This is a genomic window from Embleya sp. NPDC050154 (assembly GCF_044460165.1).
Taxonomy (GTDB): Bacteria; Actinomycetota; Actinomycetes; order Streptomycetales; family Streptomycetaceae; genus Embleya.
In genome coordinates, this window is record NZ_JBITJP010000002.1 from 344,459 (window position 1) to 402,129 (window position 57,671).

Genomic DNA, 57,671 nt, shown 5'->3' on the forward strand with positions numbered 1-57,671 from the left:
GCGGACGGCCGCCGTGCGCGCTGGTGATCGCGGTCACCGGCAGCACGTCGGCGCGTGCCTCGGACCGGATCGCACCGCCTCCCGCGAGGTCGACGAACTCCGGTTCCACACCACCACGCACGATCACCAGCTCCGACGACTCGGCCCCGACCCAGATCCGCAGACCCACTTCGGCCGACCGGGACAGGTACGTCGGCGGATCCATCGGTGCGTCCGGCCGGACCATACACACGCCATGCTCGTTGGCCACGACCACCCACCGCGTCGGCGACAAGCGGTCGGGCGTGGCGACGACCGCGTCACGGATCTCCCCCAGGCCGCCGATGGACACCGTCTCGGCCCCTTCGGTCCGCACGACGAGCAACCGATCCTCGGCCACCAGCAGAACCGTCCCGGTCCGGTCATCTACCCGCAGCAGGCGCGGAGTTCCCTGGAGCGGTACGGTCCGGCGCAGCTTTCCCTGCCACAGCAGCAATTCCGTCCCCTCACCCGCCGAACGCAGCGCCGCTCGGAGCCGGCCGTCCGCCGACGCGTCCGTGGCCCCGAAGACCGTCTCCGTGTTCATGAGGCGGCGGCCCGTCAGCGGGTCCCGATCGGTGGACTTCACGGCGAGTTCGGCGAACACCGCGACCGGCACCCGAACCGACTCGTCGGTTCCCAGCTCCACCACGTGGCCCTGGGTCGTAGCCTCCCCCGGTCCCGCCAACTCGACCCGTACCCGTTCCCCGTCCGGGACTTCCAGCACCCGCGACCCCGGTGCCGGCGGGCGGCTGAGGGTCAGGCCGGCATCGTCCAGCCGCACCCCGAGTTCCGCGCGGCCCCGCACCGGCATCCGGGTCGCGGCCGCCCGTGCCGCCGCGACCCGGGCCGTTCCGTGCCGATCGACCACCCAGCCCGGCGGATCGACCGCCAGCCGGGCCGCCGCCGAGATCAGCAGCGTGCGGGCCGGTGCGGCGTCCTCGAGCACTCGGGGCAGCCTGGGCAGGAAGTGCACGAGCCAACGGGAGAGATCGTCGGCCGACGCGCCGTCGGGAGCACCGGCCGAGATCCCGGCGGCAAAGCCCGCCAGTTCGGCCTCTGTGTCCACCCACCGCTCACCGGCGTCGGCCAGCGCGAGTCGCGTGTAGCGCCGGACCAACTCCGGTGCCTCGCGCTGCATGTCCTCGGTCAGGGAGAGCACCGCCTTCCACTGCCGCCGGTCCCGCGACAAATCGTGCCGCAACCCGGCCGCGATCAGCGGATCGAGCACCATGGCCCGCGCGTCGGCGGACTCGATCAGCGGCGAGAACCAGAGGTCCGCCTCCAGCCCCGCCGCACTGTCCGGGACGAATGTCAGGCGCGCCCGCCGAACGAACGCCGGCGCGGCGTGCGGGGCCAGGCACAGGGCCCGGGCCAGCGTGTACAACGGCGGATCAGTCTCGGCCAGCCACCGCAGATAGCGCAACTCCGCCGATCCGTCGGGTTCGACGCCGTCCGGCGGGCTGTCGAGGTCCGGCGGGGCATCCTCGTCCGGCCGCGCGTCGCGGGCGGGTGCCGGGCGCGCGTCGAGGGGCTCGCGTGGACCTGTCATCGCCGCACCCCCTCCCCCGCCCGCCGAGTCTCCCGCCGCGCCGCGCGAATCGAGGTCCGCCGATCCAGCGGCACCATCGCCACGCGCCGGCGCAGCGCCCACGGATGCGCCCGCGCCTCGTACGGCGTCAGGCACACCACCGGACATCCGGCACGGCGTACCGCGTCGATCCAATCCCGCCACTCGGTCGAACCGGCCGCGGCGGCGGCACTGAACGGCAGCCTGCGCAGCCCCAGATCCGACACCAGCACCACAGGCGTACCCGCCGCCGGCGCCCGGTAGGCCACCGGCACACGGCGCCCGACCGCACGCACGCCGCGCCACGGGGTTCCCTGAAAGCGCAGCACCTCGACCCGGTCCCGCCCGACCACCGCATCCGCGAGTTGGCGCAACCACCGCTGGTCGAACCGGAACGGCCGCATGGACTCGCCCCCATCCAACAGGAGTTGTATGCCCAGCCGGGTGGTCGGCCGCGCTCGGAAGGGCAGCGTTCGGACCAGCCCGCGATCGGCCACCCCGCGCACCAGCGCACGTTCGTCCAATACGCGGCCGATCACGTCGGTCGACGTCGCCGCGAACATCACCCCCGGCGCCCAGCGCTCCGGCCACACCGGCTCGGGCGCGCCATCGCGCGAACCGGAGTCCAGCAACCGTTGTACGTCGACCCCATCCGATTCGGCCGCCACGACCAGGCCGGAACCCGGGCTCGGTTCACGCAGCACCAGCAACGTGCAGCCCCCGTCTGCCTCCCGCGGCGGCGGCACGGGCGCGCTCACGACGGCAGGCGACTCGTCCCGCGTCCCGCCCGGCTCGTCGGGGTCCGCCGCCGGCGGAGTCCGGGCCGAAGTGCCCTCCGGCTGGCACGAGTCGGCCGCCGTGGACAAGCCCAGCACCCGGGCGATCTCCATCGCCGTATCGACCTCGGTGACCTCCAGCGCGACGATCGCCCGGACCAGGTCGCCGAGATGGACCTGTCCCCGTCCGGCGCTCACCCGCGTGGCCTCGCGCTCCCTCGTCCCTTGCTCAGTGCGACCTCCACGACCAGGTCCCAGGTGCGGCTGCCCGCGGTGACGCCCAGTTCGTGGCACGCGCGCAGCGTGTCGAGGAACTCGGCCGTGCTCGGCCCCGGAGCCGACTCGGATTCGTTGGCGATCTTCAGCAGATGGTCGGCGACCTGCTCGGCCATGGATTCGTCGTAGGCGGCGCCGAGATGACCGCTCGCCACCTTCAACAGATGTGTGCGATCCGGGGCTTCGAGGGAGAGCAGGATGCAGCGGCGCACGAAGGGCGCGGGCAACTCCCGTTCGTTGTTGCTGGTGATCACCACCAGCGGCTCGGCCCCCGGGCGCGCGCGCACCTCCTCGCCGTCCGGGCCGGTGAAGCGCAGCGTGTCGAGCGGTACCAGCAGGCTGTTCGGCAGGTCCGGATCGGCCTTGTCGATCTCGTCGATCAGCACCACGGACAGCGGAGCGGGACCGGTGTGCCGGCCGTACACCGGCCCGTCCTCCGGCGCCTGCGCGGCCCGACCGGACATGGTGCGATATGGATCGAAAGCCTTCCACAACACGCCCTGCGCGCAGTACGCGCCGATGGTCGGCGCGACCTCGCGGACCTGCGCGTCGTTGAGCCGACGGAGCGCGTCGAACCGCCACAGCAGGTCATCGGGTTCGGTGCGCGCGGTGATCACCTCGGTGTGGCAGACCCGCCCCAGGTGACGCGCGACGTTCGGCGCGAGCGTGGACTTGCCCGACCCCGGAGGCCCGAAGACCAGCAACGGCCGCCGAGTCGCCAGCGCCACGTTGACCGCCAGCACGATGCGCTCGTCGTCGAACACGTACACGCCGTCGTCCGACGTCGTACCGCCGGTTCCGAACTCCGGTGCGGACGCGAGAGGTGGCTGCCGGAACGGGTCGAACGCCATGGTTTTGGACACGTCCCCAGTGTGCCGCCCGACCGGCTGCCTCGGTACGGATTCCGGCACAAGCGGGTGCGACCCGATCCCGGTTCGCTCCCGGTTCGATCCGGATTCGACCCCGATCCGGCCCGATCCGTCCCGGCGCGCCGGTCGATCCGGTGCGGGGACGGCGTGGGGAGTCCACCCGGATGGCACTGCGGCGGCGTCCGAGTCCCGCGGGCCCGGTGCCGAGTCCGTCGTCTGTCTGACAGGATCCGATGCCGTGCGGATATCTCCGATTCATCTCGACGCGGACACCGCCGGCGTGCTGCGTCGCGACCGACTCGTGATCGCGGGCGCGTTCGTGCTCACCGCCGGCGCGTTGTCGTGGCGGGTGGGCATCCAGGCGGTGCTGCCCGCCTTTCTGGCCTTCGTGTTGCTCGCCTCGGCACTCGTGGTGTGCGACGCCAGGCTGATGCGGCTCCCCGATCCGCTGACCCTGCCCGGCTATCCCGTGCTCGCCGCGCTGTTGCTCGCCCCGCTCGACTGGGACGCCTACCTGCGCGCGCTGTTCGCGATGGCCGCGGCGTACGCCCTGCACCTCGTGCTCGCGCTCTGCGGTCTGGGCATCGGCCTCGGCGACGCCAAGGCGGCCGGCCTGGTCGGCCTGGTGCTCGGCTGGCTGTCCTGGGCCGCGCTCGTCCAGGGGCTGGTCCTGGCGTACGTCTGCGTGGGCCTGTACGCGATCGCCCTCGCCGCGACCCGGCGCGCGGGTCGGGGCAGCGTAGTCCCGTTCGGCCCGTTCCTGCTCGGCGCGGCAGTACTGGTGATGCTGATTCGCGGGGCGTGACCGGGCCCGGGCACCAGGCCCGCCCGGTGCCCGATCCGGCGGGCGGAGCGGCGCGGTTCGCCGATCCGCCCGCCGCCGGGTCAGTCGTCCAACAGGTCCCGCAGCAACTCCACGGTGAGCGGCTCCGGTTCCGCGCCCAGGCCGGCCAGCAATCCGTCCAACCGGTCGACGTAGTAGTCCAACTCGGCACGATCGCCGGTTATGTGCGTCGCCCGGAACATCGTGCGGTAGAGCATCTGCGACTCCGGGCACACCACCAGGCCGACCGAGCAGGCCCGCTTGGCGGCCTGCGGGTCGTGGTTGTCCAGGTGGTAGTCCGCCAGTCGGGCAGCCACGTCCACGATCTCGGCGATCATCTGCTGACGGAACGGCTCGGCCCAGACGTAGCGGCGCGGGCCCACCCCGTCGAACGGCGCGTCGCGCACTATGTCCAGCGCCCTCGCGTAGTCCATCGCCACCTCGTGGTTCCCGTACAGGCCGGGCGCCACCAACTCACGGAAGCGGAACCAGTCGCACGCGAAGCCCGGCCCGAAGGCATAGCCCCCGCCGCCGACCGCCGCCGGCAGGTGGCTCGTACCGTCCTGTCCGATGCCCACCCAGCGGCGCAGTTGGCTGATCGCCGAGTTGCGCGCGGTGGCGGTGACCCCCAGCGGCCACACGGCGGCGTCGAGTTCGGTCAGCGGACGGCCCGGGTGCAGCGCGATCCACGCGCCGAGTTCGGTGAGCCGTGCGCGTCGGCCGTGCTCGACCTCCTCGCCCACACCGATCAGATCGACCTGACCCAGGATCCGAATCTCCGGGTAGGTCGGCGCGAAGCCCTCCGAGGCCAGGCCCGGCGCGACCGGCGCCTCGGCCGGGAGCGCGGCGACCGGCGGCGCGACGTCCCACGTCGAACCCACCTCCGGGGCGTCCACCACGGCGGCCTCCGCCTCCGGCGCGACCACCAGGAACATCCCGGAGTCCTCGGCGGTCAGCCCCTCCTGGACGGTCGGGCCCTCCTGAACGGCCAGGCCCTCCTGGACCTGGCCCGGCGCACCCCAGTACTCGGCCGACGGCATCTCGACGCCGCCCGCGGGGGCATCCACCGTCGGGGGCACCGCGCGTGTCCGCTCGGCCGGCGCCGGAGCGGTCCGTCCGCGCTCGCCGCCCTGCATCAGGTCGACCTCGTCGTCCGGGCCCAGGACCTGGACCCCGGGGCCGGTGAGCACGTCGGCCCGAACGCCGCCGTGTCCGTTGGCGGCATGGGCCGGGTAGGCCGCGAAGGCGCCCTCCGGGGCCTCCTCGACATCCCACGGCACGGCTTGTTCTCCAGTGCTGGTCCGAGCCTCGATCGGCACTGCTGTTCCCTCGTCCGGGGCCTCTGCGGCCGCCACCGAGTCGGCCGGTGGTCCGGCATCCCCGGCGGATGCGTAGGGGTGATCCTCGGGATCGTCCACCCCTTCGAGTCCTATTTCGTCGTGTCCGGTGTCCTCGGGCGTCCGCTCGTCGACCAACGGGTCGTGCGCATCGCGGCGTTCCGAAAACACAGGCGCTCCGAAAACCGGTTCGCCGAGTGTCGCGTCCGCCGGGTCCGCCGCCTCGGACACCGGAGTCCCGAGCGCGGCCACCTCGAATTCCATCGTCCCCGAAGCCGATTCCTGCCGGTCCGGCATGGCGTCGACGGCCTCCTGGGCGTTCGGTTCGGCGTACACCGACCCGGTACGGACCGACCCCTCGACGGCCGGCTCCTCGAAGGATGGCGCCACGGGCGCTTCGCCGCCATATGGCGGATGCGCGTACGGCGTTTCCACATAGGGCGGTTCGGCATATGACTGATCCGCGTACCCGGGCTCCGAGTCGGTCGATTCCCCGGCGCCCACGTCGGCCGCCGCCTTTGCTTCCTGCGCGGATTGCGGGTACGCCGCCGGCTCTGCCGGGTCGGTGCCGTCCGGACCGACCACCGGCGGCTGGAACAACTCCGGTTCGTAGGGGCGCTCGACCTCGTCGGGGGACTGCGCGTCGTACTCGTGCGGGTCCTCGGGCAGCCAGGGCAACGGCAGCGAACCGGTGTCCTCGGTCGATCCGAGCCGTCGTTCGATCCGCTCCGGAGGTGCCAACGGCCCACCGGGCAGCGGATATACGGCCGTGCCCCAGGATCCGGGACCCGAGCCCGCACCCGAGCCCGAACCGGCCCGCCCATCCCGACCCGACCCGCCCGTGGGTCGTCCGGGTGCGGCGAACGCCCGCTCGTCCGGCTCCGGATCGGTGGGATCCGGCTGGTAGTAGCCGGGTACCGGATCGGCCCCGGCATCGGCCTCGGTCGCGACGCCGCCGCCCACCCGGGCCGGCCGCTCCATGCCGCCGACCGCGGACCACGCGGCCGTGGACATGCTGCCGCCGACGGACGCGGCCCCCGCGTGTGCCGGTTCCGGCTCGCGTGCGGGACGTCGAACCGGGATCAACGGCTCTTCGGCGGGCACGCCGTCCAGATCCTTGGAGACGGTGAACATGCTCACCAGGGCCTGGTATTGCCGGTCTTCGAGCCGCTGCACGTGTACGTCCGTGTTGATCCGACTCGGCGTCACCACACCGGGGATCGTGGGCAGCCGGGTCACACCGAGCCCACTGAGCCAGGGCTCGGCGTGGATCGGCGCGATGATCGCGGCGGCCGCGCGCGGATAGGTGTTGGTCAACCGCTGGATGTGCGGGACGTGCGCCTCGGTCAGCGGCTCCAGGGACAGCACGATCTCCGGCGGCCAAGTGTCGGGCAGGATGCCCTTGGTACGGGCCTGGCGCGGCGAGGTGAGTTTGGCGTCGTCGAGCAGGCCGACCACCTCGTCGGACCAGGTCGCCAGGCGGCCCAGCGCCTCGTCCAGCGAGTAGGCGTAGCGCAGTTGTTGCCGACCCTCACGCTCCACGTCACGCAGTTCGCGACCGAAGCCGACCACGGTCACGCACAGGTCGTCGCTCCACACGTTGGAGAGCAGTTCGACCGCCAGCGCGCGCAGCACCGCGAGGTTGTCCTCGCCCGAGCCATCGGTCAGTCCGACCACGCCGAGCGATTCGAGGTCCACCAGCAGTTGCCTGCCGTCGTCGGTTTCGCCGAGCACGGCGAGCGCGGGGTAGGGCGCCGGGACGTTGGCCGCCGCGCTGCTGTGCAGCAACTCGGCGTCCGCCGGGCAGGTCCAGTGCATGTGGTCGCCGTGTACCGCCTCGAACGGATACAGCGGCGGTGACGGCGCGGCCAGGTGCAGTTCGAGTTGACGGTCGGTCAGCTGCACCGAGTCGATCAACGGCAGGGTGCGTCCGGTGTCCGACATCCGCGCGCACAACGTGCGGAGCGTGCGGTCGAACAGGTCGAGCGCGTCCGGGGTTTCGGTGGCGCGCAGTTGTTGTTCGAGGTCGGCGGCCTCCGGCGCCGGCATCGCGATCCGCCGGCCGTCCCGACGCACCGACTGCTGCAGTCGACGGCGCACCAGCAACGCGCCCAGCACCGCCGCGGCGCCCACCGCGCCCAACGCGATGGCGCCGACCGGCAGCGAACGCTCGTCTCCACCCGGGCTTGGCGCCTCGGCACGGCTCCCGGTGGGATTGGTGTTCTCCGCGTTCTGCTTCGGCGTCGGCGCCTGGCTCGGCTTGGCGGGAGCGCTCGGCACGGTGATCGGGTCCTGCTTGGCGATCTGCGGCGGGGTTTCGACGAACGGCTTCTGCTGCTGTTGCGGGTGTTGTTGCTGTTGCGGCGCCTGCTGTTGCGGAGCTTGTTGTTGCGGAGCTTGTTGCTGCGGACCCTGTTGTTGCTGCGGCGCCTGCTGCTGAGGTGGTGCCTGCTGCGGCGGTTGTTGCTGTGGAGGCTGTTGCTGTGGAGGCTGTTGCTGGGGTGCCTGCGGCTGCTGGGCGTCGGTGCCTCCACCACCCGGGATGGACAGCGTCCAGCCGGGCTCGATCGCGTTCGGGTCGGTCAGGGCCGAACCGGTCGGCTGCGGCTTGTCCTTGTTCGCGGCGAAGATCTCGGGATAGCGGTCGCCGTCGCCCAGCAGTTCCTCGGCGATGTCCGACAACGTGTCGCCCGGCTTGACCGTGACCGTCTGCGGCAGCGCCTTCCGGTCGTCGCGCCGGTCCCCGGGTCCATTGTCCGGCGCGTGCGCGGACTTGACCTCGGCGGGCGGCGCCGCGTTCGCGGGCAGCGTCAGCACCCAGCCCTCCTCGACATAGTCCGCCGAGTCGAACTTCTGCCCGTTGGCCATCACCTTGCCGTCGTTGAGCTTGGCGATCTCCGTCCAGCGTTTGCCGTCGCCCAGCCGCTCCTCGGCGATCGTCCACAACGAGTCGCCGCGCTGCACGGTGTGCGTGGGTCCGGCGCTCGTCCCGGGATCCTGTACCCGGACCGGGATCTCCTGCTCGACAGTGCGGCTCGGCGCGCTCGCGACACGCTCCGACGGATGCGGAGCCGCCTGTGCCTCGCCGGCCGCCAACGCGGTACCGGTGGGCAGCAGCAACATGATGCCGCCGATCAGCGCGCCGGCCGCCTTCTGGCTCCAGCCCAGACCGCGAATCCGCGGCGCGGACAACCCCCGTACCTGCGCCGGGATTTCCACCACGACGGAAATCGCGAAGCACAACCACGCGATCCACGCGATGATCGCGAGCGCGGCGATGAAGCCGCTCCCGTCGTCGGGCTCGGTGAGGATCTTGGTGACCTCGTCCAGTCCCGGCAGGCGGTGCGGCAACAACGTCGTGGTGGCCACGACGAGCAGCGCGGGCAGGCCGACCAGCAACGCGAGCAGGACGACGAGGCTGAGCAGGCCGCGTACGAAGTCGAAGAGGAAGCGGCCGAGTCCACGGCGTCGGCCGCGGTCGTCGCGGCTGCGAGCGTGCGCCCGGGTACCGGGACCGGAGCCGGGACGAGGGCCTTGGGTAACGGTCACGGTGCGTCCTCCGGGGCTTGGATCCCATGGACGAGCCCGGCACGGGCATGGCCTCTGACGGTGACGGTGGAGACGCCGAAGAAGGCGGCCACCTTGGTCTTGTAGTGGAGCGTCACCCAGACGTCGACGTTGCGGCCGTCGGGTGTCACGGTGACGATGGCACCGGGATCGATGGACGCGAGGTAGTTGCGCGCCTCGCGCTTGGCGTCCTCGCTCGGCACCACGATCGCGGTGCCCGGAATGGCCTTGGTGGGGTCGATTGCCTGCCCTGCGGCGCGGGCGGCCTCCTGCGCGAACGCGTCGGCCCTGGAATCCGTACGCAGCTTGCCGCCGCCGTCCAGGACCAGCCCGACAAGCAGGATGATCACGGCCATCATGATCGCGAGCATGATGGCCAACGAGCCCCGGTCCCGGGGGTCGCCGGTGACGCCCTCGGCGTACGCGTGAACACGCCGGCGGGTCGTCACTTCGTCCTCTCCCGGTAGGTGTCGATCACCGAGGTGAAGCTGCCCCGCATCGTCTTCGACCCGGGGATGCCGGGGAACGCGATGTCGGACAGCGACACGTTGCAGGTGACGGTGACGGTGACGGTCGCCGCCGTACCGACCGCGGCGCTGAAGCCGTCGACGTTCACGTCGACCGTGCGCCGACTCCTGGGGCAGCCGACCCCCTCCTGCCGCAGCGATCTCTCCACGGCCTCCTCCGCCAGACCCTTCGCGTCACTTCCGTCGCGCGAGATCGACGCCTCCCGCGCGCCCGCCTTCGCCGCCGCGTCCACCCCGTTGCCGGCCACCGAGATCCGCCCGAAGGCGATGACCAGACACAGGAACGCGATCAACACCGGCGCAAGTACCGCTGCCTCCAGGGCGAACGACCCCTCGTCCGCCCGCAGGCTCCCCCTGTACACCCTCGCCCCCCGGATCCTCATCGGCCCGCTGTCGTCCACCGCTCGACGACGCCGTCCGCGTGCTGCGTGATGGTCAGACTCCCGATCCCCGGCACGACCGACAACGACGTACCGCGGACGGTCACCCTGATCCGCACGTCTCCCTCGCGCTTCGGAATCACCTTCAGGTCTTTGAGCATTCCCCCGCTGAGGTCCTTCGCCACATCCCGCCCCCGCTGTTCCGCGGCCGGGATGTCGCCATTGCGACGCCGCGCCTCCTCGACGCTCTCCTTGGCGACCTGCATCGCGACCTCGCGCGCGTACCACCACAGGCAGCCCTGGATCACCGCGAGCAGGACCAGGATGAACATCGGGAAGACGATCGCCATGGTGATGGACATGCCACCACGATCCGGCCCGCCTGCCTTGCGCAGACGGCGCCGGATCGCGTCGTAGGGGTGGCCGTGTGGCACCTTGCTCACGAAGACGTGGTCCGAATCGCTAGTCGGCGTTGGGTACCGGCTCCTGGTACTTGTCGTCGGACTTCTTCAGCCCATCCTGGTATTTCTTGTACATGGTGTAGATCACCGCCGCGACGCTGACCGCGGCCACCATCAGCACCGCGACGATGATCGCCGTCTCGATGCTGACCGCTCCGTGGTCGCGCTCCTTGCGCAGCCGTCGGTAGCGGTCCACCACACCGCCCGTGACGATCAACACGAAGGCGATCGGGGCGGGGGCCAGTTTGTGTACGGCGGTCTCCACGCGATCGAGCACCGCGGGGGACGAGGAACCGATCTGCATTGCCTGTACTCCTTCCGGAGAACGGCTCGGGGTCCGAGGCTGGTTCATACCGAGAAGCTGATTCGTGCCGAGAAACTGATTCGTACCAAGAGGCCGATTCGCGCCAAGGCGCCAATTCGTACCTCGAAGCTGGTTCATACCGAGAACATCCGGGATATCGCCGGGAATCCGAGCAGGATCCCCATGATCACCACGAGCATGGTCCCGGGTACGGTGAGCCGTTCCGAGTCCGCGTTCGCCTGTTCGTGCTCGTTCGCGAGGAGTTCGACGCGCAATGACTGCGACCTGGCCCGCAACGTGCCGTACACCGCAGCACCTTCGGTACCGGCCATCTCGATGATGTCGGCCACGTCCGCGAGTTCGGGGAGGTCGAGGTCCTTGGCCAGATCGCGAAGTCCGTCCCAGGGGTCGGCGCTGCCCACCCGGGCCCGCGCCAACGCGTCCTGGATGCGGACGAACGCCCAACCGTCGCCCACCGCCGCGGCCCGCTCCAGCGCCTCGGCCGGGCCCGCGTCCCCGGCGCGGCCGAGCGCGACCAGGTCCAGATAGGCGGCGGCCGCGTGCTGGAACTCGATCCGGGCGAACTTGGCCTGGTCGCGCAGCGCGAAGTCCGGGATGAACCACATCCCCGCCGCCACCGCCAGGGACAGGAACAGCGGTACGTAGAAGGCCACTCCGATACCTGTTGCCACCAGCACCGCGGAAAGCATCGCGGGCAGCAGCAGGCCGAGCAGGGCCAGCAACGCCTTCGTGCGCACGAACTGGGCGACCGTCTCGCCGACCAGGTCGAGTTCGCGGTGCGGCACCCGAAAGCCCGGGACCCTGCGGGCCAGCGCGACGAGTTGGTCGTCGTACTTGCTGCCGGTCTGCTCGGTGCGCCGCTTGGGCGCTCCGGAGAGCCGATGCAACGCGTTGCCCAGGTCCGGTGGCGCGGGCCACAGTTCACGCACGAGCAGCGCGACGCCCGCACCCAGCACGCAGCCGCTGACGATCATCACGGGTGGGATCACGACCACTCACCCCGCAACACGGGGGCGGTGTGCAGGCCGTCCGCCTGTTGTACGTCCACGGCTTGCGCGGCCTTGACCACGCTGCGCGGGTCGGCGACCAGGAACCGTGGCTTGACCCGGTCCGTGGCCAGCGCCCGCATCCACATCAGGGTGCCGACGTAAGCCATCGCCATCAGCAGCAGGACCAGTTGCCCCATCGCCGTCCCGTACGGCTCCGCGTAGTCGCGGTTGATCACCACGACCAGCCCGGTCACCGCGAGCGTGATGTAGGTGATCCAGCGCACCGCCATCCGGGCCCCGGCCCGGTCCGCCTCGATCGCCCGACGCTGGCGCACCTCTTCGCGCACCGTCGTGGCCAGGTCCTTGAGCGCCATCGCCAAGCCGGGCCCGCGATCCGAGGCGCGCAGGATCAGCGCCGCCGCGATCTTGTCCGCCGTGGCGTCGCCGAGGTCGGCGGCGAACGCGCGCAGCGCCTCGTCCGGACGCCACCGTGACTGCAAACGGCTGACCAGATCGCCGACTTCCTCGACGATCGGCTCCGGGCAGGTCGCCCGCGAGGTGAGGATCGCGTTCTCCAGGCCTGCGCCCAATTCGATCAGGTCGGCGATCCGCCGGGTCCACTCGGCGAGCGCGTCCAGGCGGTTGATGATGGTGCGATCGCTCTTGGTCGGCGCGAGCAGCCACGGCAGCCCGCTGAACGCGGCGATCACGAGCAGCCCGGCCACCAGGAATCCGGTGAACAACCAGACCAGGGCCGCCGCCGCGATGCCGATGCCAAGGCGGATCCGGCGCGCGGTGCGCTGTCGGGCGCTCACCGGGCCCGACCGCAACCGCCTTACCGCCAACTCCAGCCGTCCGGGCGGCTTGGGCGTCGGATCGTCGTAGGTGCCGACGATGCCGACCACCAGACCGATCAGACCGCCGACCAGCAGGCATCCGCACACCGCGACCAACAGCGCGTCTCCCATGCCCGTCACCCGACCTGATGCAGCTTGAGCTGCAACGGACGCCAGCCGTGCGGCTCGTCCAACAGGTGCGGGCTGAAACCGGCCCGGATCAGGTCCGGCATGTCCGAGGGGTACATCCGGGCCACACCACGCGGATCGTCGCTGGTCGGCGCGAAGATCGTGTTCACGGCCGGGCGGCGGTGCTCGCCCATCCCGGTCACCTCCAGGACGTGCGAGACGAAACGATGCCGCTTCCCGCCGATCGCCGTCTCGTCGATCATCCGCACGAAGACGACGTAGTCGACGGCGTTCGAGGCGAGCCGGTAGGCCAGTTCGGGACTCATGTGCGCGCCGTACTCCAGGCAGAGTTCGGCGATCCGGTCGAAGATCATGTCCGGCTCGCGCACGTGCAGCGTGCACATCGAGCCGCCCTCGCCGTTGGTCATCACCCGCAACATCGGCACGATCTCGCTGGAGCGAACCTCACCGACGATCATCCGGGACAGCGACATGCGCAGTGCGGACGGGATCAGTTCGCCGATGGTCAACTCGCCCGCCGACTTGCCGTCGATGCCGCGTTCGCCGTTGCCCTCCCGGGCCTCGATCGCGACCACCTGGCGCAGGTGCCCCAACTCGTGCAGGAACAGTTCGAGTTCGGTCTCGAAGGTACCGATCCGCTCGTCCCGGGGGATCTCGTGGGACAGCGCGCGCAACAACGACGTCTTGCCCACGCCCTGGGTCCCGCAGATGATCAGGTTCTTCTTCGCGCGAACCAGCGAGCCCAGGAACGCGGCCAGGGTCCGGTCCAGCGTGCCCAGGCCGATCAGTTCGGCCAGGCGTACGTCGCGCACCCGGTGCCGACGGATCGTCACATAGGTGTGCGGGGTGACCTCGGTGATCGCCTGGAGGCGCGAGCCGTCCGGCAGCCGCAGAGCCAGCGTGGGTTGCGCGGTGGACAGGGTGCGTTCACCGCTGCCGTGCCGCCGGGCCAGGTCGCGGAGCAACTCGCGTAGTTCGTCGTCCGAGGAGGTCAGCGGCGGTACCTGCACACGCGGCCGGTCGGCGTAGTCGACCCAGACCGTGTCGTAGCCGTTGACCAGGATGTTCTCCACGGCCGGGTCGGTCAGATACGGCTCCAACGGCCCGGCCCGGAACAGCCAGTCCCACACCGCCCGGGCCATCGCCCGGTCCTCGGCGGGGGTGGTGGAGATGCCGCGCTCGCGTGCGGTGACGTCGGCCCATTCGGCGACGACCTGGGCGACGATCGCCCGGCCGCGCTGCTCGCGGTCCCCGTTGGTCATCCCGGGCGACATCTTGTCGAACTCGTGCAGTTGTTCGGCCGCGCGGTCCTTGAGTATCCGCACCACGGCCGGGTCCACCACGGGTTCGCCGGACGGGTTCCGGGGCGGCTTGACGGCCCCGGTCGTCGGGGACGGCGCGCCGGCCGGGGGACGGCGGCTGACCGTGCCGACTCCGCTCGCACTCACGCTCGCGGTCGGCGGCACGGTGAACATGCCGTCCCGGGTGTCCGGGTGCCGGACCGCGCCGTTCATGCGCGCGTGCGGGTGGGCCGGCGGAACCGGCGTTCCGTTGGCGGGCGTCGGCGGCGGGATGTGCCCGACGGCGGGGGTCAGCGAGCCCGCGCCCGCCGACCACGTGGGCGCGGGGCCCGCGTCGGGGTCGCCCGGTGCGCTGCGCTGGAAGCCCTCCGGCCAGGTACGCAACGGCGGGGCCGGCGGCGCGTAGAGCACGTCCTCGGCCTCCGGGATCCCGGGCACGACGTGCATGTGCGGGCGGTAGCCGGGCTCGGCGGGTGGTTCCGGTTCCGGTTCGGGTTTGTTGTGCGGATCCGGGTGCAGGGGCCGCGCGTTATCGAACATGACCCGCCTCCTCGCCGGCCGGCCGGTGCGCCGGTTCGGCCTCGGGTCGGACCTCGGAGTCCGCCGGTCGACGGATGTACGCGGCCGCCTGCGCCCAGCCGTCGCTCGGCATGGGCGCCTCGGGCCCGGACGGCAGTTCGCCGCCGCCGCTCGGCCGGGGCGCCAACCGCATCCGGCGCTGCTCGGCCAACGCGAGGGCGGCCTCCGCCGTGCTGCGTGCGGCACGCATGAACCTCGAACGCAGGAAACGCTTTCCGGTATCGCCCTCACCGTCGGAGAGCACCCGTGCGCGCTCGGGATCGAACGGCAACAGGCCCAGGACGGGCGTCTCCAGGTGCTTGCCGATCTCCTGGCGCGAGTAGCGACCCTGCTCGATCACCACGAGGGCGATCGAATCCGAGCCGGTCCCGTGCGTGTCGAGATCGTTGCGCAGCGCGACCAGCCGCGGATGCGCCTGGGCCAGCGAGGGCAACGTCCCGCGCACGACGGGCAGTACCAGGTCGGCCCGGCGCGCGGCGATCGCCGAGGCGCCGGTGGTGCCGCGCCGGCCGAGGTCGATGATCACGTCGTGCGGGATCTGCTGGCTGCCCAGGCCGGCCGCGAGCTGCGAGATCGGATCCCACGTATAGGCCAGGCCGGAGGCCTGCGTGGGGTCGACGAGGCCGGGCAGCAACAGCCGTTCGCGGCGGCCGTCGGACAGGTCCACCAGTTGCCGGAAGAACGCGTCGACCAGGTTTCCCTGACGATGCGCCACCCCCAGTTGGTGCAGGCCGTATTCGGCCGAAACCCGCCCCTGGAGCGCACCGGCGAGAATCGAACCCCCGTCCGGATCGGCCTCGATCAGGATCACCCGACGGCCGGCCGGCAACGGCCAGGTGAGCAGGAGCGCGAGCGCGGTCGAGGTGGCACCGGGCGCGCCCGCGCCACCGGTGACCGCGACGACGGTCATGGGGCCCCTCCGGTCCTGGCCGGCGCCGCGTCCGCGTTGCCCGTGTTCAGCACGACGATGGAGAACCTGCCCTCGGACACCTGGAGAGCCAGCACGGGACCGTCCTTGGCGGGTACCGCCACGTCCAGGACGGACTTGCCGGAGCCGGAGTTCGGGTCGCCCGTACTGGAGCGGATCACCGTGGCCGCGATGGTGCTCGGTTGCGCGGGCGCGGAGTTGGCGGGGCCGCCCGCTCCGGGGAGTGCCGTCACCACCAGGATCCGGGTGCCGGGTGTGACCCGCTGCACCGGCATCCTGGTCGCGTCCACGGCGATCGGGACCAGCGTCTCACCGGGCTGGATCGCGATCCGCTCGGTGACCTGATCCGAGGTCAGCAGTGTGCCCGCGCGCAGCTCGACCGCCGCGCGTTTGCCCACGATGGCGGCCTTGGAGCCGGAGCCGATCGGACGAAGTCCCGGCGCGTCGTTGATCTCCACGACCCGCAGGTCCTCGGCGGAGATGGTCTGGCCGTAGGGCACGGTGCGGGCGACCGCGAGCACGGGCACCCGTTGGTCGCCCATCTGATAGAACGCCGCCGAGCCGAGTCCACCGGCCGCGATCAGCGCGACCGAGAGCGCGATGAGCGCCGGCCGCCGGCGTCTGGCGCCGAGGCTGCGCGTAGGCGTCACCGGCATCGCACCGGCGGCCGCGCCCTGCGACACGACGCCGTTCCCCGATGGCCGTTCCGTAGCTGCCTTCACCACCGGCTCCGCCCCCTTGCTCTGCCGGGTCCACCCAGGTTCCGCGCGGACCGTGATCCACTTCGGAGCTACCGCTCGTATCTTCCACCACACACACTGTCAGGTGAATGGTGAACCGCCCGAAAACAGCCGCCGAAGTCGATCATTCGAAGCTTTCCGGTACGACTTCCGACCACGTCAACCAGCACGATCGGGGACGCCATGTGACGAACCCGACCCCACCCAAGATCACGGGCAAGCATCTCGTTCCGGACACCGAACGGGCCCCACGATGGTCCCGAAACGAGGCGCTCCGCAAGCACTTTCGGGCAATTGTTGGCCGGCCGAGTTCTGCGCGCTCCGTGATCGCCCGAACGTGATAACGCACCGCCGGTCCGACGCTTCGAACCGTACTCGACACGCTGTGTGCGCTTGTTCGGGCCCCCTCGACGAATCCGACGAACGGGTGAAAGTGTCGTCAAGTCGCCTGGAGGCTTGGCAGGGTGGGCAGTTCGGGCTCGCGGGGTGTCGGCGGCCGGGTATGGGCCTGTCGGTCGACCTCGGGTCCTCTCCCGGACAACGATCGACGACCTCGGTCCTCTCCCGGACAACGGTCTCGGGTCCTGCGGCCGGACGTGGACCTCGGTTGCTGCGGGCCCTCAGCTCCTGCGGCGGACGGCCCGCACCGGGAGCCGACCCGGGCGGGGCAGCGCGCTCGTCCTGGGCCGGGACGGCTTGCCGGGAGCGGGTTCGAGATGCCAGCGGGCGCACACCGCGGCGACGGTGGTCACGATCTGGGCCAGGAACAGGTGTTCGCCGATGCACCGGTGCACACCCGCCCCGAACGGCATGTACACACCGCGCACCTGCCCGCGATAGCCGGGTTCGGTCCACCGGTCCGGGTCGAAGCACTCGGGTTGCGGGAACAGCCCGGGATCGCGGTGCAGCGCGTGGTGGCTGTACAACACGTCGCTTCCGCGCGGGATGTGATGTCCCATCACGTCCACGTCGCGATTGGCCCGGCGCACCACCAGCCACGGCGCGTACAACCGGAGCGTCTCGTCGACAACACACCTTGTATATACGAGAGCACCGATGTTCTCGGCGGTCACCGGCCCGCCGGAGAGCACCTCGTCGAGCTCCGCGTGCAGGCGTTTGCGAACGTCCTCGTGCCGGCCGATCTCGTGAAACACCCACGAAAGGGTGGCGTTGGTGTTGTCGTTGCCGGCGATCAGCATCGACACGACTTCGTCGCGCACCAGTTCGGGCGCCATGTCCATGCGGGCGAACTCGCCCAGGAGACCCTCCCCCGCGCCCGCGTCCACGGCGGAGGCGATCGCCTCGCGCAGCCGCCGGCCGGTCTCTGCGAAGCGCCGGTTGCCAGGAGTGGGCAACTGCCTGGCCCACTCCGGCAACACGGTGCGGGTGAACACCTCCTGGATGAACACCGGCAACGACCGCCGCACCTCGGCCACCGCCGCGTCGGCCGCCGGGTTCTCTCCGAAGATCAACCGGCCCAGCGTGCCGAGCCCGAGTTCGCTCATCTCCCGATCGAGAGCGAGCGTGGCCCCGGGCAACCATTGCGCACTCGCCTCCTCGGCCTGGCGGCGGATCAGCTCGACGTACCCGCCGATCCGCGAGCGCTGGAACGCGGGTTGCAGGGTCCGCCGTTGGCTGCGGTGCAACGGCCCGTCCGACGCGGCCAGGCCGTCGCCGATGTGCAACCGGGCCTGCTTGAAGAAGCCGTCCCGCTCGATCGTGTCCGCGTGTTCGACCAGCACACAACGAACCAGGGCCGGGTCGTTGAGGACGTACAGCTCCTTCGGCCCGACCCGGATCCGCACGATCGGCCCGTGAGCCCGCAGCGAGGACACGAAGTCCCAGCGGTCACGCAGCAGCGCCGGGGTGTGGCCGAGCAACGGAATTGCACCCGGGGCGATCGGGACCACGCTGCGACTCCTTGACCTGGGGCCGGCTCCCGACTCGAGGTTCGGGGCTCGGTGGGGTTCGAGCTCGACCACGGGCATGGGTCACCCGCGACGATTCAGGTTCTACCACGCGACCCGCGGGGCGGTCGGGGCAGTGCGCGGGAGGTGCCGGGAGGCGTACCCGAGGCGGCCGTAGGCACCGGCGGTGACACGGGCCTCGGGGGAGAGGTCGCCTCCCGCCACGCTCGGGGCGGCCGGGCGGGAGTCCCGGTCCACGTACGGCTTCCCGGTCGTGACCACACCGGCCCGGCCCGGCACGACCACGCGGGGCTTGCCCGGCACGGGCGTGCCGGCGGTCCTCGGCCCGACCACCCCGAAGCCGTCCGCCGTGGAACGCTTCGGTGTGGATCGAGCCGGCGTGGGTCCGCCCGGTCGTGTGGCTCCGTCGGCTTCGACCGTCGGTGGGGTGCCGGACCGATCGCGGGCCTCGACCGAGATCACCGACGCCGGTTCCGGTCGCGGCTCCCCGGTTCCCGACGCGGGCGCGATGCCGCCCCAGGCGCCCAGCGCGATGCCGACGGTCGCGAGCACCCCGGCGGCGGGACCCGCGCGGCGGATCCCCCGGCCGGGCGCCCGATCTTGACGATTGATCACGTACGTACCCCTTCGCTGGACGCCGGACCCCGATCGGGTCCCGAAGCTTGCACAGAGGAGTACGCCTCCCGACCGACCCACGTTGCACCGTCCGCCCGCCCCGGGTGCGTGCGAAACATCTCGGCGTCGTCGTGCAACCCGAGGCCGTCGAAGCACGTATCCCCTGGATGACCGACCCCTCGAAACGCGGGCAGACAGGCCGCCGGCAACACCCGGGCGCCGCCTGCCCGAACCGAGGGTCCAGCAAGGAGGAGACCACGGTGCGCGACCCCCGCGACCACTCCCCGGCCACTTCGCTGCCGACCGCGTGAGGGAGGCCACCCGTGAACGGGAGTTCCGCGAGTACGCCGAGGCCCGCCAGGCCCAGCTTCGCCGTTCGGCCTATCTGCTGTGCGGCGACTGGTACGAGGCGCAGGACCTCACCCAGACCACGTTGATGAAGATGTACACGGCCTGGGGCCGGCTGCGCCGCGACGGCAGCGTCGACGCGTACGCCCGCGTCGTGATGACGCGAACCTACATCGACCAGCACCGCAAGGGCCGTTGGCGGGAGGAGCCGGTCGACGAGCTCCCACACCAGCCTTGCGAGGAACTCTCGTCGCCGGATCTGCGGCTGACCCTGCGGGCGGCGCTGCTGCGGCTGCCGCCGCGCTACCGGGCCGTTCTCGTGCTGCGATTCTGGGAGGACTGGAGTGTCGAACAGACGGCCGAGGCCTTGCGGATCAGCACCGGAACGGTCAAGAGCCAGAGCGCGCGCGGCCTGAACCGACTGCGCGAACTCGTCGGCGAGCACATGTGGGAGCTGTCCGAACGGTGAGCCGGCCATGAATGATCACGACCTGTTCGAACTGATCCTCGATCAGCCCGAGCCCGACTTCCCGAGCGTGGTGGACGCCGCCGTCGCGGACGGCAAGCGGGTCCGCCGACGCCGCCGACTCGCCGTGCCGGCCGCCGGGGTGGCCGTACTGGCGATCATCATCGGCGCGGGGATGTTTTTGGTCCCCTCGCATCAGGCGAGCGTGGGGCCGGCGGCGCCCGTGCCGCCGGCGACGAGCCGGGTGTCGACTCCGACGATGCCATCGAGCCCACCGTCTTTGCGGACTTCGCCGACGTCGCCGTCTGCGCCCACCTTGCCGACTCGGCCGACTTGGCCGCCGTCGATCTCCTCGGCCCCGTCGACGCAGTCGATGCCGTCCGGCCCCGAGGCGACGGTGCCGCCGCTCGACGCGGCCGGGCCGGCGCAGGAGGACGCGACGCGCAAGCAGGAGAGCGCTCGACCGGAATCGGGAGCCGTGGAGCCGGAGTCGAACAAACCGACCCGGGCGACGACCCCGCTCGAAGACGCCGGGGCGGTCAGGTGCATGCCCGCCAGAACGGGCAAATGCACTCCACCCGACTGAAATTGACGGATTGTCACGCGCGAGACACATCGATCGTCATGCGCCGATCACATCGCGATCGCACGCTCGGCCCCTAATCTGATCCCGGATCATTTCGCCCGGAGGGAAGAGAGGCCCGGCGTGAACAGCACGGACCCGTGGACCGTGGATCGCATCGCCCACGCACTCCCGCACCCCGAAGCCCGCCACGAATTCCTGCGGTTGGTACACCTGACGCCGATCGGCGACCTGCCCGGGCTGCTGGCCCGCTATACCCACGCCGCGGAAGAGCTGATCGCCGGTATCCCGCACGCGCGCGCCCTCGCGGCGCAGGTCCGGGCCACCGGCAAGGACCCGGATCTCGACGAAGTGGACGAGGAGATCGTCCGCAAGTGGATCGCACGCGGCCGAGCGCAAAGCAGTGCCGCGTGACGTGGCGCCCGAGGATCGGCATCGAACACCAAGAGGTCATCGACCGCTTCCCCGAGACCACGCTGAACCACTGGGGAATGCTGCTCTACAAGCTGGTCTGTGACCCGTACACGGCCACCGTCCGCTACGGCGAGGACGACCGCATCGTCCGCACCGCGGCCGCGGGGCCCTTGATCGTGGTGGTCCTGCTCAACGAAGGGACGACAACCGTCACCGTGCTGCAGGTCGTACACCTGGGTTGACCCGGTGCTTCCCGCCGCTCGGCACGCAGTAGTGGTCGGCCACCTCGCCCATCACGCCTGCGTGCCGCTGGCGGCGGACCGACGGGTCGCCGGAACGGCCATCATGGTTCGCGCGCTTGGCGTGCTTGGCCTCGGGGTCGAGTACCCGACAGACCTTGCGGACCTGCGGGTGCTGCCCGGGAATCGCGTACGCGGACGCCACTCCGGCAAAGGCGAGACCGAAACATGCCACAACCATGATCACTGTCTTACGGATCCTGCTCATTCGGCAGAAGATAGCGGAGCCGGCGCCGGCACACTAACCGCCTCCGGAATCGCAGATCACCGGGCCGAGACCGAATGGTCACCGCTTCCCCGGTTGGCGTGGTGGTCGACGGCGGTGGTCGGCAACGGTGGTGGTCGGCGACCATCGGTGCCGGTCGGTTTCGGTCGGCTCCGGTCCGGTCCGGTCCGGTCCGGTCCGGTCGAACGAATGCCGCAGAACCTCGACGGTGCTCCGGGTGCGGCCGGGGGCCGTCGTCTTGCCATCGACTGTTTTCCCGGCAGTCATCTTTTCTTGCAATCACCTTCTGGTCGACGAGTAGGCCCGAACCGAATGTGACCCGACTCGGATCCACGTGGGGCCGCCGGCACGGCATCGCGCTGGGCCGGGCCGGGCACGTTGGGTTGGGTTGGTTGGGTCGGGCCGGGCCGGTTGGGTCAGGCCGGATTGAGTCGGGCCGGGCCGGGCCAGGCCGGATTGAGTCGGGTCGGCCCGGGTCGGATTGAGTCGGGTCGGCCCGGGTCGGATTGAGTCGGGTCGGCCCGGGTCGGATTGAGTCGGGTCGGCCCGGGTCGGATTGAGTCGGGTCGGGTCCCGTTGTGTTGGGTCGGGTCCCGTCGCGTTGCTCGGGTCGCGTCGGGTCGGTCGTGCCGGTCACCGGACGGACGGCTCGGCACAGGAGCCGTGTGCCGTGTGCCTCCCGCCGCGCCCACTCGCATGAGTCCTCCAAAACACGGTGGTGTGGCATCCGGGGCCTACCACGGCCCTCCAAACCCCTGCGGCCAGCACCTGCCATCACCCACACGGCCCCGCACCCACCGAACGTCCGACAACCCGACCCCCCGACCCCAACGCCCGCACGGACAAGGGCGATCCCAACCACCCGGAGCCCACCCGAGCCACCCACCACGCCACTCCCCCATCCAGTCGGGTGGTTGACGGGTCTCCCCTCCGCCTAAGCTGCCGCCCGCTCCGCCGTCGGCAGCCAACGGAGGGATCCCGCATGCCCCAAACCCCCGCCCACGCCAAGCTCCGCAGCCGGGCCATAGTCCTGCTGGTCGGCGTTCCGGCGATCGCGCTGCACGACCTCTTCACCTTCCTCGGCATCAACGGCAACGACGCGTGGCTGGCCACCGCTGCCTCGGTGGCCATCCTGTGCGCGATCGCGCACCTCGCCAACTCGGCCCTCGACCACCGCGCCGAAAACCCGGACGACCGCGACCTCGAGCTCCAGATCGCCGACCTCTGCCGCCGCGACGGCCTCCTCGCCGTCCAAGTCGCCCCGGACGCCAACGTCAAGGCCTACCTCCCCAACGGCAGCCTGGTCCTGATCCGCTGCGGCTCCGCCGACCACGAGACCCACCCCCTGGACCTCCACGACTTCATCGGCACGGCCCACCACAACCACCAGGCCGACATCCCGGTCTTCGTCGCCCTCCACGGATTCACCACAGAGGCCCGCCGGTTCGCCCGCCACCACGGCATCGTCCTGCTCGACCGCCCACGCCTGTGGCAATGGCAACAGGGCCACGGCCTGAGCACCCTCGTCGGCACCACCCACTGACAACCCCAACCCATTCCGGCCACCCACCGAACCGGCCCGGACCTGCGCACCCACCCGCGACCACGCATGATCACGCGATAGCCACCGATTTGCCCCCAACGCGTGGCGCAATCCCACTACGTGCAGTGATCTCCCGAAGACGCTTACGGCTCACCCGATCAAGTGCAATGATGCTTCGTCAGATCACCGTTGAGCACCGAACTCCGAAGATCGCAACTGCGGGGGTGGCAGTTTTGGCCGGACCCAAGAAGACCCCAATCCCGGCAACCCTCCTGGCAGGCATAGCCACACTCACCCTCCTGGCAAGCACCACAGCCTGCTCCTCCGACAAAAAACCCAATACCCCCAAAATCAACCAACCCGCCCCCAAAACCGCCGCGGCTCCCCTCCCTGCACCCCAACAATCGTCGGCGGCACCGCCAGCGCCACCGATCAGCGCTGCCGAGGGAAAGGGGATCTCCCAGAGATACTTCGACCTGAGCAAGCAGGCCACGTCGTCTCACGATGTCAAAGCGCTGGAGGCCATCGAGACCGGCGCCATGCTTGAAGTCTCCAAAGCACGGCAGGAACGAATCCTCAAATATGGCGACAACGTTGCGAGCAGTGAGGAGAAAGCCGCCAATGACGACATCCAAGTCGTCACCCCCCAAGGAGCGCCGAATGCCGAGGATCGATGGCTTCTCGCAGTCGGCCGTCAATCACTGAGCGGTAAATCCAGGACTTCCGTCGGAGTACTGCGCCAAGCCCAGGGCTCAGGCCCCTGGAAAATGGCCTTCCTTGCCTATACCGGCATCGATCAGAAGATTCCCGAAGTTGCACAGATAGCCACCTTGGACGGCACCGCAAATATTGCAGAAAAGAACACCGATTACGGCGAGGACATCTGTCGAAATTTTACTTCGTACATGAATGGCGAATCGAACCCCTCCACGAGTTGGGGGCCTAGAACAAAGTCCGCCCGGCAGATTGCGGATCAGAACAAACAAGGAATGGTTCCGCTGACCGCCGGCGGAACTGTGGCGGCCAAAACCGAGCCCGTGGCAGACGGTCGCATGCCGGCCTGGAAAACCACTGACGGCGACAAGCTGGTGACATGCACAACAAAGACCACGTCTCACCTGACGCCCGGCCCGTCCGGAGTAATTACAGTCACCCGCAGCGAAGGCCTCCAAAATCTCAACGGCAAGACCACTAAATGGAAAACATTGGATCTGACCACGGTAAATATGGTGGTCTTCAAGGTACCGACCACTGAAGGATCCCCAGTGGATATAGTCGCAGAATCGTACCGCGCGCTTTCAGGTGACGGGATCCCTGCCTAGAAATCGGATCGCCGGCAAAGGAAGTGTTCCGCCAGGCACATCATCCAGGGAGGCCTCATGACAACTTCGCGACTGACCAAGGGAGCTATCCTGGGGTGCACTGTCGGCCTCACCGTCGCCCTCGTCTCTCTTCCGTCAGCCTCTGCGGACGTCAACGAGTGCGGGGACCTCATCATCTGCATCGAGATCCCGACAACCGGGGGATCCGGGTCCGGTGGTGGATCCGGAGGGTCGACCGGAGGTGGAGCCACGGGGGGCGGCTCGGGACCGACCAACCCCTTCCCTGACCCTGGCGCGGGCGGAATTGCCGGCGCCACCACTGGAAACGCCACGACAGGAGGCGGCGGTGCCAATGCTCCGACGGCCGCCCAAGTGGCGGCCCTTGCTCTCGCTCAACTTGAACTACGCAAACCCAAAGTATTCATGACGCCCAACGAGGGAAATCTGGGTCTCGTTGGACTCCCGGTCTGGCTCTGGATCGATACGTCGGACCCTCATCGGTGGTCTCCGAACGGAATCAGCAAGACCCTCAAGGTAGGCGACGTCGAAGTTACCGTGACGGCCTACTCCACCAGCGTAACGTGGGACATGGGGGACGGAAACAGCAAGACCTGCCACAACCCCGGAGTGCCGTACACGCCTTCGGCCGGGAACACTGCATCACCCGCCTGCGGTTACAAATACACCAAAACCTCCGCAGGAAAGACGGCGAATAAGTACACCATCAATGCGACGGTGAACTGGAAGGCCTTCTACGTCGACGCGCAGGGCAGGCACGAACTATCCGATATGGCGGGCGCATCCTCGACCACAGCTCGAGTGGGCGAGCTTCAAGTCATGAACTGAAGCTGGCTGACTCGCACTTCGCCTTGCTCGGCCCGTGTTATCTACGACTCAGGCGCGGACGAAAGTCAGTTGCCGAAAGCTCGGGCATTTGGTGTCTCGACGCTTGTGTCGATTGGCGGCCCGGGTCTGGAGCGAGAAGGGGAGTCGGCCTCGGCGGTGTAGTTGACGAGGGTCTGGTCCGGGTCGTCGACCGTGCGGAAGCTTTCGTAGGACAGCGTGAGCTCGCCGATGGCCGGGTGGCGGAGGTGATAGCCGCCGTGGGTCTTGTCGCGGACCTCGTGTGTGGCCCAGAGGCGCCGGCGGAAGTCAGGTCTGGATTCGGAGAGTTCGGTGATCAGCTCGGCGAAGGCCGGGTCCTCGGGGTGGCGACCCCCGTCCAGTCGTAGGTAGGCGACGAGGTCCTGTGCCTTGGTCTCGCAGTTCACGTAGCGAGCGCGTAGTCGCTCGTCGCGAAACACCAGCCATGCCTTGTTCCGCCGCTCGATCGGCACCGTGTCGACATCGATGAACAGGGTCGCGAACAGCGGGTTCCAGACCGGCAGATCGGAACACCGGCCCATCACGAACGCGGTCGTCTCCGGCATCAAGGCCAACAACGCGCGCAGACCCGGCCGTACCTCCTGCGCCGGAACAGCCGAACCCACCAAACCCGCCAGCCCCGCAGCCGCACCGGCCCCACCGGCCGCACCCACCGGGCCGCCCGAAGTCGTTCCCACCCCCACCGCCCCGACACCGCCCGAACGAGATCGCACAAGTGCCCGTGCTCGTCACGGTTCAGCCGCAGCGCCGAGGCGATCGCGTCCAGCACCTCGTCGGAGACGTTCTCCGCGCGACCCTGCTCGAACCGCACGTAGTAGTCCACGCGCACGGCCGCCAGTCGCGCGGTGGTCCGGCTCGGGGTGCAACTACGGCTGGGGTGCTACCGACGACGCGGAGTCGATCGCCGCGATCCGGCACTCCGTCGACGCCGGCGTCAACTGGATCGACACCGCCGCGGTGTGCGGCCACGGGCACTCCGAGCTGCTCGTCGGCAAGGCCGTCGTCGGGCTCCCCGAGCACGAACGGCCCTACCTGTTTCACCGCGGTTGGCCTGGTCTGGGCCCGAACAACCCGGCCCCCCGGAGCGCCGGGTGATGGCCCCGGCCAGTGTCCGGCGTGAACTCGAGGACTCACTGCGTCGGTTGCGAGTCGAAACGATCGACCTCTACCAGGTGCACTGGCCGGACACCGGCGAGGCATTCGAGTACGGCGCCGACGCCGGCAAGCCCTCACCCAACGCCACACCCTCGCGGAATACTGGCAGGTGATGGCCGACTCAAGGCCGAGGGCAAGGTTCGCGCGATCGGCCTGTCCAATCACAGCGTCGAACAACTGGAGATCGCCGAACGCATCGCGCACCTGGACGCGATCCAGCCGCCGTTCTCCGCGATCAACCGTTCCATCGCAACCGAGTTGGCCTGGGCCGCCGCGCACGACACCGGCGTGATCGAGTACTCGCCGATGCAACCAGGTCTGCTCACCGGGGCGTTCTCGGTCGAGCGCGTCGCGAGTCTGGCCGACGAGGACTGGTGCAGGGGCCATCCCGACTTCACCGATGGCCTGACCGCCAACCTCGCCCTCGCCGACGCGCTGCGGTCGATTGCCGCCGAACACGGCGCCTCCGTGGCCGAGGTCGCGGCGGCCTGGACGTTGGCCTGGCCGGGCGTCACCACCGCGATCGTGGGCGCCCGTGCGTCCGCCCAGGTCGACGGCTGGATCGGGGCCACCGGCCTAGCCCTGACCCTCGCCGACGTCGACGCCATCGCCGGCGCGAGCACCGCGACCGCCGCGTTCACCGCAACCGGCGCGTTCACCGCGACTGGCGCGAGCACCGTTCCGGCCCGCCCTAACCCACTCCCCGATCCGAATCACCCGAGACGCCGCACGACGACGTGCACCCGAGGTGGCGCGGGACTGTCCGATCCCGCGCCACCCGAGGCCGTTCCGTTCAGCCGACGTGCCACCCCATCGTCGTCGCGAGCGTCGCGGCCTGTTCCAGGCTGATCGTCGCGCCGTTGAACTCGACCGTCAGCGGGTCGAGTGAGGAGAGGTCGCTGCCCCGCAGGTCGGCGCCGCTCAGCTTCGAACCGTGCAACATCGCGCCGGACAGGTCGCACCCGGTAACCGTCGCCTTCTCCAGACGCGCGGCGGTCAGGTCCACCTCGCGCATCCGAGTGCCGTCGAAGCCGGCCTGGCGCAGGTCGGCGCCCGGCAGGCCGACGAACGACCAGTCCCCTCCCGAGACTTCGAACAGCGTGTACGTGCACTGCCGGAACATGCTCCCGACCAGCTTGCAGTCGGTGAACCGGGTGTCGAAGAAGGTGCACCGCTTGAACGTGCAGTTCGTGAACGCCGCCCCGGTGTGCCGCGACGCGTTGAACCGCACCCCGGCGAACGTGCACTCGTCGAACACCGCGCCCTCGTCGGCCACCTCGGTCCAGTCCGTGTCCAGGAACGAGTAGCGCGTATACCGGTCGCTCTCCGTCAACGACTTCCCGTACCAGTCCTCGTCCCGGATCACGAGGTCCTCGTCGGGAATCGACGGCTCGGCCGAGACGGGATCGATATTGGCACGGGCGCGTCGAATGGCCATCTCTCCATTGAACACGCTTGCTCCGACATCCGCCGCGCCACGAGTACGCCCCGCCCCGGCCCAGGCCGACCCCATGCCCAAACCCAAACCCAGGCCCCAGCCCCAGCCCCAGCCCCAGCCCAAAATCCTGCCCCGGATCAGACCCGAGCCCGAGCCGCCCCCGTCACTCCACCGACCCGATCCCCGCCACCATCCCCCGAGCCAGCGCCCGCGCAGCCGTCCCCGTCACCGGCCCCGCCTGCCCCGTGACCAGCGTGTACAACGCGCCGCCGAACAACGTGATCAGCGTGCCCACATCCTCGCGCGAGGTATTCAGCCCCAGCGCCCGGTGCTGGTCCAGGGTGAAATCGACCGCCTCGGTCTGCATGTGGTCCAACGTGCGTTGAAGCTCGGGTCGGCGGGTGGCCTCCAGGGTGAGTTCGTACACGGCCAGGTATCGCTCGCGGTGCGCCGTCGCCGAAAACTCCAGCGACATCGCGATCAGCCCCATCAGGCCGTCCCGGTCGATCGGCGCGGCCACGACCGCGTGCGCTGCTGCCATATCGGCCCGATGCAGCTCCAACACACGTTCGGCCGCCGCGCCCAGCAGCGCGTCGCGATTGCGGAAGTAGTTCGACGTGGTGCCCGCGGGCAGCCCGGCCGTCTCGTCCACCTCGCGATGGCTGAAGCCGTGTACGCCGGCCCGGGCCAGGACCTCGATCGCGCCGTCCGCGATGGCTCGGCGACGGGCGCTGTTGGGGGGTGGTGCCATGCGACCAGATTACCAAGGCTGTGATAGTACTATTGCAGCAGTGGTATTCGATTACGACTCGGCCCAGCGGGCTCGGGTCCAGCCCTGCCCCCCTCCTCAGCCCGCCCTCCCCTGCGACAAGCCCGCGGCGCGATCCCCGTGCGCACGACTCACATCAGCGACCCACAGCGAGGTGGCATCATGCGGATTCTGGTGATCGGAGCAGGTATCGGCGGCCTCGCGGCGGCCCGCGCCCTGCGCACGGACGGCCACGACGTGACGGTCTACGAACGGGCCTCCGCACTGCGTACGTCCGGCTCGGCCCTCACCCTCTGGAGCAACGGCACCGGCATCCTCGCCGACCTGGGCATTTCCACCGACGGCCTCGGCGCACCGATCGACCTGCTCGAACAACGTGATCACGCGGGCGGCGTACTGATGCGCATCGATGTCTCGCTCGCCGCGATCCGCTACGGCCACCCCCACCTCGCGATGCCCCGCCGCGACCTGATTCGCCGACTCGCCTCGGCGCTGCCCGCGAGCGACATCGTGTTCGACAAGAAGTGCACCGACGTCACCCAGGACGCGCGGCATGCCCGGGTGGCCTTCGCCGACGGCGGCACGGAGGAGGCCGATCTGGTGATCGGCGCCGACGGCGCGCGCTCGGTGGTGCGCCGGCACGTGTGGGGTACCGATCCCACCGTCCCGACCGGCTGGATCACCTGGCAGGGACTCGGCCCGATCGACCTCGACGTGGCGTCCTCGCGACGCGGCCTGATGATCGTCGGCCCCGAAGGCATGTGTGGCCTGCTCCCGGCGGGCGACGGGCTGCTCCAGTGGTGGTTCGACGTGCGTCGCGACCCGGCCGAGCCGCTGCCCGACTCGCCGATCACCGAATTGCGCGAACGGTTCGGGCATTGGGCGGAGCCGGTACCCCGGGTGCTCGCGGCAGTCTCGGACGCCGACGTCGAATACTTCGCGCACCATCGCCACAAGGTGCCGCGTTCGTGGAGCCTGGGCCGAGCCACCCTGCTCGGCGACGCGGCGCACACGATGCCGCCGACCGTCGCGCAGGGCGGAAACCAGGCCCTGGAGGACGCCTGGGCCCTGGCCCGTGCCCTGCGGCGGACCGCGACGCTCGCCGAAGCCCTTGCGGACTACCAGAGTTCGCGTACCCGGCGGGCCTCGCTGACCGCCCGCCGAGCCGGCTCCGAGACCACCAACAAGTACCTGCCGACACTGTCCAGGCTGACCCCCGACGCCCTGGTCAGCCGCTACCACACCCGCTGGCTGCGGCAGATCAGCACGTATCTGTCCGACGGGCCGAGCGGGCCGACCGCCGCCGTCCGCGCGTAAAGCGCGCGTGTGTGCGCCCGCACCCACCGGCGCGGCGCCCACCCCGGCTACGCTGCGTCCGTCACGAACCGGAATCCCAGCGCGTCCAGGAAAGCCCGGAGCAGGTCGTCCGGCGTCCCCTCCGCGCGCAGCGTCGTGTCCAGGGCGGCCTCGTCCGGCGTCAGCCCCGCCTCGCGGGCCCACCCGACCGCGCGCGGCACCACCCGCTCCGGCGGCGGGCCGAGTTCCGGGTCCAGGGCGTACGACCTGGCCACGCGCGGCGCCAGCGCACAGTGCCATACATCGCCACCACGCGGGCTCTGCGCGTCGATCATCGCGAAGTGGCCGGACACCACGTCGGCGGTCAGCACCGGCGCATCCGTATCCGCCATCAACGTCGGCCCGGGGTCGAGGCCGGCGGAAAGCAGCAAGACCTGCCAGTCGCCGTCGCGCGCCGACCATCGCGGTTCGCCGCCGGCCTGCTGTACGGCCGGCAATTCCAACAGGGGCCACGCCGATCGGGCGACGACATACACACCGAAGCTACCCATCGCACCCCAGCATAGGACCGCCGACCGGGCGTCGCGTCCCATTGCCCGCGCCGTTCCCGGGCCACCCGGGGCCGCCCCCGGCCACCCGGAGCCGCGGAGAGCCGCCGGGCGCCACCGGGAGCCGCCGAGTACCCCTGTTCCGCCCCGATCCCCCATGAGAATCTGAGCGAATGGACATTGCCACTCATCTCGACATTCTGCGCGCCGACGGCGAGTTGCTCGCGCGTACGGCCGAGCGCGTCGGCCTCGAAGCGCCCGTACCGAGTTGCCCCGGCTGGCGGATTCGCGACCTCCTCGCGCACCTGGGCGGCGTCCATCGATGGGCCGCGTTCGTCGTCGCGTCGGGCAGCCCACAGCGACCGAACAGGGAGGAAACGGCGACGCTGTTCCAGGCGCCGGGCGACGACGTACTGCTCGACTGGTACCGGGGTACGCACGCGGACCTGCTGAAGACCCTCACCACGGTCGCCCCGGACGCTCCGGGGTGGACCTTCTTCGAGGCGCCGTCCGCGCTCTCGTTCTGGGCTCGACGCCAGGCGCACGAGACCGCCGTTCACCGCGTCGACGTCGAACTCGCGGCCGGTGTGCCGTCCACCGTGCCGGCGGACTTCGCCGCCGACGGGATCGACGAACTGCTGACCGGATTCCTGTCCCGGCCCCGCCTCGACCTGATCGCCGACCCACCGCTGAGCATCGCGATCGACCCCGACGACAACCCGGCAGCGTGGACGATGCGGATCGGCACCGACGGGCGCCGAGTCGAACCGGGAGCGGCCACCGCCGATCTCACCGTCTCCGGCCCGGCCGAGGTCCTGTATCTCCTGGTCTGGAATCGAGCCGACGCGACCGGCTGCCGACTCGACGGCGATCCCGAAGTCCTGGTGCGATGGCGCGAGTTGACCAAGGTGGATTGATGCCGCCCGACGCGTGCGGCACACCCGCCCGGCAACTGGACCGGGGCCACCCGCCAGAGCGGGTGCCGTCACCCGTCAGAGGAGGTGCGACCACTCGTCAAAGGGTTGGCGCCACCCGCCAAGGGGCTGGTGTCACGCGCCCAAGGGTCGCCGGCACTCGGCGAAGGAATTGGTAGGCCTCCGCGGGTCTAGCCTGCCCGCGGAGGCCCGCTGTGCCGCCCTATCGGGCACGCCGGCACGTTTAAAGGACCAGGGTCGTCTTGAAAGTCGTCGCGTTCTACCTTTGAACTACCAGGCCACGAGCGGCCCGGGCTGGAGTCGAACCAGCAACCGACGACTGGAGCCCCGTCCGGTCGATCCGGCGATGAGCGGCGATGCTGAGCCTGGAGCAAGAGTCTGAGCTTGATCGCGGGCTGCCTCTGCCGTATTGGGCCACCCCGGCTCGTGGTGCCGGGGGGAGGATTCGAACCTCCACCGTTACCCGCGTTCGTCACGACAAGCTTCAGTTTCAGCTTGCGCTTTTCGCGCACCCCCGACCCTCCGGCCGGGGGATTCTCGAAGACTACCCGCCCTGGCCGTTGCCGAGCAGGTAGCCGAAGACGGCGTCGCCGATCCGACGGTCCGTCACTTCCGCGCCGTTGGCCTCCTCGCGGGCGAACTTCACCGCGCGCTGGAGCTTTTCCACCCGGTCGACGAGTTCGTTCACCCGACGGGCCGGCAGCGCACCGGAGAACTTGACCGTGGTCCAGTAGCCGGCGGCGATGTCCTCGAAGTACATCTCGACCTGGGCCGGGTGGTGTTCGGTCGCCTCGGCCTTGACGTGGTTGCGCGGCACCTTCTTGGTCCGCACGGTACGCACGGGCTCGGTACGCCACGAGTCCGTGGAGGGGTCGAGCGTCCAGGTCTCGGCGGCGTCCAGGACCGGCAACTTGCGCACGAACGTGTGCACGTCGACCAGTTGCTTCTCCAGGAAGAGCAGGTACGACACCGGCACATCACGCAGCAGCGGCGTACCGTCGACCACCACGTCGGCGCGTGCCTCGCAGTTGGCCCAGTCCTTCGTCGCGGTCACGTCGAAGAGGCTGGTCAGCGTGCCGGTGACGGAACGCAGCACCTCCTCGCCCTTGACCTGGACCCGGGTCGACTCGGGCGGCAACTGCTCGCCCTCTTCGTCCTTGGGCTGGTAGGTACGCGAGATGCCGGACAGCAACGCGCCCTTCTGGACCCGCTGGTGAGCGTCCGTCAACTCCTGGAAGGACTTGGTCTTGACGCCCTTCTCCACCGCGATGATCTGGTTCAATTTCGCCACGCCGCGACGCTAGCAGGGGAACATACGTACGCGACAAAGGTTTTCGGCCGGGCGCTGCGGGTTCGGTGAATGCGGCGGGCACGGTGGGGGCGCTGGGTGCACTGGGTGCACTGGGTGCGCTGGGTGAAGTGGCTGGGTGGAGCGGGGAGCGGGGCCTGGACAACCGGGGCCGGCCTCTGCCCGGGATCGCGCCGCCACCGCCGTCAGCGGGTGATCGGCGACGCGAAGTCGTCGTCGGCCACGATCCGATACGTGCTGTTGAGCTGCCACGGGCCGACCAGACCTTTGATCCGCTCGGCCCGTCGCCGGTCGCTCGCCCCGATCCGGTCCAGCCACTCGGGAACCTGCTCGGGAGTCGCATCGTCCAACGCGACCGTCAGGAGCTGCTGCGGGTCGGCAGGGTCGATCGCGCTGAGCACGCGCCTCGGATCACCCCGCGAACCGCTCGTCCGGAAGCCACGCTTCACGAAAGGTCGCGTAATCCACGCCGTCATCGAGTCGCCGTACCATCGCCCCGATCAGCATGTCGTCCCTCGTTCCTTCCAGCCGCTTGCCTTACACCGTAAGTACGGTGCGGGACCATTCTCTTACGGCGCAAGAATGGTCAAGCGACTGCTCACCCGAGGTCGCGCTCCTCCGGGGGATCGCCGGTCAGGCGTTCCCCTGTCGAGCGATCGCTCGTCAGACGATCGCTCGCTCTCCGGCTCCCGAGCCTGCCCGGCCGGACTCACCCCGTCTCGCGCTTCGCGCTCACTCCCCGCGTTCCGCCGCGCTCCGCACGACGCAGAACTCGTTGCCCTCGGGGTCGGCCAGTACCGCCCACCCGGTCCCGTCCGGGTTGCGTCGGTCGTCGACCAAGCGGGCGCCCAGGCCCAGGACACGTTCGACCTCCGCGTCACGCAGGCCGGTCGTCGGTCGCAGATCCAGGTGTAGCCGGTTCTTCCCCGCCTTCTCCTCCGGAACCTGTAGGAACAGCAACGTCGGCCCCTCCTCCAGGAGCACCTCCACTTCGGGGTCGCCGGGCTTGTCCTCAGGGCCGAGCGGGCGGCCCAGGACCTGGGACCACCACGAGGCCAACGCGTACGGGTCGGCGCAGTCGACGCTGACGTGCAGGACGTGCGAACTCACGTGTACACCTCCGATTCGAGGCCCGAACGGCGCGTCGAATCGATGGACGCCGCGAGGACCGTGGGCCGTGGATCCTACCCATGGGCCGAACCGGTGACATACGTGTGGAACCGCCCCGGCGCGGCGACCTATACGAGGTCCGCACACGATTTCGGAGGCCGACATGAGCGATCTCGACACGTACGGCGGCGCACCCGACGACCCGGGCGTACTCGTGGTCACCACCAACGACGTGCCGGGCTACCACGTACAGCGGGTGATCGGTGAGGTCTTCGGCCTCACCGTGCGCTCCCGCAACATCGGCAGCCAACTCGGCGCGGGCCTCAAGTCGATGGTCGGCGGTGAACTGCGCGGCCTGACCAAGACCCTGGTGGCCAGCCGTACGGAGGCTGCCGAACGCCTCGTCGAACAGGCCCGGAGCCGGGGAGCCAACGCGATTCTCGCGATGCGGTACGACGTCACCGACGCGGGCAACGGTACGGAGATCTGCGCGTACGGCACGGCGGTGGTGCTGGTCCAGGCGTAGTTCGGCGCGTCCCGGGGCCGGCCACGCGTGCCGGTCGCGCGTGCCGGTCGGGCCGCCGACCGGCCGGTGCGCCCGATCGCGAGGCGATCCGGAGACGCGTGTCGCGCACCGTGTCCCTATTCGATACCTGCCAACAGCGCAGTGATCGCCAGTGCGAAACGCTCGTCGTGGTCGGCCTGCGTACCCAATCCTGCCGCCAACGCCCGTGCTAGCCACGGGAGTTCATCCGAACCGTGCGGCGGCGTGGGCGGGGCCGCGTCGGCGGGGTCCAGTTCCGCCGGCGTGTGGCCGATCACGAACGTGATGACCGCGTTCAGGAGTTGGCACGCGCGAAGCGGCGCAAGGCCCTCCGCGACCAGGGCCGCCACGGCGCGTTCGACGGCGGCCAGGGCGTCCGGCGTGGCGACCGGGCGGGTCGCCACAAGCGGGACGACCGACGGGTGGCGGAGCAGTTCGGCTCGGAAGGTGTGGGCGAACTCGGCGAGCCAGACGGTGCGCGGCCCGGTCGGCTCGGGTGCCACGCCGGCGACGATCCGCTCGACGAGGCCGTCCAGGACGGCGTCCTTGTTCGGGACGTAGTGGTACAAGGTCATCGCCTCGACGCCGAGTTCGGCCCCGATCCGACGCATCGAGAGCTTGCCGATGCCGTCCCGATCGGCGAGCGCGAGCGCCGCGTCCAGGACTTGCGCACGGGTGAGTCGACCTATCGGTCAGGCCAGCCCGAGCAGATCCGCGTGCCGCTCGACCGCGTACGCGAAGAACGCGTCGGCGGGGTCGGCGCTGCCGGCGAGTTGGCCGAACAGTTCGAAGCTCACGATGCCGAACACGCCCGTCCAGGCGAACACCGCCCGAGCCAGCACCGACGGCTGCACGTCCAGCGCGCCCGCCTCGACCACCGCCTGGAACTGGGTCGCGAGCGGTCCGGGGAGGGGGGCTTCGCCGGCGGGGCGGGCGAAGTCGTGGGCCGAGTCGCGCAGGATGCGCAGGAGCGCGGCCGGGACGCGGGTGAAGGGGACGTTCGTGTCCTCCGGAGCCTGATATCCGGGCACCGGCGAGCCGAAGATGAGCGCGTATTCGTGCGGATGCTCACGCGCCCAGTCCCGAACGGCCACGCACAGGGCGCGCCAGGCGGCGCGCGGGTGCTCGGCGGGGGCCGCCGCGTCCACGGCCCGCTCGACCCGCTCGCCCACGGCGTTGTAGGCGTCGACGATCAGTGCGGTCAGCAGGTCGTCCCGACTCGGGAAGTAGCGGTACAGCGCGGACGAGGCCATACCGAGCTCGCGAGCGACGGCGCGCAATGACAACTGCTGGGCGCCCTCGGCCGCAAGGTGGCGACGCGCGGCCTCCTTGATCTCGTGGGTCAATTCGACTCTCGCGCGGTCGCGCGCCGTACGGGGGGCTGCGGTCATGCGGCCCAGTGTGCCAGACCCCAGAGCACTGCACATAAACGAGAGCACCGCTCTCTCGCACTCGCTCGGAGCACCTTCCCCAGCCACCCCCAAGAGCACCAAACCCCAAAGAGAGCACCGCTCTCACAACACCAAGCACCACAGACGCGCACCCTGATCACAATCAAGAGCACCGCTCTCCATCAAGATCACCAGACGCGGCCATAAACACCGCTCCACACGCGGGGTCGGGCCTTCCTGCCGCTCCCTCCTCGCTTTGCCCCACCTGCACGCTGACCGCCAGCATGGGATGCGCGGCGCGAGATGCGCAGTGCGCGGCGCAAGATAAGCGGCGCCCGGCGCGCGGCGCGAGATGCCCGGCACCCGGCGAACCAGAGAAACGAGAGCGCCGCACACGCACAAGAGCATCGATCACGGCAAGCCGAAGCACACGCCCATTGATCACAGCCGCTCGCGTCACACCAAGCTCGGAGAGAGCACACCACCGCAACGAGAGCATCGCTCTCGCAGACCGTCCCGCGCCCACAGAGCACCGATCGCAACCATGAGCACCGCTCTCCTTGGTCTCCGCAGGCCGGCGCGGAGACGGCGGAGCATCGCTCATGGACAAGAGCACCGCTCTCCGGAGTCCCTGCAGGTCGGCGCGAAGATAGTGGAGCGCTGCTCACGGGCGAGAGCGGCGCTCTTGTGGTGCGGTGCAGTGCAGTGCAGTGCGGTTGCGACTCCCGCTCCCAAGAGCGCACTGATCGCAATCGTGAGCACTGCTCTCCATTGAGATCGCCGAACGCAACCATGAGCACCGATGTGACCCGCGAAGCGCGCAGCGGGGCCCGCCCGCCGGCCGGTCGCCCACCGACTCGCGAGGACGTGGCGCCGCGCCCGCGCGGACTCAGCCGTCTCCTGGCGTGACAACGTGACGGCAGAACCACGTGACGACGTGCCACCCTTGCGAAGGATGACGCCGCCCCACCAGCACGAGCGTCAACAAACCCCCCTCCCCCGCGCGAGCCCATCCCGTTCGGCGCCGACGGCTCCACTCGATCCACGGCTGGCAACCGGCCGGCACACGAGGATGCGATTCAGCCGCGTGGGGCGGCGGGAGCCTGGGGAGGGGAGGCCCGATGCGCCGGATGGGTAGGGTCCGCCGCGTGGCCGAGGCTTGTGCGCCTGCGCCCCTTGTGCGCCCCCGGGGTGCCTCGTTGCGACCGTGTCCGTCGGTGCGCCCCACCGGCCAACCGGTCCGATATGTCGACCATGGCCGGTCGATACCCCTAACCTTCAGGAGCGTGGTGGTCCACCCAAGAGGGCTCGGCCGGGGAGGCACACATGACCGAACGTGGTGGGCGGCTCATCCGAATCCCGTCCGAGCGAGGCCAGTTGCTGCTCGTGGAGGGTGGTAGATCCGGGCGAGGACGGCGTTCGGACAGTGGTGGCAACCTGGTCGCGATGTCGGCGTTGACGCCGCATCAGCTCTTTCCGGATGCCGCCGCCGACGTCGTCCAGTTGCCGGACGCGGTCCAGCCGCACGCCGTTCGGGCGTATCTTCAGGCCGCCGGTGCGGTGGACGGGCCGGTGATCGTGTACCTGACCGGCCGCCTCCTGCTCGACCGGAGACGTCGCGAACTGCACCTCGGGCTGCGTGATTCGACTCCCAACTCGGTCCGCTACGACGGGCTTCCGTGGTCCTGGGTGGTCGAGTTGCTGGGGCCCCGGCCGGCCGAGAACACCCTGGTGATCTGCGATCTGACGGCCGGCCGGGAGTCCTGGGAGACCGCCCGTGAGCGGGCGCACGAGTTGTGCCAGGGCATTCCGCTGTGGGGCGTGTTGAACCCCCCGGACGTCAAGGGCCCGCCGGATCCGTTCACTCGGGCGCTGGTGTCCGCGCTCGGGCAGGGCTTTCCGGAGTTGCCGGATCCGGTACCGGCTGAGGAGATCCATCCGTTGCTGGCCGAGCGGGCCCGACTGGCGCCCGACACCGTCGAGTTCGCGCCGTCCGCCGGGTCGCTCGCGTTGGCTAACTGCTCTCCCGAGGCCCGGCCGCCGACCTTGCGTACGGCCGTCCGACGGCTCAAGGCGGTCACTCCGCGTGGCAACGCCGCCGGCGGGACCGGGGTGTCGGCGCTGTCCGCCGTGCCGCCGAACGGCATGACCCCGGCGCAACGTTCCGGCCTGCGCGGCTCCGGCGTCGTCGGAGGCGGCGTTGCTCCCGAGCCCACCACCCACCGGCCGCCGCTCTCCGACCCCCGAACCGACCCTCGCGCCGCCCCCCGCGCCGATCCCGGCACCGAACCGAACGCGCACCCGCCCACCCGTTCGCGGGACGAACCCGGGGTCGGTCGACGCGCGTTGGGCCTGGTGCGTTCCGCGCTCACCTCCGGGCCGGACGACGAGCCCGAAGTACCGGGTACCAGCCTGCGTGAGGCGCTCCGGGCCGGCGTGGCCAAACCGGGTAGCCGTCCGCTGGGCCGACCCGACCGCGGGGACGCCGTTCCGCCGTCGACCGGCCGCGGCGCCGCGACTCCGGCCGGCCGGACCAAATCGCGCCCGCCCACCAAAGCCGCCCTCCTGGATCGTGAGCCGGAGTTCCCCGGCCCGGCGTACCGCTCCGCGGACGACCGGACCAACAGCCCGACGACCGGCCCCGCGAAGGACGGTGGGCACCGCGCCGCCGAGGGCCTTGCGGCCGAGCCCGCGTACAACCCCGGGGCGGGCGTGGCGAGGCGGCTCACGTCGCGCCCCGCGGCCACCGCCAAGTCGAGCCGTCGTGCGCCCGGTTCGGCCCCGCGCCCGCATCCCGAACCGCCGCCTCCGCCGCTGCCACCTCGGATAACCGTGCGTATCCAAACCTCGGACGCGAGTGCCCTGACGCCGACTCCCGCGCGCCGGCCACCGGCCACGAGCCCCACGCAACTCCCCCCGGCGCTCGCACCACATCGAGGAATCGGACCGGGCCGGCCGATGTCGATGCCGGTACGCGGCCGGGCGGTCGCGCCCACACCGGCCCGCCGGGCACTGTCTCAGGGCGCATCGGCGGCGGGTGCGCTGATTCGGCCGGCGGACGTACTTCCCACGTACTGGAACGAGTTGGCCGCCATCCGGCACGCCGCGGACACCGGACGCGGCATGGAGGCCTGGCAGAAGGCCGCCGAACTCAGCATGCACATGGAGAAGTTGGTCGGCCCCGCGCATCCGGGGACGCTGGACGCGCAGGCGATGCTGGCGTTCGTGAGCGCCGGTCTGGGCCGAGTCGCCGACGCGGTGCTGATCTACTGCCAGGTCGCCGAACGCGGCGCCGAGGCGGTCGGCCCGCAACACCCGAGTACGATCGCCGCCGCCGACAACGCGCTCAAGGTCTGGCTGCGGGTGGCGGACGCTCGCGAGTCGGTACGCCTGGGGCCTGCCGTCGTGGCGATGCGCGAACGTGTCCCCGGGCCGGCCGATCGAGGTCTGGAGACCGCTCGGGCGCATCTGACCCGGATGCGCTTCATCCTCGACCCGACCGCGGCGGACCCCCGCCCACGGCCCGAGCCCCGACCCGAGGCCCAGTCCGACACCCGCGCCGAGGCCCACCCCGACACGGACGCCGCTCGCCGCCCGACCACGGTCCGAGGCGCCCCGATCCGACGCCGGCACGCGAAGACCTGAACCGAGGCTTCCGCTGGGCGAGCATCCGAACCAGGGCCTCGACCACGCGAGGTCCCGGCCCGGCCCGGCCGGGACGGACGGACGTGCGTGCATGCGTGCGTGTGCCCGCGTGCTACGTGTGCGTGGCTCCCCCGACCGGGCATCGCCCCGACGCCGGACCTCGCCATGCCCCGCGGGTCACCCCACATCACCGACGCCGCGCCTCCTACCCGAACGCACTCCGCCCCGGCCCGGCCGCGAAGCCGACACGGGATGACCGGGCCCCGCAGGTAGGGGATGGTGGGCCCGCGCCGGCGGCCGGGGTTCGCATCGGCACGCGGACAAGGCGGCACTCAGGTGCCGAACTCGGCTGCGGAGGCCAAGAGTCGCACCGACACCGAACCAGGCCGCCACGACACGCTGCCGGACCGGACCGGACCGAGCCGGGCCGGGCCGGGCCCGAGCCGGACCGGCTCCAGGCCGGGCCGACCCGTGGACACACGTACGCTCCGCCTGGTCACAAATGGCCGGCAAGCACCGGGCCAAGTCCCACAAGGCGCACGACCACACGGGCATACGCGCGCACGACCACACGGCACGCGCGCACACACGCACACACGCACACACGCACACACGCACACACGCACCGGACTCTCACAAAGCCGCGCAACGCGGGCCACACGCGGCACAGCCCGACGGCAGGCACCTCGTATCCAGCGCCCGGCACAAGAGCCGGCAGATCCTCCCCGACAACCGCTTAGCCAGGAAGCGAAGTTCACCCCCGGCGACGCCAGACCCACGCCGCAGACCACGCATCGGAACGGCAACCGCCAATCACCTCACCGCGCAGCGCTGCCCCCGTCGTCCTCCTCCGCCCCGGCGCCCTCATCTCCACCCCCGCAGCCCTCACCAACCCCTTCCCCCACCGACCCATCCGCCCAAGCATTCCCCGCCTCGGCGTCCCCTCCACCCGTCGGGCCCTGCGCATGCCCCGGTGAATACCCCGACGGCCCCACCCGGAACGGGCCGTCGAAGCCCTCGTCCAACACGATCACGCCGCCTCCGCCCGCAAGCCCAGCGCAACCGCCACCGCCACCGCTATCGCCGGCGCTCCCGCCCCCGCCCCCGGCACAACACCCGCGCCCATCCGCCTCCGACCCGGGAGCGCCCGCCTCGCCGCCCATCCCGATCCGGCGCGCGTCCGCGTACCAGCGCTCGATCGAGCGGGCGAAGTCCGGGTCCTGGTCGGCCCGCAAGGACAGTGCGCCGGCGAGCGCGTGGGCTCGCGTGTACGCCCGCAGGCCGCCGGGCGCCTCGTGGCCGAGCAGTGTCAGTTCCAACTCGCCCGTGGGCACCGGGGCTCGCCGGTGCGGTACGGACGACTCGGCCCCACCCGGCGAAGTCCGCGATATCGCCCCCGGATCGCTTCCCGACTGCGGCCCCGACTCCGGCCCCGACGCGCTTCCCGACTCCGTCTCCGACTCGCCCCCCGACCCGCTCCCCGACGGATCCGCCGCACGCGGCAGCGGCGTCCGGACCAGTTCCACCAGGCGTGTCCAGGCCAGTCGGCCGGCGTCGCCCCCGGCTCCCGCCGCGAGTCCGCTCAGTAGGTCCACCGAGATCGATTCCACGCGATACCCCTTGCATTGGGCGGCGATAACGGTGGGTCCACGGTAGAACGCGACGACACGACGGCGGGCCTGAACCGCGTGCGCAAGTCTCCCTCAATCGATCTCCCGGCTTCGGCAAAATCCTCCAGTCCCATCCCACCGCGACCTCGCCCCACGCACCATCACCCCCTCGCCCCGGGCCCGTTCCCCCGGCCGCGCCCCGACCGTCACCCGACCGCCCTCGGGCAACCCCCGGGCAGCCTCCGGGCAGCCCCCGGGCCGCCGACCGACCGCCCCCACCCACGCGCCCGGCCGTCCCCGCCCACGCACACCAGACCCATCGCATCCGCCCAGGTACGGGCGTTGGCCGGGATCAAAATGGCAACCCGTTCCATTTCTTGGCGTTCGCTCTGGTAGCGCGCTACCGGCCGGTACTAAGGTCACTCCACGCGTTGGCCCAGGGGGTCGTCCCTTCCCCCTGGTCCGACGTATCCGCACGGCCCTGTTCCTTCAGCTCCCTTGCGCACCCCGGCGCACCCCCGCGCATCTCTGTGCACCCCTGCGCACCCCTGTACCTCGATAGACCCACGCTCGTCGAGGAGGCCGCATGTCTTCCAGCACGTCCCCATCGGGCCCGCCCGCCGCGAGTGATCCCGAGCCGTCCACGAAGCCCACGGCACCGGCACCCTCCGGCTCGCTGCCCGCGCTGTTCCGCGGCCTGTGGCACCGGCAGTTGGACCACTATCCGGCCAACGGACCGCGGATCTTCTACCTGTCCATCGTGGTCGTCGGCTCGGTGGTCCTGTACTACGAGCTCTACATCCAGTACGCGGTCTCCACGCTGCTGATGCACGAGTACGGCATGACCTTCATGTACGCGACGATGATCTCGGTCGTCGGCAACGCGGTCGGCGCGTTCGCCTCACTGCTGGCCGGCCTCGCCGACCGGTGGGGGCGGGCCAACCTGGTCGTGTACGGCCTGGCCCTCACCGGCATGCTCGTGCTGTTCGCGTTGCCCAACGCGGAGAGCAAGGGCTGGTTCATGTTCTTCATGGCCCTGGTGAACATCGTCGAGGGCATGGCCCTGGTCGCCACGCCCGCGCTGATCCGCGATTTCTCCCCGCAGGTCGGCCGGGCCGGGGCGATGGGCTTCTGGACGCTGGGTCCGATCATCGGCAGCCTGGTGGTCACCACCGTCAGCAGCAACACGCTGGACACGAGCAGTTGGCAGGACGAGTTCCGGTACGCGGGCATCGCCGGCCTGGTCGTGTTCGTGATCGCGCTGTTCGGTCTGCGCGAACTGTCCCCGGCGCTGCGCGATCAGCTCATGGTCTCGCTGCGCGACAAGGCGCTGATCGAGGCGAAGGCACGCGGCCTGGACGTGGAGGCCGCGCAGAAGAACCACTGGCGACAGATGATGCGGCTGGACATCCTCGCGCCGGCGCTCGGGATCAGCCTGCACCTGATGTTCTACTACACGGTGGTCGGCAACCTGGTCGTCTACTACTCGACCGTCTACGGGTATTCCGAGCAGCGCACCAACGCGCTCGCCAACTGGTACTGGGGTGCCAACGCGATCGCACTCGTCGTGGTGGGGATCGCGTCCGACCTGACCCGGGTGCGCAAGCCGTTCATGATCGTGGGCGGCGTGGGGACGGTGGTGTTCACGTTCCTGTTCGCGCTGACCACCGACAAGCCGGACACGGGCTACTACACGTTCGCGTGGCTCCTGGTGGGCATCGGTGTGTGCAGCGGGCTGACGTACGCGCCGTGGATGGCCGGGTACACGGAGACCGTCGAGAAGCACAACCCGGCGGCGACCGCGACGGGGCTGGCGGTGTGGGGCTGGATCATCCGGATCGTGGTGTCGGTGTCGGCGGTGTTCACGCCGGTCATCGTCACCTCGGCGACGCCGCTGGTGAATCACGGCGAGGAGGTGGTCGCGGCTCAGGCGGACGCGGGTCCCGCGTTGGAGTTGGTGATGAAGGATCCGGCGCTGTTCGTGCAGTTGTCCAAGTTCCCCGACCGCGCATCGATCCCGATCGAGTTGCAGATCAAGGCGTTGCAACTGGCCGGTGGCGACATGGCCAAGCTGAATCTGGTCGAGCAGAAGCAGAAGTCGCTGGGAATCCTGATCGACCACGGCGAGGAAGTGCAGAAGGCGAAGGATCGCGCGAGCGACGAGTGGATGCGCTGGTGGTGGCTGACGCTGGCGTGTCAGGCGCTCTTCATCCCGTGTGTGTTCGTGATGGCCGGCCGCTGGAGTCCGCGCAGGGCCCGGGAGGACGAGGAGGCTCACGCGCGTCGGGTCGAGGAGGAGTTGGCCGCACTCGGCACCGGCGGTTCGACGGGCGTCACGCAGCCGGTCTGAACCCCCGAACCGGAGAACCCCGCTGCCCCGGAGAACCCTTGCGGACCGGAGAACCCGCAGCCGTGCAGAACCCTCCGAATCGGTGAGCCCCTTCGACCCCGGTGAGCCCCCCGACCCGGAAGACACATCCGACCCGGAAAACGCCGAGGGCCGGCGCCGCACATGAAGTGCGGCACCGGCCCTCGGTCGTGCTGATCGGTGAAGATCAGAGGCGGTTGATGTTCTCCGCCTGGAGGCCCTTCTGGCCCTGCACGACGTCGAATTCGACAGCTTCGCCCTCGACGAGCTCACGGTAGCCGTTGCCCTGAATCGCGGAGAAGTGGGCGAAGACGTCGTCGCCGCCACCGTCCTGCGCGATGAAGCCGAAGCCCTTTTCCGAGTTGAACCACTTCACGGTTCCGGTAGCCATATTTTTCTCCCTACATGTGGGCCGATGAACGAATCCACACTTCGTGAATCCGGGCGTCGCCGCGTTTTTCGCCCTCATTTCGGAAGCTACCGAAATGCAAAATGCGCCTGTAGTGAACAGCTCTACAGGCGCACTCAGAAGATGATGCGAACCACAACTGCAACAGGCTCAAGACTAACACAGGACGGGACCGAGATCGAGTCCTGCCGCAAAACAGCCGGATCCGACCGCTTCGTGGCGTACTCCGCCCGCTGGATGTCCAGGGTGTGATCGCTGCGTCGCGGGGGTGTCGACACGGCGTCTCGGGGGTGCCGACACGATGCCGTCGAGATGCCCCTATCGAGTATCGAGCGGCTGCGCGCGCATTACCCACCTGTTACAGATTCCAAACCAGCAAACCTGGACATCACGCCTCACGGGGTGCCACCCTGATCCCGCCGGACCCCACGCGTCACCGCGAACGGGCTCGCGCACCCGGGCCGGGTCGCTCAGGATCGACCTCACCGGGGCCCAGGGCACGTCCTCGCGACACGCCCTCGCAGACCCACCTCGCCCCGCCTCCCGCCTGGACGCCCGTGTAACGCCCCGCACCTGCCTCGGCCGCTTCGAGCGGCCCCGCGACCGTGCCGCCATCGCCGCCGGTCGCCCCCACGCGCGGCCCGACGTCCTCGTACGCCCGCCCGCGCGGACACCGCACACAGAGCGTCCAGCCACGTCGTACCGCCCTCTCGTCCTCTCGACGGGCCCGCGGCCGGCCACGCTCCCCTGCCCCGCCGCGCCCACCGGCCGTCCGCCGGCCCGTGCGCGGTGTTCGGCCTGCCTACCGGCCCGTTCGGGAAAAGAGCTCCACCCGTGTCCGTATTCACCCTGCCCGCGCGCGCCCGCGCGAGCCGGTCCGACGCTGCGCGTGCCCGCGCGAGCCGGCCCGGCGCGGCCGTCGCCGCCATCTCGGTACTGGCCTCGGCCGGCTATCTGATGGCCAACCTGCTGCCGATCTTCCTCGACGCCGTACGTACCGGCCTGGGACTGTCCGGCACCGCCGCCGGCGCGATCGGCACCGCCGTACTCCTCGCCTCCGCACTCGCGGGCGCCGGCATCACCCGGGCCGCCGGGCGGGCTGGGCGTGAACGGCCGGCCCGCGCCGGGCTGCTCCTGATGGTCGGCGGCTTCACGCTCGCGGCACTCACCGGCAGTACGTGGCTCGCCGTCACGGGCGCGATCGTCGGCGGCGCGGGGAGCGGGATGGCGCTGACCGTGGCCACCGCCGCGATGGCCGGTACGGCCGACCCGGCCCGCACGTCCGGCCTCGCGCTGCTCGCGGTGGCGCTGTCCGGGACCGCGTTGTATGTGCTGGTCCCGGTGCTCGGCGGTGGGCGGGGCGCGACGGTGGGCGTGCTGGCGGCGGTCGGGTTGGGCGCGTTGCCGATGGTGCGGCATCTTCCGGCGCCCGCGGCCACGCTCGATCCGGCCGCCGCGCTCGGACCGGCGCCGCAGCGTCGTACCGGGCTGCTGCTGACCACCGCCGTCGGCGTTCGCTCGGTGGCCATGAACGCGCTGTGGGCCACCGCGGCGGGCGTCGGCACCGATCGGGTCGGCCTGTCCGCCGCGATGGTGAGCGCGCTGTGCGCGGCCTGCCTGCTGGCCGGCGTCGTCGGCGTCGTGATCGCGACGTCGGTCGGTCGGGGCCGCGCCCGAACCGTCCCGCTGGTGACCGCGGTGGGCGCGGGCGGGCTGGCGGCGCTCGCCCTGACCCTCGCCCCGCCCGGCGGGGTCGCGCTGTACGCGGTGGGCCTGCTCGGCTGGAACGCCTCGTGCCAGGCGGTCACCACGTACGTCCTGGGCGTGGCCGCAGGACTGGACGCGCGGGGTCGGTGGAGCGGCCTGGCGATGTCGGCCAACACCTTCGGCACGGCGTGCGGCCCGATCGTCGGCCTGTCCGCACTCGCCGCGTTCGGCGCACCGGCCACCGGCGCCCTGATCGCCCTCACTGCCGCCCTGTGCACCCTCCCCTTCGCCCACGCGGCCCGCACGGCCGACACCCTCACCACCGCGAACACGAACGCGGAGGCTCTCCCGCACCCGGGCGAAGGCCCGGACGCGGAAGCGAGTGCGGCCATGGGCATCGACCTGAACGCGAGCGGCCTCGAATCCCGAGACAAGATCTCTGGGACGGACAAAGCCCGGCACGCGGGCTTCGTGGCCGTCGCAGGCGCACCCGGCCCGGAATGCGTCTTCTCCGACACGACCGCAACCGCGACCGCGACCGCAACCACGACCGCGACCACGACCACGACCACGACCAGCGTGGGCGCGAGCCCAGGCACAGGCACCGCAACCCGACGAAGGCCGATTCCGTCCCAGCGCTCCACCCGCCCCCGAGCACGAACGCGAACACGCGCACGGGTGAGCAACCGAGCCGACTGACCCACCGGTCCGCACCCCCAGGCGCGGACACACCCGGCCGCGAGGGCGGTTCCGGACACGGACGCGGGTGCGGGCGTCGGCGCGCGTGTCGCCGGCGTCGGCCGGTCGTGCGGCCGTGTCGTCGTGGTCGCGGGATGTGGGTCGTGTCGGTTGGCCGGCCCGAGGGCGAACGTTCGTTGGGCGTGGGGGGCAAGATGGGCGCCATGGCGAAGATAAGCAAAGGTGGGAACACTCCGGTACCGACCGCCGAGCTCCGTGCGGTCCTGACCTGGCGCGCGGCGGGAGCGCCCGACGTGGACGCGTCGGCGCTGTTGCTGAACGCCGCCGGCAAGGTGCGCGCGGAGACGGATTTCGTCTTCTACAACCAGCCCTCCGACGCCGCCGGCGCGGTCCGGCACGAGGGTAAGCGGCCCGCCGCCGACGGCATCGTCACCGACACGATCCAGGTGAACCTGGCCGCGATGCCGCCGGACGTCGAGCGGGTGGTGATCGGCGCGTCGGCCGATGGCGGCACGTTCGGGCAGGTGCCGGGCCTGGCGCTGCACGTGGTGTCCGCGCAGGGCGGTCCGATCGCCGAGTTCGACATCGACGAGGCGTCCACCGAGACGGCCTTCCTGTTCGGCGAGTTCTACCTGCGGGGCGGCGCCTGGAAGTTCCGCGCGGTCGGCCAGGGGTACGCGTCCGGACTGACCGGGCTGGCCACCGACTTCGGCATCGAGGTCGCCGCCGACGACACCCCGCCCGCGGCCTCCACGACTCCCGCGGCTCCAGCGGCTCCCGCCCGGCCGACTGCGCCCCCACCCGCGGCGCCCGCGGCCCCCGCGGTCAGCCTGAAGAAGCAGAACCTGGTCAACATGGAGAAGCGGCTCGCCGACGAGGGCCACCCGCAGCTCCTCAACCTGACCAAGCAGGCCGCGGTGAGCCTGGAGAAGCGCGGCCTCGGCGAGCACACCGCGCGGGTCGCGCTGTGCCTGGACATCTCGTATTCGATGCAGTCGCTGTTCAAGCGCGGCAAGGTGCAGGCGCTCGCCGAACGTGTGCTCTCGCTCGGCCTGCGCTTCGATGACAACGCGGCCGTGGACGTGTTCCTGTTCGGCTCCCGGGGCCACGCGGTCGGCCAACTCGGGCTGGGCGAGTACCACGGCTGGGCCGAGCGGATCCGCCAAAACCCCGGTCTGGAGGGCTCGACCGACTACGCCGGCGCGATGCGACTGGTCCGCGAGCACTACTTCGGCTCGAGCGGGCCACGTCACCAGCCGTTGGCGAACGACCTGCCCGTCTACGTCATGTTCATCACCGACGGCCAGACCACCTCGCGCGAGGCGACCCGCGAGCAGATCACCCACTCCAGCTTCGAGCCGATCTTCTGGCAGTTCATGGGCCTGGGTCGGCCGGGCGGCTTCTCGTTCCTGGAGGAGCTGGACGACCTGACCGGGCGCTACGTCGACAACGCCGACTTCTTCTCGGTGCAGGATCCGGCGAACGTCCCGGATGGTCAGCTCTACGAGATGATGACCAACGAGTACCCGGGCTGGCTCGCCCGCGCCAAGGCCCAGGGCCTACTGATCTGACCGGTCCGCATCCGACCGGTGCACATCCGACCGGTCCGCGCGATCGGCTTCGACGCGCTCCGGCTCCGACCGGACCGGCCGGTCCGAGCCGCCCCTCCGACCCGCCGGGTCCGGCCGTCCCGACCGCCCCGCTCCTCGCACCCACCGTGCGGGGAGCGCGGAGAGCACGTGCAGGGCGGCCTCCATCGGGCCCTTGCGCAGCGTGTGCCGCCAGATCCAGCACAACAGCAGCGTGCAGACGAAGAAGCCGATCAGCCGCTGCCAGTCCTGTCCTCCGGTGAGCGGGAACCAGCGGTCGATCACGATCAGGTGGACGGTGTACACGGTGAGCGCCATAGCGCCGACGGCGATCAGCGGGTCGAGCACGATCCGGCCGATCCAGGCGCGGCAGGCCAGCAGCGTGAGGCCGAGCACGGCGAGGGCGACGCCGATCGCGCCGACGATCTCGAACGGTGTGCCGGTGTGGCCCTCGGCGACGGTCAGCCACGCCGGGTCGTTCGCCGGGACCGAGCCGACCCGGCTGTGGAGCACCTCGTACACGCCGTACGGCTCCGCGACCCGCGCGAGCCGGTCGCCGGTGAACAGCTCGACCACGAGCCAGGATCCGCCGTACCCGAGCAGGGCGAGCCCGGTGCCGATCCCGACGAACGCGCGTTGCACGCCCCGGTCGGCCAGTCGCAGCCGGCCGACCGCCATCCCGGCGAACACGAACGGCAGCCACGTGATCGCCGGATAGCTGCCGGTCAGGAACAGCGTCTCGAACAGGTCGCCCGGACCGTGCCAGTCGTCGAATCCGGGGGCCCCGTACGGGATGCCGTCGGTGCCGCCGACCGCGCGCAGCGCGTACGAGACCATCGGCCCGAACACCGCCCAGCCGGTGGCGAGGAACACGAGCGCGCGGGTGCTCAACCACAGGGCGGGCCACGCGAGCAGGAAGTAAAGACCGTAGAAGGCCAGGATGACCAGCACGCCGGTGTCCAGGTCGGCCAGCCACATGCCGAGCGGGATCAGCAGTACGGCCCGGATCAGCACTCGGGTGACCGCGGCCGCGGAGTCGCGGCCGAGCCCGCGCAGCGGCGTTCGGCCGGACATCAGCACCAGCGAGACTCCGGCCAGGAACGCGAACAGCGCGGAGGCCCTACCGGTGGCCCCCTGGACGAGCGTGTCCACACCGCCGTCGTACGGGTCGGGTCCGACGTGCGACGCGAACATGCCCAGGACGGCGAGCGCGCGGGCGACGTCCACACCGACGATCCGGGCCCGTTTCCCTCCCGACCGCTCCGCCGACCGCTTCCCCGGCTCCCCCTGTTTCTCGCGCTCACCGCGCTCCTCGCGCTCCTCGCGCTCCTCGCGCTCACCGCGCTTCTCGTGATCCCCCGCCTCGGCCCGCATGCGTCCAGCGTAGGCGGGCCATCGAACTCTCGTCGGAACGGCGACGCGGCGCCGGACCGGGCACCCGGCCCGGCGCCGGACCGCTGTCCCACGCGGCATCCGACCGGGTATCCGGCCAGGCTCGGGACCGAGTCGCCGACGCGGGGTCGGCAAGCCCCGCCCCCCGCTATTCGGCCCCGTCCGACGCCTGCGGAGCCATCCGCGCGGACTCCCCGCCGCGGCGCCGCACGGCCATCATGGCTAGGGCGAGCGAGACGCAGCCGACGAACACGCTGACCACGACGGGCGTGGACAGGCCGTGCCGGACCGACGCGCCCGCCGCGCACTGGACCAGCGTCATCGGCAGCATGCCGAGCGCCGTCCCGATCACGAAGTGGCCGGTGCGTATCGCGGTCGCCGCCGCGCCGTAGCTGACCACCGAGGACGGGATCACCGGGATCATCCGCAGGATGGTGATCGGCACCAGGCCGTTGCGGGAGAGTCGGCGGTCGAGTTCGGCCAGGGCCTCGCGCTTGTGCAGCCAGCCACTGATCCGCTCCCGGCCGAGCCGACGTCCCAGGTACAGGCTGATCACCGCGCCCAGGGTGGCGCCGACCAGGGTGACCACCGTGCCGCCGATCGCGCCGAACAGGGCTCCCGCGACCGGCGCGAACAGCGACTTGGGCACGAGCGCGGCGACGCCCAGCGCGCAGACGACGGTGAAGATCGCCACCGAGACCGGCAGCGGCCAGTTCGTCCACGCGCCGTGGTCGAGGAAATCTCGCAGCGAGTCGAGCAAGCCCCGCACGGTGTCCAACCTGCGTCCGCCCCTCGTACCCATGTGGTGTGAATGCGCCGGATCCCGGTGTGCCGACCGATCCGCTCCGAACCGTCGGAGGCGCCGCCACGCCCGGTCACCCGGTCACGCGCGGGCCCCCTGGCGCGCATTCGGCCCATTGTACGGAGGGTTCGCGCTCCCCGCGCGGGGCCCGCCGGCGATGCGAACGATCATGAAACGCCCCCGAAACGATCATGGTGTGACGAAGCGGATCCGGATCCTCCGGGGCGAATCACTGGAGTCGGCGGGGCGTGCCGTGTTAGAAAACCTACTGACCACTAGGTTTTTGACGGAGGATCCATGACCGAGACCACCGCGACCGAGAACACCCCGGCCGAGATCACCGCGCGCACCCGCTTCCGCGCCGCGACCTGCCCCTACGAGGACGCGTCGCTGCCGATCGAGGAGCGGGTCGCGGACCTGCTCGGCCGGATGACGGTCGAGGAGAAGGCCGGTCTGATGTTCCAGACCATCGCGGTGATGGGCCCCCAGGGCAGGCTGCTGGACGACAAGGGCTTCCTGCCGTTCAACCACACGGTGCGGGAGATGATCCTCGAGAAGGGGATGAACCACTTCAACCTGCTCGGCGGTGGCCCGCCCGAGCACATCGCGCAGTGGCACAACCGGATCCAGGAGCTGGCGCTGGAGACCCGGCTGGGCATCCCGGTCACGCTGTCCACCGATCCCCGGCACCACTTCACCGACAACCCGGGCACCGCCGCGTACGCCGAGGGCTTCTCGCAGTACCCCGAGACGCTCGGCCTGGCCGCGATCAGCGACGAGGAACTGGTGCGCGAGTTCGCCGACCTCATGCGCCGCGAGTACCTCGCGGTGGGCATCCGACTCGCGCTGCACCCGCAGATCGACCTCGCCACCGAACCGCGCTGGTCGCGGATCAACGGCACGTTCGGCGAGGACGCCGAACTGACCGGCAGGCTGGTCGCCGCCTACATCCGGGGCGCGCAGGGCGAGACGTTGAACACCGAGTCCGTGGCCTGCATGACCAAACACTTCCCCGGCGGCGGCCCGCAGCTCGACGGCGAGGACCCGCACTTCCCGTACGGGCGCGAGCAGGTCTACCCGGGCGGCAACTTCGACTACCACCTGGAGCCGTTCGAGAAGGCGCTCGCGGCCGGGACCTCGCAGATGATGCCGTACTACGGCATGCCGATCGACACCGAGCACGAAGCCGTCGCGTTCGGCTTCAACAAGGGCGTCATCACCGGCCTGTTGCGCGAACGGCTGGGCTTCGACGGCATCGTGTGCACCGACTGGGGCCTGATCTCCGACGCGAACATCATGGGCCAGACCATGCCCGCACGGGCCTGGGGCGTCGAGCAGTTGTCGATTCCGGACCGCGTGTTGCGGGTGATCGAGGCCGGTTGCGACCAGTTCGGCGGCGAGGACATCCCCGAGCAGGTCGTCGCGCTGGTCCGGGCGGGCCGGCTCGACCAGGAGCGGCTGGACGCGTCGGTCCGGCGCCTGCTGCGCGAGAAGTTCGTCCTCGGCCTGTTCGACCACCCGTTCGTGGACCCCGCCGCCACCGCCGCGCTGGTGGGCACCGAAGCCGGTGTCGCGGCCGGGCTGCGCGCGCAGAGCAGGTCGATCACGGTGCTGGGGAACAAGCCGGTATCGGGGAACGGGCCGGTACTGCCGCTGGCCGAGGGCACGCGTGTGTACATCAACGGCCTGGACCCCGAGGTGGCGTCCGGCTATGCCACCGTGGTGGCCACGCCCGAGGAGGCGGACGTGGCGATCATTCGGATCAAGACCCCGTTCGAACCGCGCGAGGGTGGCTTCGAGCAGTTCTTCCACGCGGGCTCGCTGGAGTTCACCGAGGCCGAGCTGACCCCGATCCTGGACCTGTGCGCAACGGTGCCCACCGTGGTGGACATCTACCTGGAGCGCCCGGCGGTGATCCCGGAGATCGCCGAGCAGTCCGCCGCCCTGGTGGCGAACTACGGCTGCGCCGACGCGCCGCTCCTGGACGCGCTGTTCGGTCGGGTACGCCCCGAGGGCAGGCTGCCGTTCGAGTTGCCGCGCTCGATGGCCGACGTGCGGGCCCAGCGCTCGGACGTGCCCCGGGACGGCAAGGACCCGGTCTTCCCGTTCGGACACGGCCTGACGTACTGAAGTCCGCCCGACGCGGCGAAGTCCGTCCGATGTGCCGAAATCCACATCGGCGCACCGCTGCCGCTACCCTCTGCGGGTAGCGGCAGCGGTGCGCCGGGACCCGGTCCACGCACGTGTCCACGCACGTGGTGGACGCGCCCGACACGCACCGGTTCACCATTGCCGCCCGCGCCTGCTTAGGGTGCTGCCATGGGTAGCGAGCGGCGGGAGGACGTAGCCCTCTCCTTGCGCGCGACGGCCCGGGCACTGCGGGTCTATCGGCTCCGCGCCGTCGCGGCGACGGTGATCGGTGTGGCGAGCACCGGAGCGTGGTTCGCGATCCTGTCCACGGCCGACGACAACGGTGACGGGGCCTGGGGCGGCTGGGGCATGGTCCCGCTCGTGGTGGGTCTCACCGCCCTGGTGATCGGGATCGGCGCGCTGGTACTGGCCCGTCGAATGCGCCGCACGCTCTCCCGCCACCCGTGGGTGAACTGCTCGTGCCGCTTCCGCGACCCGGCCGACGGCGACGGCGCGTGGGGACCGCCGCTGGTGATCGGCGATCGGGCCGGCGACGGCACGCAGTACGCGCTGACCGTGGTGTCCATGTCGCACCGCTGGTGGCACCTGCACAAGTGCGACGGCGGCGACGTGTGGTTCGCGGGCGACCCCGCGCGCGGCGGCGTGGTCTCCCCGCCCGGCGGCGAACTCCTGCTCTGGACCCGGCCGAGTCGCCTCGGCCGCAGCAGCCGCCCCACCCGCCGGGCCAACCCCGCCGGCGCCTAGAGCGCGTCCCGGGGCGCCTCGCCCCGCCCGAATCGGCTCACTTCACCACCCGCAGGCTGATCGGGTACCGCATCACGTCGCCGCCCGCGGCCCGCGCGCCGCCGATGATGGCGCAGACCGCGATGGCCGAGTACATGACGCCGATCAGCAGGCCGCCGAAATCTCCGAGCAGCGCCAGGAGCGGGGCCAGCACGAACGACAGCAGGCAGGTCAACTGGAAGTTCAGCGCCGCCCGGGCGTTGTCCCGGACGAACTCCGAGCGGGCACCCGCGGTCCTGCGGATCAGGTACGGGCCGACCACGGGCGCGCAGAAGCCGCTCCAGTGCGCGGCGGCACTCCAGCCCCGTTCCGAACCCGGCCGTTCGGGCGGCCCGGGTGGTCGGTTCAGCCACCACTGCGGTGGTGGCCCGGTCTTGGTCCGAGGCATCGGCGGCATCGGCATCTGCATCGGCATCAACAGGTCGTCGAGCAGAGCCTCCAGGTCCGCCCGGGTGCGCCCCGCCAACGCCGAGGCCACCCGTTCCTCGAACTCGTCGGCGTTCAACCTGCCTTCGCCGTACGCGTACTTCAGGTGTTCGATCGTTCGTTCGCGATCCGCGTCGCCGACCCGCATGTGCGCGGGCATGCCGTACCAATGGGGTGGATGAGGACCGGAGTTCGGGTGCATGCGCGGCTCCTCTCGCTCTGCACACGGCTCCATACAGCATGCGCTGTGAACGAAGCGTGGTCCATCAGGGATAACCCTTGGCCCGACCCCGAGACAACAGCCGCAGGGATGAGTCCGTCGCGCCCCGCGGCCGGTCGCGACCGGTCAGAACAACCGGCGCAGCAGCCGCAGCGAGCGGGCCTCCAGGTGTACGGAGGTGCCCGCCTTGGCCGCGGGCCGGTCCCGGTCGAGCACCACCGTCGCGCTGTCCAGGACCGTCCCCCACGCCGCGCCGAACTCGGCCGGCGGCAGGGTGAAGTGCAGGTCACCCTCGTGCGCGTTGATCAACAGGAAGAACGAGTCGTCCCGGATGGGTTCGCCGCGCGGGCCCGGCTCGCCGATCGCGTCGCCGTTGAGGAAGACCGAGATCGCCTTGTTGAACCCGGCCTGCCAGTCCGCGTCGGTCATCGGCCGGCCGCCCGGCGCGAACCACACGATGTCGGCCAACGTCTGGCCGTCCACCGGCAGCCCGCGCAGGAAGCGCCGGCGGCGGAACACCGGATGCTCGCGGCGCAACCGGATCAGCATCTGCACCCATTCCAGGAACACCCAGTGCTCCCGGCCGCGTTCCCAGTCGACCCAGGAGACCTCGTTGTCCTGGCAGTAGGCGTTGTTGTTGCCGCCCTGGGTGCGGGCGATCTCGTCGCCGTGCAGCAGCATCGGCACGCCCTGGGACAACAGCAGCGTCGCGGCGATGTTGCGCTTGGTCTTCTCCCGCAGCGCGAGGACCTCGATGTCGGTGCTCTCGCCCTCGACGCCGCAGTTCCAGGAACGGTTGTGGTTCTCCCCGTCCCGGCCGTCCTCACCGTTGGCCTCGTTGCGCTTGTGCTCGTAGGAGACCAGGTCGTGCAGTGTGAACCCGTCGTGCGCGGTGACGAAGTTGACCGACGCGGTCGGTCGCCGGCCGTCGTGGCGGTACATGTCGCTGGAGCCGGTGAGCCGGGCGGCGAAGTCCGGCAACACGCCGGGCTCGCCCCGCCACAGGTCGCGCACGGTGTCGCGGTAGCGGCCGTTCCATTCGGTCCACAGCGGCGGGAAGTTGCCCACCTGGTAGCCCTCGTCGCCGACATCCCAGGGCTCGGCGATCAGTTTGACCCGGCTGACCACCGGGTCCTGCTGGACCAGGTCGAAGAACGCGGAGAGCTTGTCCACCTCGTAGAACTGTCGGGCCAACGCCGCCGCGAGGTCGAAGCGGAAGCCGTCCACGTGCATGTCGATGACCCAGTAGCGCAGCGAGTCCATGATCATCTGGAGTACGTGCGGGTGCGACATGCGCAGCGAGTTGCCGGTGCCGGTGGTGTCCCAGTAGTAGCGCGGATCCTGTTCGGACAGCCGGTAGTAGGCGCTGTTGTCGATGCCGCGGAAGCCCAGCGTCGGGCCCAGGTGGTTGCCTTCCGCGGTGTGGTTGTAGACCACGTCGAGGATCACCTCGATACCGGCCTGATGCAGGCATTTCACCAGATAGCGGAACTCCTGCACCTGTTGGCCCAGCGAGCCGGTCGAGGAGTAGGCGGCGTGCGGCGCGAAGAAGCCGATCGTGTTGTAGCCCCAGTAGTTGCTCAGTCCCCGGGAGACCAGGTGCCCGTCGTTGACGAACTGGTGCACGGGCATCAGCTCGACCGCGGTGACCCCCAGCGACCGGAAGTAGTCGATCATCCTCGGGTGCGCCATGCCCGCGTAGGTGCCGCGGATCTCCTCCGGGATGTCGGGATGACGCATCGTCAGCCCTCGCACGTGCGCCTCGTAGATCACCGTGTCGTGGTACTCGTGCCCGGGCCGGTGGTCGTCGCCCCAGTCGAAGTACGGGTTGACCACGACCGAGGTCATCATGTGCGGCGCCGAGTCGGTCTCGTCGATTTGCTCCGGGTCGCCGAACCGGTACCCGAACACCGGTTGGCCCCAGTGGATGTCGCCGTCGAACGCCTTGCCGTACGGATCCAGGAGCAGCTTGGCCGGGTTGCAGCGGATCCCCCGGCGCGGCTCCCACGGTCCGTGGACGCGGTAGCCGTAGCGCTGACCGGGTTGCAGGCCCGGCAGGTATCCGTGCCAGATGCCACCGTCCACCTCGCGCAGCGGCACACGTTCCTCGTGTCCGTTGCCGTCGATCAAGGACAGGTCGACGCCGGTGGCGACATCGCTGTACAGGGCGAAGTTGACGCCCGTTCCGTCGTAGGAGGCACCCAGGGGAAACGGGTGTCCGGGCCACAGCGTCATCGAGGCACTCCCTTCGCAGCCGGGACCGGCTTGTCGGCAAACCTGCCCGGCGCGGGGCGCGGGAACCGTTCCGATGCCCGCTCCGTCACATCGCCATGCGAATCCACGACCGTTCCACGCGCGGGGCCGGGGCCCTGCCGATATTCGTGCTGACGGCGGGACTCGTCGTCAGCGGTTGCACGTCGTCCGGCGGTTCGAAGCCGGATCCCGCGCGCACGCCCGTGTTGTCGGGCGAGCCGATGCGGCTCACCGCGTTCGACTCGTGCGGCGCCTTGGTCGACGACTTCCGCGCGGCGGCGCTGCGCCGGATGACCCAGGAGCGCGACAACGACTCGAAGTCCGGCCGGATCCCGCCCGGGGCGGTGGCGAACGCCGAGGAGGCACCGGCCGCCGCGCCCAGGGCAGCGGCGCCGGAGGGCCTCACCGCCGACAAGGCGGCGCCGACCGCGCCCGAGCACTCGACCACCAACACCCAGGAGCAGGGCGTCGACGAGCCCGACCTGGTCAAGACCGACGGCCGCCGGGTGTTGACCGTGGCCGGCGGGCGGCTGAACGTCGTCGACGTGGCGACCCACCGGGTCACCGGGACACTGGACGTGCCCGGCGCGCGGGCGACCGACCTGCTGCTGTCCGGCGACCGGGCCCTGCTCATCCTGGGCGGCACCACGAACCTGCCCAAGTCCAAGGGCGGTTCGGGCAAGATGGCGCCGATCCCGGGCGATCCGGGCGGCTCCTCCGCCATCGTCCCGGGCAACCGGGCCCGCTTCGTGCTGGTGGACCTGACCGCGGCGCCGCGGCTGATCGGCGACCTTTCGGTGGACGGCGGCTACGTCGACGGGCGGCAGATCGGCAGTACCGCGCGGATCGTGGTGCGTTCGCAACCGCGGCTGAAGCTGCCCGCGGACAGGTCGCCGGCCAAGGCCAAGGATCTGATCCAGCGCTCGACCGCCTCGGACTGGCTGCCGCAGTTCACCCTCGCCGCGGGCGGCCGGACCGATTCCGGCAACCTCGTCGGCTGCGACCGGGTCAGCCGTCCGCAGGCCAAGCCCGGCGATCCCGGGCACACCGGCACCGCGACGCTGAGCGTGTTGTCCTTCGACCTGACCCGCGATCTGGACAAGGGCGATCCGGTGACGGTGGCCGCGGACGTGGACCACGTGTACGCGTCGCAGGCCAACCTCTACCTGGCGACCACGTCCACCCAACGAAGCGTGTCGAGCGAGTCGAAGGTGGTCGGCGGCGGGCCGCCGACCACGACGACCACGATCAACCAGCTCGACATCTCCGGCAAGGGCACCCCGAAGCTGGTCGGCACGGGGGTGGTCTCCGGCTCGATGGTCAACGAGTACGCGATGTCCGAACACGCGGGCAATCTGCGGGTGGCCACCACGCTGTCGGCCGGCGACCCGACGATCCCCCGGAGCGCGCCGAGCGATCTGCCGCTGCCGCGGGGCAACGCCGGCACGAGCGGCGCGATTCCGGATCGCGGTGTCCCGGGCAGTACACCGGGCGCCATCGCCCCGAGCGACCCCACCGACGCCGGGCCGAACCCTCCCTTGGACGTGCAGCCGCCGATCGCGCCGCGCTCCGCGAGCGAATCGGTGGTCACCGTGCTGGCTCGCAGCGGCGACCGGCTGAACCCGATCGGCCGGGTGGGCGGCCTGGGCCGGACCGAGCGGATCATGGGCGTGCGCTTCGCGGGCCCGATCGCGTACGTGGTCACCTTCCGGCAGACCGACCCGCTGTACACCCTCGACCTGAGCGACCCGCGCAACCCCAAGGCGGTCGGCGAGCTCAAGATCAACGGCTACTCGGCCTACCTGCATCCGATCGCCGACGGGCGGCTGATCGGGGTCGGCCAGGACGCCACCGACACCGGCCGGCGGCTGGGCACCCAGGTGTCCCTGTTCGACGTGAGCACGTTGGCGAATCCGACCCGGGTCGCGCAGGTCGCGGTACCGGGGGCGAACTCGCAGGCCGAGCAGGACGCGCACGCGTTCCTGTACTGGCCCAAGGACGGCACCGTCGTGGTGCCGGTGAACGGTTCGTACAGCTCCTC

At 70.6% G+C, this 57,671-nt stretch carries 51 protein-coding genes and 1 pseudogene (2 of these 52 running past the window's edge); 20 read left to right on the top strand and 32 right to left on the bottom strand.

Going from position 1 to position 57,671, the window contains the following annotated elements:
* The 3 genes in view from ACIBSV_RS05135 to ACIBSV_RS05145 are tightly spaced (each overlapping or abutting the next) and all read right to left on the bottom strand, a layout consistent with a single transcriptional unit that may run on beyond the window.
* Positions 1-1,570, bottom strand: partial view of a hypothetical protein gene (locus tag ACIBSV_RS05135; RefSeq protein ID WP_395859588.1) — the 5' portion only. Its footprint begins 1,373 nt before the window's first position; 1,570 of the gene's 2,943 nt are visible here — the first part of the coding sequence; the start codon lies at positions 1,568-1,570; its stop codon lies beyond the left edge, outside the window.
* Positions 1,567-2,562 (bottom strand): hypothetical protein, encoded by a 996-nt coding sequence (locus tag ACIBSV_RS05140; RefSeq protein WP_395859589.1) that lies wholly within the window; start codon positions 2,560-2,562, stop codon positions 1,567-1,569. Before ACIBSV_RS05140 ends, ACIBSV_RS05135 begins: the two co-directional genes overlap by 4 nt.
* Entirely contained in the window at positions 2,559-3,503 is a 945-nt protein-coding gene (locus ACIBSV_RS05145; RefSeq protein WP_395859590.1) for an AAA family ATPase, read from the bottom strand. The genes ACIBSV_RS05140 and ACIBSV_RS05145 overlap by 4 nt, the downstream gene beginning before the upstream one ends.
* A gap of 244 nt (positions 3,504-3,747) precedes the next feature.
* On the opposite strand from ACIBSV_RS05145, the gene ACIBSV_RS05150 reads away from it, so the two are divergent.
* Positions 3,748-4,314, top strand: coding sequence for a prepilin peptidase (locus ACIBSV_RS05150; protein WP_395859591.1), 567 nt, complete (start codon positions 3,748-3,750; stop codon positions 4,312-4,314).
* Positions 4,315-4,394: 80 nt separating this feature from the next.
* On the opposite strand, the gene ACIBSV_RS05155 is transcribed toward ACIBSV_RS05150, so the two are convergent.
* The 12 genes from ACIBSV_RS05155 to ACIBSV_RS05210 form a co-directional block, all read right to left on the bottom strand.
* Positions 4,395-9,218, bottom strand: coding sequence for a LysM peptidoglycan-binding domain-containing protein (locus tag ACIBSV_RS05155; RefSeq protein WP_395859592.1), 4,824 nt, complete (start codon positions 9,216-9,218; stop codon positions 4,395-4,397).
* Positions 9,215-9,685, bottom strand: coding sequence for a pilus assembly protein TadG-related protein (locus ACIBSV_RS05160; RefSeq protein WP_395859593.1), 471 nt, complete (start codon positions 9,683-9,685; stop codon positions 9,215-9,217). The genes ACIBSV_RS05155 and ACIBSV_RS05160 overlap by 4 nt, the downstream gene beginning before the upstream one ends.
* Positions 9,682-10,125, bottom strand: coding sequence for a TadE family protein (locus ACIBSV_RS05165; RefSeq protein ID WP_395859594.1), 444 nt, complete (start codon positions 10,123-10,125; stop codon positions 9,682-9,684). The genes ACIBSV_RS05160 and ACIBSV_RS05165 overlap by 4 nt, the downstream gene beginning before the upstream one ends.
* Before the next feature lie 17 nt (positions 10,126-10,142).
* Positions 10,143-10,586 carry a TadE family protein gene (locus ACIBSV_RS05170; protein WP_395859595.1) on the bottom strand — a complete coding sequence of 148 codons (444 nt, stop codon included), beginning with the start codon at positions 10,584-10,586 and terminating at the stop codon, positions 10,143-10,145.
* A gap of 19 nt (positions 10,587-10,605) precedes the next feature.
* Complete coding sequence (locus ACIBSV_RS05175) at positions 10,606-10,908, bottom strand: hypothetical protein (protein ID WP_395859596.1); 303 nt, start codon at positions 10,906-10,908, stop codon at positions 10,606-10,608.
* Between the two features lie 134 nt (positions 10,909-11,042).
* Entirely contained in the window at positions 11,043-11,918 is an 876-nt protein-coding gene (locus ACIBSV_RS05180) for a type II secretion system F family protein (protein WP_395859597.1), read from the bottom strand.
* Positions 11,915-12,886, bottom strand: coding sequence for a type II secretion system F family protein (locus ACIBSV_RS05185; protein WP_395859598.1), 972 nt, complete (start codon positions 12,884-12,886; stop codon positions 11,915-11,917). Before ACIBSV_RS05185 ends, ACIBSV_RS05180 begins: the two co-directional genes overlap by 4 nt.
* 5 nt (positions 12,887-12,891) lie before the next feature.
* Positions 12,892-14,745, bottom strand: a complete 1,854-nt coding sequence (locus tag ACIBSV_RS05190; protein ID WP_395859599.1) for an ATPase, T2SS/T4P/T4SS family — start codon at positions 14,743-14,745, stop codon at positions 12,892-12,894.
* Positions 14,735-15,694, bottom strand: coding sequence for a hypothetical protein (locus tag ACIBSV_RS05195; protein ID WP_395859600.1), 960 nt, complete (start codon positions 15,692-15,694; stop codon positions 14,735-14,737). The genes ACIBSV_RS05190 and ACIBSV_RS05195 overlap by 11 nt, the downstream gene beginning before the upstream one ends.
* On the bottom strand, positions 15,691-16,395 hold the full coding sequence (locus ACIBSV_RS05200; RefSeq protein WP_395859601.1) for an SAF domain-containing protein: 705 nt from the start codon (positions 16,393-16,395) through the stop codon (positions 15,691-15,693). Before ACIBSV_RS05200 ends, ACIBSV_RS05195 begins: the two co-directional genes overlap by 4 nt.
* A 677-nt stretch (positions 16,396-17,072) precedes the next feature.
* On the bottom strand, positions 17,073-18,362 hold the full coding sequence (locus tag ACIBSV_RS05205; RefSeq protein WP_395859602.1) for a cytochrome P450: 1,290 nt from the start codon (positions 18,360-18,362) through the stop codon (positions 17,073-17,075).
* 102 nt (positions 18,363-18,464) lie between these two features.
* Positions 18,465-18,995, bottom strand: a complete 531-nt coding sequence (locus tag ACIBSV_RS05210; protein ID WP_395859603.1) for a hypothetical protein — start codon at positions 18,993-18,995, stop codon at positions 18,465-18,467.
* Between the two features lie 307 nt (positions 18,996-19,302).
* On the opposite strand from ACIBSV_RS05210, the gene ACIBSV_RS05215 reads away from it, so the two are divergent.
* Positions 19,303-19,812, top strand: coding sequence for a SigE family RNA polymerase sigma factor (locus ACIBSV_RS05215; RefSeq protein WP_395859604.1), 510 nt, complete (start codon positions 19,303-19,305; stop codon positions 19,810-19,812).
* A gap of 192 nt (positions 19,813-20,004) precedes the next feature.
* On the opposite strand, the gene ACIBSV_RS05220 is transcribed toward ACIBSV_RS05215, so the two are convergent.
* Entirely contained in the window at positions 20,005-20,376 is a 372-nt protein-coding gene (locus tag ACIBSV_RS05220; protein WP_395859605.1) for a hypothetical protein, read from the bottom strand.
* A 139-nt stretch (positions 20,377-20,515) separates the two neighbouring features.
* Here ACIBSV_RS05220 and ACIBSV_RS05225 point away from each other — a divergent pair, with 139 nt between their 5' ends.
* Together ACIBSV_RS05225 and ACIBSV_RS05230 are read left to right on the top strand one after the other, a co-directional pair.
* Entirely contained in the window at positions 20,516-20,806 is a 291-nt protein-coding gene (locus tag ACIBSV_RS05225) for a hypothetical protein (protein WP_395859606.1), read from the top strand.
* The gene (locus ACIBSV_RS05230; RefSeq protein WP_078974732.1) at positions 20,803-21,048 is read left to right on the top strand and encodes a hypothetical protein; all 246 of its coding nucleotides are present in this window, start codon (positions 20,803-20,805) and stop codon (positions 21,046-21,048) included. Before ACIBSV_RS05225 ends, ACIBSV_RS05230 begins: the two co-directional genes overlap by 4 nt.
* On the opposite strand, the gene ACIBSV_RS05235 is transcribed toward ACIBSV_RS05230, so the two are convergent.
* Complete coding sequence (locus ACIBSV_RS05235; RefSeq protein ID WP_395859607.1) at positions 21,017-21,313, bottom strand: hypothetical protein; 297 nt, start codon at positions 21,311-21,313, stop codon at positions 21,017-21,019. The genes ACIBSV_RS05230 and ACIBSV_RS05235 overlap by 32 nt on opposite strands.
* Positions 21,314-22,313: 1,000 nt before the next feature.
* Here ACIBSV_RS05235 and ACIBSV_RS05240 point away from each other — a divergent pair.
* From ACIBSV_RS05240 to ACIBSV_RS05250, 3 genes are all read left to right on the top strand, one after another.
* On the top strand, positions 22,314-22,874 hold the full coding sequence (locus ACIBSV_RS05240) for a restriction endonuclease (RefSeq protein WP_395859608.1): 561 nt from the start codon (positions 22,314-22,316) through the stop codon (positions 22,872-22,874).
* A 170-nt stretch (positions 22,875-23,044) separates the two neighbouring features.
* Positions 23,045-24,196, top strand: a complete 1,152-nt coding sequence (locus tag ACIBSV_RS05245) for a hypothetical protein (protein WP_395859609.1) — start codon at positions 23,045-23,047, stop codon at positions 24,194-24,196.
* Positions 24,197-24,253: 57 nt separating this feature from the next.
* Complete coding sequence (locus tag ACIBSV_RS05250) at positions 24,254-25,042, top strand: hypothetical protein (RefSeq protein ID WP_395859610.1); 789 nt, start codon at positions 24,254-24,256, stop codon at positions 25,040-25,042.
* Between the two features lie 65 nt (positions 25,043-25,107).
* On the opposite strand, the gene ACIBSV_RS05255 is transcribed toward ACIBSV_RS05250, so the two are convergent.
* Positions 25,108-25,626 (bottom strand): hypothetical protein, encoded by a 519-nt coding sequence (locus ACIBSV_RS05255; protein ID WP_395859611.1) that lies wholly within the window; start codon positions 25,624-25,626, stop codon positions 25,108-25,110.
* A complete protein-coding gene (locus tag ACIBSV_RS05260; RefSeq protein ID WP_395859941.1) occupies positions 25,626-25,910 on the bottom strand; it encodes a hypothetical protein in 285 nt (94 codons plus the stop codon). The genes ACIBSV_RS05255 and ACIBSV_RS05260 overlap by 1 nt, the downstream gene beginning before the upstream one ends.
* A 50-nt stretch (positions 25,911-25,960) precedes the next feature.
* Between ACIBSV_RS05260 and ACIBSV_RS05265 the strand changes: the two are divergent.
* The 3 genes and pseudogenes from ACIBSV_RS05265 to ACIBSV_RS05275 form a co-directional block, all read left to right on the top strand.
* Positions 25,961-26,176, top strand: a pseudogene (locus ACIBSV_RS05265) (aldo/keto reductase); the annotation flags it as partial.
* A complete protein-coding gene (locus tag ACIBSV_RS05270) occupies positions 26,176-26,349 on the top strand; it encodes an aldo/keto reductase (RefSeq protein ID WP_395859612.1) in 174 nt (57 codons plus the stop codon). The pseudogene ACIBSV_RS05265 and the gene ACIBSV_RS05270, both read left to right, overlap by 1 nt.
* Complete coding sequence (locus ACIBSV_RS05275; RefSeq protein WP_395859905.1) at positions 26,339-27,085, top strand: aldo/keto reductase; 747 nt, start codon at positions 26,339-26,341, stop codon at positions 27,083-27,085. The genes ACIBSV_RS05270 and ACIBSV_RS05275 overlap by 11 nt, the downstream gene beginning before the upstream one ends.
* Here ACIBSV_RS05275 and ACIBSV_RS05280 read toward each other — a convergent pair.
* Both ACIBSV_RS05280 and ACIBSV_RS05285 read right to left on the bottom strand, forming a co-directional pair.
* Positions 27,030-27,674 carry a pentapeptide repeat-containing protein gene (locus tag ACIBSV_RS05280; protein WP_395859613.1) on the bottom strand — a complete coding sequence of 215 codons (645 nt, stop codon included), beginning with the start codon at positions 27,672-27,674 and terminating at the stop codon, positions 27,030-27,032. The genes ACIBSV_RS05275 and ACIBSV_RS05280 overlap by 56 nt on opposite strands.
* A gap of 163 nt (positions 27,675-27,837) precedes the next feature.
* A complete protein-coding gene (locus ACIBSV_RS05285; RefSeq protein WP_395859614.1) occupies positions 27,838-28,425 on the bottom strand; it encodes a TetR/AcrR family transcriptional regulator in 588 nt (195 codons plus the stop codon).
* Between the two features lie 180 nt (positions 28,426-28,605).
* On the opposite strand from ACIBSV_RS05285, the gene ACIBSV_RS05290 reads away from it, so the two are divergent.
* Positions 28,606-29,760 (top strand): FAD-dependent oxidoreductase, encoded by a 1,155-nt coding sequence (locus ACIBSV_RS05290; RefSeq protein WP_395859615.1) that lies wholly within the window; start codon positions 28,606-28,608, stop codon positions 29,758-29,760.
* Positions 29,761-29,807: 47 nt separating this feature from the next.
* Here ACIBSV_RS05290 and ACIBSV_RS05295 read toward each other — a convergent pair whose 3' ends face one another.
* Positions 29,808-30,290, bottom strand: coding sequence for a hypothetical protein (locus ACIBSV_RS05295; RefSeq protein WP_395859616.1), 483 nt, complete (start codon positions 30,288-30,290; stop codon positions 29,808-29,810).
* Positions 30,291-30,460: 170 nt separating this feature from the next.
* Here ACIBSV_RS05295 and ACIBSV_RS05300 point away from each other — a divergent pair, with 170 nt between their 5' ends.
* Positions 30,461-31,204, top strand: coding sequence for a maleylpyruvate isomerase family mycothiol-dependent enzyme (locus ACIBSV_RS05300; RefSeq protein WP_395859619.1), 744 nt, complete (start codon positions 30,461-30,463; stop codon positions 31,202-31,204).
* 562 nt (positions 31,205-31,766) lie between these two features.
* Here the strand turns inward: ACIBSV_RS05300 and ACIBSV_RS05305 are convergent.
* From ACIBSV_RS05305 to ACIBSV_RS05315, 3 genes are all read right to left on the bottom strand, one after another.
* Positions 31,767-32,513, bottom strand: coding sequence for a hypothetical protein (locus ACIBSV_RS05305; protein WP_395859620.1), 747 nt, complete (start codon positions 32,511-32,513; stop codon positions 31,767-31,769).
* Positions 32,514-32,716: 203 nt separating this feature from the next.
* Positions 32,717-32,932, bottom strand: coding sequence for a hypothetical protein (locus ACIBSV_RS05310; RefSeq protein ID WP_395859621.1), 216 nt, complete (start codon positions 32,930-32,932; stop codon positions 32,717-32,719).
* 331 nt (positions 32,933-33,263) lie between these two features.
* Positions 33,264-33,641 carry a VOC family protein gene (locus ACIBSV_RS05315; RefSeq protein ID WP_395859622.1) on the bottom strand — a complete coding sequence of 126 codons (378 nt, stop codon included), beginning with the start codon at positions 33,639-33,641 and terminating at the stop codon, positions 33,264-33,266.
* Between the two features lie 163 nt (positions 33,642-33,804).
* Between ACIBSV_RS05315 and ACIBSV_RS05320 the strand changes: the two genes are divergently transcribed.
* Positions 33,805-34,167, top strand: a complete 363-nt coding sequence (locus tag ACIBSV_RS05320; protein ID WP_395859623.1) for a YbjQ family protein — start codon at positions 33,805-33,807, stop codon at positions 34,165-34,167.
* 116 nt (positions 34,168-34,283) lie between these two features.
* Here ACIBSV_RS05320 and ACIBSV_RS05325 read toward each other — a convergent pair whose 3' ends face one another.
* Together ACIBSV_RS05325 and ACIBSV_RS05330 are read right to left on the bottom strand one after the other, a co-directional pair.
* Positions 34,284-34,874, bottom strand: coding sequence for a TetR/AcrR family transcriptional regulator C-terminal domain-containing protein (locus tag ACIBSV_RS05325; RefSeq protein ID WP_395859907.1), 591 nt, complete (start codon positions 34,872-34,874; stop codon positions 34,284-34,286).
* 3 nt (positions 34,875-34,877) lie between these two features.
* Positions 34,878-35,576, bottom strand: coding sequence for a TetR/AcrR family transcriptional regulator (locus ACIBSV_RS05330; protein WP_395859624.1), 699 nt, complete (start codon positions 35,574-35,576; stop codon positions 34,878-34,880).
* 1,326 nt (positions 35,577-36,902) lie between these two features.
* Here ACIBSV_RS05330 and ACIBSV_RS05335 point away from each other — a divergent pair.
* On the top strand, positions 36,903-39,221 hold the full coding sequence (locus tag ACIBSV_RS05335) for a hypothetical protein (RefSeq protein ID WP_395859626.1): 2,319 nt from the start codon (positions 36,903-36,905) through the stop codon (positions 39,219-39,221).
* 2,196 nt (positions 39,222-41,417) lie between these two features.
* Positions 41,418-43,181: an MFS transporter gene (locus tag ACIBSV_RS05340; RefSeq protein ID WP_395859627.1), complete on the top strand. Its 1,764-nt coding sequence runs from the start codon at positions 41,418-41,420 to the stop codon at positions 43,179-43,181.
* Between the two features lie 205 nt (positions 43,182-43,386).
* Here the strand turns inward: ACIBSV_RS05340 and ACIBSV_RS05345 are convergent, their stop codons facing one another.
* Positions 43,387-43,590: a cold-shock protein gene (locus ACIBSV_RS05345; protein WP_020555278.1), complete on the bottom strand. Its 204-nt coding sequence runs from the start codon at positions 43,588-43,590 to the stop codon at positions 43,387-43,389.
* Between the two features lie 852 nt (positions 43,591-44,442).
* Between ACIBSV_RS05345 and ACIBSV_RS05350 the strand changes: the two genes are divergently transcribed.
* Both ACIBSV_RS05350 and ACIBSV_RS05355 read left to right on the top strand, forming a co-directional pair.
* Positions 44,443-46,014, top strand: a complete 1,572-nt coding sequence (locus ACIBSV_RS05350) for an MFS transporter (RefSeq protein WP_395859628.1) — start codon at positions 44,443-44,445, stop codon at positions 46,012-46,014.
* 203 nt (positions 46,015-46,217) lie between these two features.
* Positions 46,218-47,585: a VWA domain-containing protein gene (locus ACIBSV_RS05355; RefSeq protein ID WP_395859629.1), complete on the top strand. Its 1,368-nt coding sequence runs from the start codon at positions 46,218-46,220 to the stop codon at positions 47,583-47,585.
* Here ACIBSV_RS05355 and ACIBSV_RS05360 read toward each other — a convergent pair.
* Positions 47,574-48,977, bottom strand: a complete 1,404-nt coding sequence (locus ACIBSV_RS05360) for a DUF418 domain-containing protein (protein WP_395859630.1) — start codon at positions 48,975-48,977, stop codon at positions 47,574-47,576. The two genes, ACIBSV_RS05355 and ACIBSV_RS05360, sit on opposite strands and share 12 nt — an antisense overlap.
* Positions 48,978-49,143: 166 nt before the next feature.
* Positions 49,144-49,797: a TVP38/TMEM64 family protein gene (locus tag ACIBSV_RS05365; protein WP_395859631.1), complete on the bottom strand. Its 654-nt coding sequence runs from the start codon at positions 49,795-49,797 to the stop codon at positions 49,144-49,146.
* A 297-nt stretch (positions 49,798-50,094) separates the two neighbouring features.
* Here ACIBSV_RS05365 and ACIBSV_RS05370 point away from each other — a divergent pair, with 297 nt between their 5' ends.
* Positions 50,095-51,927: a glycoside hydrolase family 3 protein gene (locus ACIBSV_RS05370; RefSeq protein WP_395859632.1), complete on the top strand. Its 1,833-nt coding sequence runs from the start codon at positions 50,095-50,097 to the stop codon at positions 51,925-51,927.
* A 189-nt stretch (positions 51,928-52,116) separates the two neighbouring features.
* Positions 52,117-52,692 (top strand): hypothetical protein, encoded by a 576-nt coding sequence (locus ACIBSV_RS05375; RefSeq protein WP_395859633.1) that lies wholly within the window; start codon positions 52,117-52,119, stop codon positions 52,690-52,692.
* A gap of 37 nt (positions 52,693-52,729) precedes the next feature.
* Here the strand turns inward: ACIBSV_RS05375 and ACIBSV_RS05380 are convergent, their stop codons facing one another.
* Positions 52,730-53,359 carry a DUF1707 and DUF4870 domain-containing protein gene (locus ACIBSV_RS05380; RefSeq protein ID WP_395859634.1) on the bottom strand — a complete coding sequence of 210 codons (630 nt, stop codon included), beginning with the start codon at positions 53,357-53,359 and terminating at the stop codon, positions 52,730-52,732.
* Positions 53,360-53,503: 144 nt separating this feature from the next.
* Positions 53,504-55,612, bottom strand: coding sequence for a glycogen debranching protein GlgX (gene glgX, locus ACIBSV_RS05385; RefSeq protein ID WP_395859635.1), 2,109 nt, complete (start codon positions 55,610-55,612; stop codon positions 53,504-53,506).
* Between the two features lie 95 nt (positions 55,613-55,707).
* Here glgX and ACIBSV_RS05390 point away from each other — a divergent pair, with 95 nt between their 5' ends.
* Positions 55,708-57,671: the 5' portion of a beta-propeller domain-containing protein gene (locus ACIBSV_RS05390; RefSeq protein ID WP_395859636.1), read on the top strand. It continues 235 nt past the right edge of the window; only the first 1,964 of its 2,199 coding nucleotides appear in the window; its start codon is at positions 55,708-55,710; the stop codon falls past the right edge of the window.

Coding starts and splice junctions, on each gene's coding strand:
- ACIBSV_RS05175 (WP_395859596.1), bottom strand. CDS start 10,908: ATGCAGATCGGTTCCTCGTCCCCCGCGGTGCTCGATCGCGTGGAGACC.
- ACIBSV_RS05185 (WP_395859598.1), bottom strand. CDS start 12,886: ATGGGAGACGCGCTGTTGGTCGCGGTGTGCGGATGCCTGCTGGTCGGC.
- ACIBSV_RS05190 (WP_395859599.1), bottom strand. CDS start 14,745: ATGTTCGATAACGCGCGGCCCCTGCACCCGGATCCGCACAACAAACCC.
- ACIBSV_RS05195 (WP_395859600.1), bottom strand. CDS start 15,694: ATGACCGTCGTCGCGGTCACCGGTGGCGCGGGCGCGCCCGGTGCCACC.
- ACIBSV_RS05235 (WP_395859607.1), bottom strand. CDS start 21,313: ATGAGCAGGATCCGTAAGACAGTGATCATGGTTGTGGCATGTTTCGGT.
- ACIBSV_RS05240 (WP_395859608.1), top strand. CDS start 22,314: ATGCCCCAAACCCCCGCCCACGCCAAGCTCCGCAGCCGGGCCATAGTC.
- ACIBSV_RS05245 (WP_395859609.1), top strand. CDS start 23,045: ATGCTTCGTCAGATCACCGTTGAGCACCGAACTCCGAAGATCGCAACT.
- ACIBSV_RS05250 (WP_395859610.1), top strand. CDS start 24,254: ATGACAACTTCGCGACTGACCAAGGGAGCTATCCTGGGGTGCACTGTC.
- ACIBSV_RS05255 (WP_395859611.1), bottom strand. CDS start 25,626: ATGCCGGAGACGACCGCGTTCGTGATGGGCCGGTGTTCCGATCTGCCG.
- ACIBSV_RS05270 (WP_395859612.1), top strand. CDS start 26,176: ATGGCCCCGGCCAGTGTCCGGCGTGAACTCGAGGACTCACTGCGTCGG.
- ACIBSV_RS05280 (WP_395859613.1), bottom strand. CDS start 27,674: ATGGCCATTCGACGCGCCCGTGCCAATATCGATCCCGTCTCGGCCGAG.
- ACIBSV_RS05285 (WP_395859614.1), bottom strand. CDS start 28,425: ATGGCACCACCCCCCAACAGCGCCCGTCGCCGAGCCATCGCGGACGGC.
- ACIBSV_RS05290 (WP_395859615.1), top strand. CDS start 28,606: ATGCGGATTCTGGTGATCGGAGCAGGTATCGGCGGCCTCGCGGCGGCC.
- ACIBSV_RS05295 (WP_395859616.1), bottom strand. CDS start 30,290: ATGGGTAGCTTCGGTGTGTATGTCGTCGCCCGATCGGCGTGGCCCCTG.
- ACIBSV_RS05300 (WP_395859619.1), top strand. CDS start 30,461: ATGGACATTGCCACTCATCTCGACATTCTGCGCGCCGACGGCGAGTTG.
- ACIBSV_RS05320 (WP_395859623.1), top strand. CDS start 33,805: ATGAGCGATCTCGACACGTACGGCGGCGCACCCGACGACCCGGGCGTA.
- ACIBSV_RS05330 (WP_395859624.1), bottom strand. CDS start 35,576: ATGACCGCAGCCCCCCGTACGGCGCGCGACCGCGCGAGAGTCGAATTG.
- ACIBSV_RS05335 (WP_395859626.1), top strand. CDS start 36,903: ATGACCGAACGTGGTGGGCGGCTCATCCGAATCCCGTCCGAGCGAGGC.
- ACIBSV_RS05340 (WP_395859627.1), top strand. CDS start 41,418: ATGTCTTCCAGCACGTCCCCATCGGGCCCGCCCGCCGCGAGTGATCCC.
- ACIBSV_RS05345 (WP_020555278.1), bottom strand. CDS start 43,590: ATGGCTACCGGAACCGTGAAGTGGTTCAACTCGGAAAAGGGCTTCGGC.
- ACIBSV_RS05355 (WP_395859629.1), top strand. CDS start 46,218: ATGGCGAAGATAAGCAAAGGTGGGAACACTCCGGTACCGACCGCCGAG.
- ACIBSV_RS05360 (WP_395859630.1), bottom strand. CDS start 48,977: ATGCGGGCCGAGGCGGGGGATCACGAGAAGCGCGGTGAGCGCGAGGAG.
- ACIBSV_RS05365 (WP_395859631.1), bottom strand. CDS start 49,797: ATGGGTACGAGGGGCGGACGCAGGTTGGACACCGTGCGGGGCTTGCTC.
- ACIBSV_RS05370 (WP_395859632.1), top strand. CDS start 50,095: ATGACCGAGACCACCGCGACCGAGAACACCCCGGCCGAGATCACCGCG.
- ACIBSV_RS05375 (WP_395859633.1), top strand. CDS start 52,117: ATGGGTAGCGAGCGGCGGGAGGACGTAGCCCTCTCCTTGCGCGCGACG.
- ACIBSV_RS05380 (WP_395859634.1), bottom strand. CDS start 53,359: ATGCACCCGAACTCCGGTCCTCATCCACCCCATTGGTACGGCATGCCC.
- glgX (WP_395859635.1), bottom strand. CDS start 55,612: ATGACGCTGTGGCCCGGACACCCGTTTCCCCTGGGTGCCTCCTACGAC.